The sequence below is a fragment of the Kitasatospora sp. NPDC058032 genome (assembly GCF_042885845.1).
In the GTDB taxonomy this organism is placed as follows: Bacteria; Actinomycetota; Actinomycetes; order Streptomycetales; family Streptomycetaceae; genus Kitasatospora.
The window spans coordinates 1-57,671 of record NZ_JBHVRK010000031.1 but is presented as its reverse complement, the minus strand read 5'-3'; the positions used below and the strand labels follow the sequence as shown (position 1 = coordinate 57,671).

The 57,671-nt window shown below is 70.9% G+C and carries 37 protein-coding genes, 1 tRNA gene and 2 pseudogenes (1 of these 40 running past the window's edge); 30 read left to right on the top strand and 10 right to left on the bottom strand.

Translation table 11 applies throughout. From position 1 onward, the window contains the following. From ACFVUH_RS32650 to ACFVUH_RS32605, 10 genes are all read left to right on the top strand, one after another. Positions 1–1,058, top strand: partial view of a CTP synthase gene (locus ACFVUH_RS32650; protein WP_355374142.1) — the 3' portion only. The gene continues 628 nt to the left of window position 1, outside the view; 1,058 of the gene's 1,686 nt are visible here — the last part of the coding sequence; its start codon lies beyond the left edge, outside the window; it ends in the stop codon at positions 1,056–1,058. A gap of 94 nt (positions 1,059–1,152) precedes the next feature. After that, the gene (locus tag ACFVUH_RS32645) at positions 1,153–1,797 is read left to right on the top strand and encodes an NUDIX domain-containing protein (protein WP_387917090.1); all 645 of its coding nucleotides are present in this window, start codon (positions 1,153–1,155) and stop codon (positions 1,795–1,797) included. Between the two features lie 210 nt (positions 1,798–2,007). Then, on the top strand, positions 2,008–4,122 hold the full coding sequence (locus ACFVUH_RS32640) for a tetratricopeptide repeat protein (protein ID WP_387917089.1): 2,115 nt from the start codon (positions 2,008–2,010) through the stop codon (positions 4,120–4,122). A gap of 259 nt (positions 4,123–4,381) precedes the next feature. Beyond that, a complete protein-coding gene (ald, locus tag ACFVUH_RS32635; protein ID WP_387917087.1) occupies positions 4,382–5,497 on the top strand; it encodes an alanine dehydrogenase in 1,116 nt (371 codons plus the stop codon). 474 nt (positions 5,498–5,971) lie between these two features. Continuing rightward, on the top strand, positions 5,972–7,039 hold the full coding sequence (locus ACFVUH_RS32630) for a ParA family protein (RefSeq protein ID WP_376090262.1): 1,068 nt from the start codon (positions 5,972–5,974) through the stop codon (positions 7,037–7,039). Then, positions 7,036–7,662 (top strand): hypothetical protein, encoded by a 627-nt coding sequence (locus ACFVUH_RS32625; protein ID WP_387917085.1) that lies wholly within the window; start codon positions 7,036–7,038, stop codon positions 7,660–7,662. The genes ACFVUH_RS32630 and ACFVUH_RS32625 overlap by 4 nt, the downstream gene beginning before the upstream one ends. After that, positions 7,659–8,675, top strand: coding sequence for a segregation and condensation protein A (locus ACFVUH_RS32620; RefSeq protein ID WP_387917109.1), 1,017 nt, complete (start codon positions 7,659–7,661; stop codon positions 8,673–8,675). The genes ACFVUH_RS32625 and ACFVUH_RS32620 overlap by 4 nt, the downstream gene beginning before the upstream one ends. A gap of 305 nt (positions 8,676–8,980) precedes the next feature. Further along, positions 8,981–9,574 (top strand): SMC-Scp complex subunit ScpB, encoded by a 594-nt coding sequence (locus ACFVUH_RS32615; RefSeq protein WP_387917107.1) that lies wholly within the window; start codon positions 8,981–8,983, stop codon positions 9,572–9,574. A gap of 63 nt (positions 9,575–9,637) precedes the next feature. Then, positions 9,638–10,885, top strand: a complete 1,248-nt coding sequence (locus ACFVUH_RS32610; RefSeq protein WP_387917083.1) for a pseudouridine synthase — start codon at positions 9,638–9,640, stop codon at positions 10,883–10,885. A gap of 214 nt (positions 10,886–11,099) precedes the next feature. Further along, positions 11,100–12,083 carry a transcriptional regulator gene (locus ACFVUH_RS32605; RefSeq protein ID WP_387917081.1) on the top strand — a complete coding sequence of 328 codons (984 nt, stop codon included), beginning with the start codon at positions 11,100–11,102 and terminating at the stop codon, positions 12,081–12,083. A gap of 76 nt (positions 12,084–12,159) precedes the next feature. Here the strand turns inward: ACFVUH_RS32605 and ACFVUH_RS32600 are convergent, their stop codons facing one another. The 3 genes from ACFVUH_RS32600 to ACFVUH_RS32590 all read right to left on the bottom strand — a co-directional run bounded on the left by ACFVUH_RS32600 (position 12,160) and on the right by ACFVUH_RS32590 (position 16,408). Beyond that, positions 12,160–12,522, bottom strand: a complete 363-nt coding sequence (locus ACFVUH_RS32600) for a DUF952 domain-containing protein (protein ID WP_355374120.1) — start codon at positions 12,520–12,522, stop codon at positions 12,160–12,162. A gap of 77 nt (positions 12,523–12,599) precedes the next feature. Next, positions 12,600–14,171, bottom strand: a complete 1,572-nt coding sequence (locus ACFVUH_RS32595) for a DUF4139 domain-containing protein (protein ID WP_387917079.1) — start codon at positions 14,169–14,171, stop codon at positions 12,600–12,602. A 2-nt stretch (positions 14,172–14,173) separates the two neighbouring features. Further along, complete coding sequence (locus tag ACFVUH_RS32590; RefSeq protein ID WP_387917078.1) at positions 14,174–16,408, bottom strand: DUF4139 domain-containing protein; 2,235 nt, start codon at positions 16,406–16,408, stop codon at positions 14,174–14,176. A 249-nt stretch (positions 16,409–16,657) separates the two neighbouring features. On the opposite strand from ACFVUH_RS32590, the gene ACFVUH_RS32585 reads away from it, so the two are divergent. From ACFVUH_RS32585 to der, 3 genes are all read left to right on the top strand, one after another. Beyond that, complete coding sequence (locus tag ACFVUH_RS32585) at positions 16,658–17,743, top strand: prephenate dehydrogenase (protein WP_387917076.1); 1,086 nt, start codon at positions 16,658–16,660, stop codon at positions 17,741–17,743. A 324-nt stretch (positions 17,744–18,067) separates the two neighbouring features. Further along, positions 18,068–18,787, top strand: coding sequence for a (d)CMP kinase (gene cmk / locus ACFVUH_RS32580; protein ID WP_387917075.1), 720 nt, complete (start codon positions 18,068–18,070; stop codon positions 18,785–18,787). 194 nt (positions 18,788–18,981) lie between these two features. After that, on the top strand, positions 18,982–20,436 hold the full coding sequence (der, locus tag ACFVUH_RS32575; RefSeq protein ID WP_387917073.1) for a ribosome biogenesis GTPase Der: 1,455 nt from the start codon (positions 18,982–18,984) through the stop codon (positions 20,434–20,436). A gap of 154 nt (positions 20,437–20,590) precedes the next feature. Here der and ACFVUH_RS32570 read toward each other — a convergent pair whose 3' ends face one another. Together ACFVUH_RS32570 and ACFVUH_RS32565 are read right to left on the bottom strand one after the other, a co-directional pair. After that, positions 20,591–21,391 (bottom strand): hypothetical protein, encoded by an 801-nt coding sequence (locus ACFVUH_RS32570; RefSeq protein WP_387917071.1) that lies wholly within the window; start codon positions 21,389–21,391, stop codon positions 20,591–20,593. Positions 21,392–21,504: 113 nt separating this feature from the next. Further along, a complete protein-coding gene (locus tag ACFVUH_RS32565; protein ID WP_355374103.1) occupies positions 21,505–22,353 on the bottom strand; it encodes a hypothetical protein in 849 nt (282 codons plus the stop codon). Between the two features lie 632 nt (positions 22,354–22,985). Between ACFVUH_RS32565 and ACFVUH_RS32560 the strand changes: the two genes are divergently transcribed. The 8 genes from ACFVUH_RS32560 to ACFVUH_RS32525 all read left to right on the top strand — a co-directional run bounded on the left by ACFVUH_RS32560 (position 22,986) and on the right by ACFVUH_RS32525 (position 29,980). Continuing rightward, positions 22,986–23,762, top strand: coding sequence for a transglycosylase family protein (locus ACFVUH_RS32560; RefSeq protein ID WP_387917069.1), 777 nt, complete (start codon positions 22,986–22,988; stop codon positions 23,760–23,762). Positions 23,763–23,920: 158 nt separating this feature from the next. Next, positions 23,921–24,610, top strand: coding sequence for an alpha-ketoglutarate-dependent dioxygenase AlkB family protein (locus ACFVUH_RS32555; RefSeq protein ID WP_387917067.1), 690 nt, complete (start codon positions 23,921–23,923; stop codon positions 24,608–24,610). A gap of 262 nt (positions 24,611–24,872) precedes the next feature. After that, positions 24,873–25,733 carry an acyl-CoA thioesterase II gene (locus ACFVUH_RS32550; protein ID WP_355374095.1) on the top strand — a complete coding sequence of 287 codons (861 nt, stop codon included), beginning with the start codon at positions 24,873–24,875 and terminating at the stop codon, positions 25,731–25,733. A gap of 189 nt (positions 25,734–25,922) precedes the next feature. After that, positions 25,923–26,714, top strand: coding sequence for a DUF1684 domain-containing protein (locus tag ACFVUH_RS32545; protein WP_387917064.1), 792 nt, complete (start codon positions 25,923–25,925; stop codon positions 26,712–26,714). A gap of 513 nt (positions 26,715–27,227) precedes the next feature. Next, positions 27,228–27,677 carry a nitroreductase/quinone reductase family protein gene (locus tag ACFVUH_RS32540; protein WP_387917062.1) on the top strand — a complete coding sequence of 150 codons (450 nt, stop codon included), beginning with the start codon at positions 27,228–27,230 and terminating at the stop codon, positions 27,675–27,677. A 179-nt stretch (positions 27,678–27,856) separates the two neighbouring features. Continuing rightward, positions 27,857–28,336: a MarR family winged helix-turn-helix transcriptional regulator gene (locus ACFVUH_RS32535; RefSeq protein WP_387917060.1), complete on the top strand. Its 480-nt coding sequence runs from the start codon at positions 27,857–27,859 to the stop codon at positions 28,334–28,336. 90 nt (positions 28,337–28,426) lie between these two features. After that, complete coding sequence (locus ACFVUH_RS32530) at positions 28,427–29,770, top strand: MFS transporter (protein ID WP_387917058.1); 1,344 nt, start codon at positions 28,427–28,429, stop codon at positions 29,768–29,770. 136 nt (positions 29,771–29,906) lie between these two features. Further along, positions 29,907–29,980 (top strand) — tRNA-Pro (locus ACFVUH_RS32525). A gap of 394 nt (positions 29,981–30,374) precedes the next feature. Here the strand turns inward: ACFVUH_RS32525 and ACFVUH_RS32520 are convergent. Then, positions 30,375–31,643 carry a tyrosine-type recombinase/integrase gene (locus tag ACFVUH_RS32520; RefSeq protein WP_387917056.1) on the bottom strand — a complete coding sequence of 423 codons (1,269 nt, stop codon included), beginning with the start codon at positions 31,641–31,643 and terminating at the stop codon, positions 30,375–30,377. A gap of 72 nt (positions 31,644–31,715) precedes the next feature. Between ACFVUH_RS32520 and ACFVUH_RS32515 the strand changes: the two genes are divergently transcribed. The 8 genes and pseudogenes from ACFVUH_RS32515 to ACFVUH_RS32480 all read left to right on the top strand — a co-directional run bounded on the left by ACFVUH_RS32515 (position 31,716) and on the right by ACFVUH_RS32480 (position 53,955). Continuing rightward, entirely contained in the window at positions 31,716–32,840 is a 1,125-nt protein-coding gene (locus ACFVUH_RS32515; RefSeq protein ID WP_387917054.1) for a Fic family protein, read from the top strand. Positions 32,841–33,194: 354 nt separating this feature from the next. Then, a pseudogene (locus ACFVUH_RS32510) lies at positions 33,195–33,466 on the top strand (IS21 family transposase); the annotation flags it as partial. 31 nt (positions 33,467–33,497) lie between these two features. Continuing rightward, positions 33,498–33,743, top strand: a pseudogene (locus tag ACFVUH_RS32505) (transposase); the annotation flags it as partial. A 334-nt stretch (positions 33,744–34,077) separates the two neighbouring features. Further along, positions 34,078–35,454: a serine/threonine-protein kinase gene (locus tag ACFVUH_RS32500; RefSeq protein ID WP_387917052.1), complete on the top strand. Its 1,377-nt coding sequence runs from the start codon at positions 34,078–34,080 to the stop codon at positions 35,452–35,454. Positions 35,455–35,616: 162 nt separating this feature from the next. Next, the gene (locus ACFVUH_RS32495; RefSeq protein WP_387917050.1) at positions 35,617–38,718 is read left to right on the top strand and encodes a helicase-related protein; all 3,102 of its coding nucleotides are present in this window, start codon (positions 35,617–35,619) and stop codon (positions 38,716–38,718) included. Between the two features lie 52 nt (positions 38,719–38,770). After that, positions 38,771–44,416: an Eco57I restriction-modification methylase domain-containing protein gene (locus tag ACFVUH_RS32490; protein WP_387917048.1), complete on the top strand. Its 5,646-nt coding sequence runs from the start codon at positions 38,771–38,773 to the stop codon at positions 44,414–44,416. Beyond that, positions 44,413–51,501: a DEAD/DEAH box helicase gene (locus ACFVUH_RS32485; RefSeq protein ID WP_387917046.1), complete on the top strand. Its 7,089-nt coding sequence runs from the start codon at positions 44,413–44,415 to the stop codon at positions 51,499–51,501. Before ACFVUH_RS32490 ends, ACFVUH_RS32485 begins: the two co-directional genes overlap by 4 nt. Before the next feature lie 69 nt (positions 51,502–51,570). Further along, complete coding sequence (locus ACFVUH_RS32480; RefSeq protein ID WP_387917044.1) at positions 51,571–53,955, top strand: UvrD-helicase domain-containing protein; 2,385 nt, start codon at positions 51,571–51,573, stop codon at positions 53,953–53,955. Between the two features lie 912 nt (positions 53,956–54,867). On the opposite strand, the gene ACFVUH_RS32475 is transcribed toward ACFVUH_RS32480, so the two are convergent. The 4 genes from ACFVUH_RS32475 to ACFVUH_RS32460 all read right to left on the bottom strand — a co-directional run bounded on the left by ACFVUH_RS32475 (position 54,868) and on the right by ACFVUH_RS32460 (position 56,939). Next, positions 54,868–55,188: a hypothetical protein gene (locus ACFVUH_RS32475; protein ID WP_387917043.1), complete on the bottom strand. Its 321-nt coding sequence runs from the start codon at positions 55,186–55,188 to the stop codon at positions 54,868–54,870. A 58-nt stretch (positions 55,189–55,246) separates the two neighbouring features. Next, positions 55,247–55,483, bottom strand: a complete 237-nt coding sequence (locus ACFVUH_RS32470; RefSeq protein ID WP_387917041.1) for a hypothetical protein — start codon at positions 55,481–55,483, stop codon at positions 55,247–55,249. A 485-nt stretch (positions 55,484–55,968) separates the two neighbouring features. Next, positions 55,969–56,388: a RidA family protein gene (locus tag ACFVUH_RS32465; RefSeq protein ID WP_387917040.1), complete on the bottom strand. Its 420-nt coding sequence runs from the start codon at positions 56,386–56,388 to the stop codon at positions 55,969–55,971. 44 nt (positions 56,389–56,432) lie between these two features. Continuing rightward, on the bottom strand, positions 56,433–56,939 hold the full coding sequence (locus tag ACFVUH_RS32460; RefSeq protein WP_387917039.1) for a cupin domain-containing protein: 507 nt from the start codon (positions 56,937–56,939) through the stop codon (positions 56,433–56,435). Positions 56,940–57,024: 85 nt separating this feature from the next. Between ACFVUH_RS32460 and ACFVUH_RS32455 the strand changes: the two genes are divergently transcribed. Continuing rightward, entirely contained in the window at positions 57,025–57,528 is a 504-nt protein-coding gene (locus ACFVUH_RS32455; protein WP_387917037.1) for a MarR family winged helix-turn-helix transcriptional regulator, read from the top strand. The last annotated feature ends 143 nt before the right edge of the window (positions 57,529–57,671 follow it).

The following is a 57,671-nucleotide window of genomic DNA, read 5'->3' as shown; positions in this document are numbered from 1 at the left end:
TCGCCGCGCTGCGCAACATCGGCATCCAGCCCGACGCCGTCGTGCTGCGCGCCGACCGCGAGGTCCCCCAGGCCATCAAGCGCAAGATCTCGCTGATGTGCGACGTCGACGAGGAGGCCGTGGTCGCCGCGATCGACGCCAAGTCGATCTACGACATCCCCAAGGTGCTGCACGGCGAGGGCCTGGACGCCTACGTCGTCCGCCGCCTGGACCTGCCGTTCCGCGACGTGGACTGGACCACCTGGGACGACCTGCTGCGCCGCGTCCACGAGCCGCAGCACATCGTCAAGGTCGCGCTGGTCGGCAAGTACATCGACCTGCCGGACGCCTACCTGTCGGTGACCGAGGCGCTGCGCGCCGGCGGCTTCGCCAACAACGCCCGGGTCGAGATCAAGTGGGTCACCTCCGACGACTGCGAGACCCCCGAGGGTGCGCGGGAGCAACTCGGTGACGTCGACGCGATCTGCATCCCCGGCGGCTTCGGCGACCGCGGCGTCAACGGCAAGGTCGGCGCGATCACCTACGCCCGCGAGAACCGCGTCCCGCTGCTGGGCCTGTGCCTGGGCCTGCAGTGCGTGGTCATCGAGGCGGCCCGCAACCTGGCCGGCCTGCCCGAGGCCAACTCCACCGAGTTCGACGCCGCCGCCAAGCACCCGGTGATCTCCACCATGGCCGAGCAGCTGGCCATCGTCGACGGCAAGGGCGACCTGGGCGGCACCATGCGCCTGGGCCTGTACCCGGCCAAGCTCGCCGAGGGCTCGATCGTCCGCGAGGTCTACAACGGCGAGCAGTACGTCGAGGAGCGCCACCGCCACCGCTACGAGGTCAACAACGCCTACCGGGCCGACCTGGAGAAGACCGGCCTGGTCTTCTCGGGCCTCTCCCCGAAGGGCGACCTGGTCGAGTACGTCGAGTACCCGCGCGAGGTGCACCCCTACCTGGTGGCCACCCAGGCCCACCCGGAGCTGAAGTCCCGGCCGACCCGCCCGCACCCGCTGTTCGCGGGCCTGGTGAAGGCCGCGATCGAGATCAAGACGGCCCCGGCCGACGCCGAGTAGGTCACCCGCGTTCCCTCGGACGGCGGCCCCGCGATTCCTGCGGGGCCGCCGTTCGGCGTTAGATTGTGTCGTACTGACGAAAAGGGGAGACGTGATGGACGAGCGCAGCACCGCCGAGGTCGCCGACCGGGCCGAGGAGTGGGAGATCCGGGGGAGCACCACACCGTTCCAGGGCCGGGTCACCGGCGTGCGCAGCGAGGAGGTCCGGATGCCCGACGGCAGCTGGGCCCGCCGCGACTACCAGACCCACCCCGGCTCGGTCTCCGTCCTCGCCCTGGACGACCGGCAGCGGGTGCTGATCCTGCGCCAGTACCGCCACCCGGTGCGCCAGCGCCTCTGGGAGCTGCCGGCCGGCCTGCTCGACGTCCCCGGCGAGAACCCGCTGCACGCCGCCCAGCGCGAGCTGTACGAGGAGGCGCACTGCAAGGCGGGCAGCTGGCGGGTGCTGGTCGACTTCTACACCTCGCCCGGCGGGACGGACGAGGCACTGCGGCTCTTCCTGGCCACCGACCTCGCCGAGGCGGAGGGGCAGCGGTACGAGGCGCACGGGGAGGAGCTGGAGCTGGAGTCGGCGCGGGTGCCGGTGGAGGAGCTGGTCCGGCTGATCCACGCCGGGCAGCTGCACAACCCCACCCTGATCACCGGCACGCTGGCGCTCTACGCGGCCCTGCACGGCCCGGGCGGCCTGGAGGCCCTGCGCCCGGCGGACTCGCCCTGGCCCGCCCGGCCCTTCGTGTAGGCCCCCGGCGTCCTGGCCCCCGGCGCCCTGGGTCCCGGCGCCCTGGGTCCCGGGCTTCTGAGGGCCCCGGCTCGGCCGGCGGGGTGATTCGCCGGTTCGTACGACCGGATGTCACCTCGGCCGGAGCGGACGGTCGAACTACGCTTCGCAGACGGGGCGTCCGCTGCGGGGCGCCTTCGGTGAGCGCTGGCGACGTCGGGAGTGGCACGGGTGGCGAGGAAGACGGTGACGATGGAGGCCGGGGCCGGCGCGCCCGCCGAGCGCGTTCCCGGGCTGGACCGGCTGCCCGTCGGCCCCGCCCTGTTCGTCGGCCGGCGCACCGAGCTGGCCGCCCTGCGGGCCGCCGCCGCGCGCCCGACGGAGGGCCGCAGCCCGGTCCTGGTGCTGGCCGGCCGGCCCGGGTCGGGCCGTACCGCGCTGGCCGTGCGGTTCGCCGTCACCGCCGCCGCCCAGTACCCCGACGGCGTGCTCTTCGCCCGGCTGTCCGCGTCCGACGGCGGCCGGGTGCCGCCCGCCCGGGTCGCCCGCAGGCTGCTGGAGCAGCTCGGCGCGGACACCGCGGGCGTCCCGCTGCCCGGCGCCGTCGAGGACGGCCGGGACGACCCGGCCTGCGTCGCGCTGCGCGGGGCGCTGGCCGGGCGGCGGGTCCTGCTGCTGCTGGACGACGTCCGGGACGCCGGGCAGCTGTGGCCGCTGCTCACGGACGAGCCGGGCTGCCTGGTGCTCGCCACCACGGCCGGGCCACTCACCGGGATCGAGGACATCGACCCGGTCATCCTCGGCGGACTGGACCGCCCGGCGGCCGCCGAACTGCTCGGGGACCTCGTCGGCGGGACGCGGATCGGCTGCGACCCGGTCGGCGGGGCCGACCTGGCGGAGGCCTGCGGGTCCCAGCCGGCGGCGCTGCGGCTGATGGCGGGGCGGCTGCGCGGCAATCCGAAGCTGGCGGTCACCGAGGCGGCGAAGGAACTGGTGCGGGCCGTCGCCGAGGCGTCCTCGTCGGCGGCCCGGGGCGCGGGGCGGCCCGGCGCGGAGCCGAAGCCCGAGAGGGCCGAGGGGGCCGAGGAGCCCGCGAAGCCCGCGAGGGCGGAGAAGTCCGCGAAGTCCGCGAAGAACGCGCCGGGCAGGCGGCGGAAGGGGGCCGCGCAGGAGCCGAGCACCGCCGCACCCGCTCCGGTCGTGGCGCCCCCGGCCGAGCCGGCCCGCGACCCGGCCGCCTGGGTGCGGCCCGGACCGGAGCCCGCCGAGCCCGTCCCGGTGCCCGACAACGACCCCTTGATCGGCGCGTTCACCCTCGCCTACACGGGTCTGCCCGCCACCCAGGCCCGGATGCTGCGCGCGCTCACCCTGGCCCCCGGCCAGTGCGCGGACCTGCGCACCGCCTCCGCGCTGGTCGGCTGCCCGGCCCCGGAGGCCGCCGGGACGCTGGCGGCGCTCGCCGAGCGGGAGCTGCTCACCGTGGAGCCGCCGGCCGCCGACGGCACCGCCCGCTACCGGGTGCCGGGCCGGCTGCACCCCCGGCTGGTCCGGCTGCGCGCGCGGGAGGACCGGCCCGCCGAGATCGAGCTGGCCCGGGCCCGGCTGCTGGAGCGGCTGGTCCGGCTCACCGAGTCCGCCCGGGCGCTGCTGGACCCCTCCGGCGGGCCGGGCCCCGATCCGCTGCCCGGTCCGCTGCGGCTGACGTCCGCCGCGCACGCCCGGCAGTGGCTGCTCGGCGAGCGTGACGTACTTCTCGGCGCGGTCGCCGACGCGATCGGCCAGGGCGACCTCGACGGCTCGGCCGGCCGGCTGGTCACCGCCCTGCTCCGGTCGCTGCCGCTGACCGGCGCCGCCGCCCCGGCCGACCTCTACCAGCTGCACGAGCTGGTGCTGACGGTGGCCGAGCGGCACGGCCGCCCGCGCCGGGCCTCCGCCGCCCTGCTCAACCTGGGCGACCTGCAGGCCGCGGCCGGCCGCTGGGAGCAGGCCTGCGGCCACTACCGGGCCGCCCTGGAGCACGCCCGGGCCGCCGACGACGAGGCGCTCTGTGCCCGTGCGCTGGAGGGCGCGGCGGGCTGCCACCGGGCGCTCGGCGACGCGGTGCGCGCCGCCGACTGGTACGGCCGGGCGCTGGGCCTGCGGCAGTCGATGGGCGACCAGGCCGCCGAGGCGCGGCTGCTGGCCAGGGTGGCCGAGGCGCACAGCGCCCAGCGTCGCTTCGAGGAGGCCGAGCGGGAGTACCGGGCGTCCCTCGCGGTGCTGCGCAGGCTCGGCGACGAGCACGGCCGGGAGGCGGTCGCCACCGCCCTCGCGGAGCTGCGGGAACGCGTCTCGGCCGGGTGGTAGCGGGCCTTTTCGGGAGTATTGTCGAAGATGCCCGGTCGGTGCGACTTTGGTAGGAAGATCGCGAGGGAAGCCTACGAACCTGCCAATGCGTCCGGCAGATTTATTCACATTGGAAGGCTGACAGGCCGCCTGGGCTTCATTACACTCGACTCAGCGCGCAGCAATCCGTGCCCCGGTGTCTTCCGGAGGCTTCCCCCGTGCGCGCGGCCCGCCGGTCTTCTCCGGTAGGGACCCCCATGGCAAGAGGACGTGTTTAGCCGTGAAGGTCGGCATCCCCCGCGAGGTCAAGAACCACGAGTACCGCGTGGCCATCACGCCTGCCGGTGTGCATGAGCTGGTCCGCAACGGACACGAGGTCTACATCGAGGACAAGGCCGGCGTCGGCTCCTCGATCCCGAACGAGGAGTACGTGGCCGCCGGCGCCACCATCCTCCCCACCGCCGACGAGGTGTGGGCCACCACCGACCTGGTGCTGAAGGTCAAGGAGCCCATCGCGGAGGAGTACCACCGCCTGCGGAAGGGCCAGACGCTCTTCACCTACCTCCACCTGGCGGCCGACCGGGCCGGCACCGACGCGCTGGTCGCCTCCGGCACCACCGCCATCGCGTACGAGACCGTGCAGCTCGCCAACGGCGCCCTGCCGCTGCTCGCCCCGATGTCCGAGGTCGCGGGCCGTCTGGCCCCGCAGGTCGGCTCGTACCACCTGATGCGTCCGGCCGGCGGCCGCGGCACCCTGCCCGGCGGCGTGCCCGGCACCCACCCGGCCAAGGCCGTCGTCATCGGTGGCGGCGTCTCCGGCTGGCACGCGGCCACCATCGCCATCGGCATGGGCTACGACGTGACCCTGCTGGACCGCGACATCAACAAGCTGCGCGAGGCCGACAAGATCTTCGGCACGAAGATCAAGGCCATCATGTCCAACGCCTTCGAGCTGGAGAAGGCCGTCGTCGAGGCCGACCTGGTCATCGGCGCCGTGCTGATCCCGGGCGCCAAGGCCCCGAAGCTCGTCACCAACGAGCTGGTCTCCCGCATGAAGCCGGGCTCCGTGCTCGTCGACATCGCCATCGACCAGGGCGGCTGCTTCGAGGACTCGCACCCCACCACGCACGCCGAGCCGACCTTCCAGGTCCACAACTCGGTCTTCTACTGCGTGGCCAACATGCCGGGCGCCGTCCCGAACACCTCCACCTACGCGCTGACCAACGCGACGCTGCCGTACGTCGTCGAGCTGGCCAACCGCGGTTGGAAGGAGGCGCTGCGCCGCGACGCCGCGCTGGCCAAGGGTCTGAACGTCCACGAGGGCCAGATCACCTTCGCCGCCGTCGCCGAGGCCTTCGGCCTGGAGTCGGTCTCCCTGGAGTCCGTGCTCGCCTGAGCGTGACGCGTGTCGCCCCCGGCCCGGTGCACTCCGGGCCGGGGGCTTCGCCGTGCCCGTGCACAGGGGGTCACCGAGGCCTCCCGGTCCCCGCGTGAACGAGGGGTGAATCCGGTGGTGACGTCCGGGGCGCGGGGTGCGGGTCGCTCTGTCGTCAATCTCCGTCGGTCGTGTCACCCGACCCCGGAAACCTTGGAGTCAGAGGCCTTCGCATCCCTTGACAGAGGGTTGCCTGATAGTCGACACATCCTGCCCACTACCGTGGATTGTGTTGCTGCGAACGCCTTGAACGGCCTAGAGTCGCAAACCGTCGGCATGCTGCCACGCTGACGAATCGACATAGAGTCCTGGATGCCCAAGGAGGTAAGACGACTTGTGAATGAGTCGACATTTGCTCCCGGGGGTGGTCAGCCAGGACTGGCGGCGCACACCGCCGGCCAGCCGACTGAGGAGCCCGGGGCCAGGCAGCCCTCCGTGGGCTCGGCCGAGGTCGGCTCGGTCGCTCTCCGTACTTTCGAAGCACGCCAGAACACAGCACAGGTGACCACGGTGACCGACTACGACGCCGAACTGCCGGCCCACGGCCTGGCCTACGGCGAGTTCGCCTACGGCGCCTACGACGACCCCGACGCCGAGTACGAGCCGGACCCCGAGTACGCGGCCACGCTCGCCCCCGACGCCGCCCGCCAGCGTCGCGAGCGGATCGGACCGACCGGGCGCCCCCAGCCCTACTTCCCGATCCCCGCGCCGGTGGCCGAGCACGGCCCCGCGCAGATCATCGCGATGTGCAACCAGAAGGGCGGCGTCGGCAAGACCACGTCGACCATCAACCTGGGCGCGGCGCTGGCCGAGTACGGCCGCCGCGTGCTGCTCGTCGACTTCGACCCCCAGGGCGCCCTCTCCGTCGGCCTCGGCGTCAACCCGATGGAACTCGACGTCACGGTCTACAACCTGCTGATGGAGCGCGGGCTGACGGCCGACGAGGTGCTGCTGAAGACGGCCGTGCCGGGCATGGACCTGCTGCCGTCCAACATCGACCTCTCCGCCGCCGAGGTGCAGCTGGTCAGCGAGGTGGCCCGGGAGTCCGCGCTGGCGCGCGCCCTGAAGCCGCTGCTGCCCGACTACGACTACGTCATCATCGACTGCCAGCCCTCGCTGGGTCTGCTGACGGTCAATGCGCTGACGGCCGCTCACAGCGTCATCGTGCCGCTGGAGTGCGAGTTCTTCGCGCTGCGCGGCGTCGCGCTGCTCACCGAGACCATCGAGAAGGTCTGCGAGCGGCTCAACCCCGAGCTGCGGCTGGACGGCATCCTCGCCACCATGTACGACTCGCGCACCGTGCACAGCCGTGAGGTGCTGGCGCGCGTCGTCGAGGCGTTCGGCGACCACGTCTTCCACACCGTCATCGGGCGGACCGTGCGCTTCCCGGAGACCACCGTCGCCGGCGAACCGATCACGACGTACGCGACCAATTCGGTCGGTGCCGCCGCCTACCGCCAGCTCGCCAGGGAGGTGCTCGACCGGTGCCGCCCCGCCGAGTGAGTCTCCCGGGTGCCGACGAGCTGTTCCGAACCACCGGCGGGATGGCGCTGTCGCCGTCCCTCGCGTCGCGTTCGGCCGCCGAGGCGCCCAGACCGGAGACCGCGCGGGCGGTCAACGGCGTCGGTGACGCGGACGACGCCGAGGGCGTCGACGGCGCCGGCGCCACCGGCGGCGAGGGCCCCGAGCACGCCGAGGGCGGCGACGGGGCGGCCGGGGACCAGGCAGTGGCGAGGCGCGCGCCGCGCCGCGCGATCGGCGGACCGGGCGCGGCCGGCGTACCCGTGCCCGCGCAGCCGGGCGGCCAGGGCGGCACCGGGCCGGGAGGCCGCGCGGCGGCCCCTGCGCCGCGCCAGCACGCGGGTGCCGCCGAGGAGCGGCCGAGGCCGCGGGGCCGTGCCCCGCGCCGCCCGAGCGGGCGCGAGCGGCACGACGAGAAGATCACCGTGTACGTGTCCGCCGAGGAACTGATGGACCTCGAACACGCGCGGCTGGTGCTCCGCGGTGAGCACGGTCTGGCGGTGGACCGCGGCCGGATCGTCCGGGAGGCCATCGCGGTGGTGCTGGCGGACCTGGAGCAGCGCGGTGAGGCCAGCATCCTGGTACGGCGGCTGCGCGGGCGCTGAGCCCGCTCCCGGGGCCGCGGGGGGTCCGGGATAGTCCGGTGCGGCGTGTCGGTGGGCCCCGGTGCGGGGCGGGCGGCGCGGGCGGGCGAAGATGGACCGTCATGCCGAGTACGCCCGAGATCCCCGTCGTCGACCGGACCGCCGTTGGAGCGGCCGGGCCGGGTGCGCCGGAGGGCGGCGGGCCGCAGGGCGGCTTCAGGGTCCGGCTGGACAACTTCGAGGGCCCGTTCGACCTGCTGCTGAGCCTGATCGCCAAGCACCGGATGGACGTCACCGAGATCGCGCTGGCGACGGTCACCGACGAGTTCATGGCCCACATCCGCGCCATGGGACCGGACTGGGACCTCGACGCGGCGACCGAGTTCCTGGTCGTCGCCGCCACCCTGCTCGACCTCAAGGCGGCCCGGCTGCTGCCCGCCGCCGAGGTCGAGGACGACGAGGACCTCGCCCTGCTGGAGGCGCGCGACCTGCTCTTCGCCCGGCTGCTCCAGTACCGGGCCTACAAGCGGGCGGCGGCGCTGTTCGGCGAGCGCTGGGCCGGCGAGCTGCTGCGGCGGCCCCGGACCGTCGGCCTGGAGCCGCGGCACGCGGAACTGCTGCCCGAGGTCGTGATCGGCATCGGCACCGAGCGCCTCGCCCGGCTCGCCGCCCGGGCGATGGCGCCGAAGCCGAAGCCGGTCGTCTACGTCGACCACATCCACGCCCCGCCGGTGAGCGTGCGCGAGCAGGCGGGCCTGGTGGCCGGGCTGCTGACCGAGCTGGGCGAGGCCACCTTCCAGCGGCTCGTCGCCGACGCCCCGGACACCATGGTCGTGGTCGCCCGCTTCCTGGCACTGCTGGAGCTGTACCGCGAGCGGGTGCTCGCCTTCGAGCAGCCGGACGCGCTCGGCGAACTGCTGGTGCGGTGGGTGGCCGAGGCGGACCGGGGCGCGGTCGACGTGACGGACGAGTTCGACCGGCCGGCGGGCGAGGCCGCGGCGCGGGCGGCGAAGGGCGAGGAGGACGGGCGATGACGGCCGGGAACGGCGGCGCGGGCGGCGGACGGCCGGCCCGGCGGGTGCTGGGTGTGCCGGGGCGGGCACGCGCCGAGGAGTGGCTGGAGCCGGCGCCGACGGTGCCGGAGGCGCCGGAGCCGGTGGTGCCGGTGGTGCCCGACGCGGCGGAGCCGGTGGTGCCGGAGGCGCCGGAGCCGGTGGTGCCCGACGTGGCGGAGCCTGTGGTGCCCGAGGTGCCGGTGGCGGACGCGACCGAGGTGCCGGTGACGGCGGCGGTGGCGGACGGCGGCCCCGGGCTGCGGGCCGAGCTGGAGGCGATCCTGATGGTCGTCGACGAGCCGGCCACCGAGGCCCACCTGGCGTCGGTGCTGGACCGGCCGTGCGCGCAGGTGGCGGCGGCGCTGCGCGAGCTGTCCGCCGAGTACACCGCCCAGGGACGGGGATTCGACCTGCGGCTGGTGGCCGGCGGCTGGCGTTTCTACAGCCGCGAAGCCTGCGCTCCGGCCGTCGACCGCTTCCTCCTGGACGGCCAGCAGGCCCGGCTGACCCAGGCGGCACTGGAGACCCTGGCGGTGGTCGCCTACCGGCAACCGGTGTCCAGATCGCGGGTCTCGGCCGTCCGCGGTGTGAACTGTGACGGCGTGATGCGTACCCTGGTACAGCGAGGACTGGTGGAAGAGGCCGGATCCGAGCCCGAAACAGGTGCGATCCTGTATCGGACGACGAACTACTTCCTGGAACGGATGGGGCTCCGCGGCCTGGACGAGCTGCCGGAGCTCGCTCCTTTCCTGCCCGAGGTCGACGACGTGGAAGCGGAGTCCCTGGAGGGCACGATGATCGCGGAGGCGGTCGCCGCCGCGGCCGCGCAGGCCGCGGACGGCAGTGGCGAGGCCGGTCGGGCTGCGCCTGATCGGTAGGGGGCGGTGAGGTCGGCCGAAACGACCGCACAGCCCAGACGGTAACGACGTACGGACACTTTGATGCGTAGCAGTGGCAACGGCAGGAACAGCAGCGGCGGCGGCAGCGGTCGCGGCGGACAGGGCGGGGGCGGCCGGGGCGGCTCCTACGGGGGCGGCTCGGGCCGCGGCGGCTCCGGCGCGCGCGGGGGTTCGTACGGCGGCGGCTCCGGCGGCGGCCGGGGCGGCTCGGCCCCGCGCGGCGGCTCGGGCTCGTACGGCCGGGACGACCGGCGCGACAGCCGCCGCGACGACCGCCGGGACGACCGGCGCGACGACCGCCGCTACCCGGACCGCCCGCTGCGGCCCGAGGAGCGCAAGTACGACCGCCCCGAGTACGGCGGCGGCCCCAACGCCACCCCGGCCCGCGGCGGCTTCGCCGGGCGCCGGCCCGGCCCGGCCCCGCGCCCGCGCCGGGAGGGCCAGGGCGCCCCGGGCGACCCGCGCCGTCAGCCGCAGCGCTCGCGCGAGCTGCAGGCCCGGATCGAGGACGCGGTGCTGGCCCGGCACGACAAGCCGGCCGTCAAGCTGCCGAAGACCTTCGGCGAGCCCGAGGGCGAGCGCCTGCAGAAGGTGCTGGCCCGGGCCGGCATCGGCAGCCGGCGCGCCTGCGAGGAGCTGATCGAGCAGGGCCGGGTCGAGGTCAACGGCAAGCGGGTCACCGAGCAGGGCAAGCGGGTCGACCCGCAGAAGGACGAGATCAAGGTCGACGGCCTGACCGTCGCCACCCAGTCCTACCTGTTCTTCGCGCTGAACAAGCCGGCCGGCGTGGTCTCCACCATGGAGGACCCGGACGGCCGCCAGTGCCTCGGCGACTACGTGACCAACCGGGAGACCCGGCTGTTCCACGTCGGCCGCCTGGACACCGAGACCGAGGGCATCATCCTGCTCACCAACCACGGCGAGCTGGCCCACCGCCTCACCCACCCCCGGTACGGCGTGACCAAGACCTACCTGGCCGCCATCCAGGGGCCGATCCCGCGCGACCTGGGCAAGCAGCTGGCCAAGGGCATCGAGCTCGAGGACGGCTACGCCCGGGCCGACAGCTTCAAGGTCATCTCGAACGTCGGCAAGAACTACCTGGTCGAGGTGACCCTGCACGAGGGCCGCAAGCACATCGTCCGCCGGATGCTGGCGGAGGTGGGCTTCCCGGTCGAGAAGCTGGTGCGCACCCACTTCGGGCCGATCGCGCTCGGCGACCAGAAGTCCGGCTGGCTGCGCCGGCTGACCAACCCCGAGGTCGGCCAGCTGATGCGCGAGGTCGGGCTGTAACGGCTGCCGCGACGGTCCCCGGAGGGCCTCCCCGCCACTCGGCGGGGAGGCCCTCCGTCGTCCGGCGGATCCTGCTGTGAAGCGGGCCGCATCGGCCGTGATCGCCTTGTCAGCCCCAGGACCCGTGGCCGAGTATGGCCACCTGACCACGACCCGCCGGGTGGCGGGACTGCGCCACCCGGCGCGGGGCGAGAGTCGAACGGGGAGCGACGCCGTGTCCGATGCACCACTCAGCGCTCTGGGACTGGCCGGACCGGACGGGCGGGTCTACGCGACGCTGGTGGCCAACCCGCAGTCCACGGCCGAGGACCTCGCCGGGCTCTGCGGCCTGACCCTCCAGCAGAGCCTGCGGGCCCTGGACCGGCTCGCCCAGCAGGGCATGGCCACCCGGGCCCCGGTGGACCGCCAGCGCTTCCTGCCGGTCGCCCCGGACGTCGCCATCGGCACGCTGATCGGCCACCGGGAGTCCGAACTGCGGCACGCCCGGGCCGAGATGCACCGGCTGATGGACGCCTTCCGGGAGGCCTCGCGCTACACCGACCCGGCGCACTCGGTCGAGGTGCTGACCGGCGGCGAGGCCATCGCCCAGCGGCTGGAACACATCACCGAGACCAGCCAGTACCAGATCCGCGGCTTCGACTGCCCGCCCTACATCCAGGACCCGGTCGCCAACATCCCGCTGCAGCGCCAGCGGCTGAAGGAGGGCGTGCGGTTCCGGACCGTCTACGACCGGGAGGCGGTGGCCTGGCCGGGCCGGCTGGAGAAGAACATCCTGGTCGGAGTCGCCGACGGCGAGGAGGCCCGGGTCCGGCCGGTGCTCCCGATGAAGATGGTCATGTCGGACGACCGGATGGCGATCATCCCGATCAGCGTCGGCGACAGCGTCCTCGACGCCGCCTACGTCATCCACCCCTCGGCGCTGCTCCAGGCACTGGACACGCTGTTCGAGGCGGAGTGGGAACGCGCCGTCCAGCTGCAGGCCGCGATCGGCACCGGCGACGGGACGCTGGAGCCGGAGGCCGACCACCGCAAGCTGCTGGGGCTGCTGGCGGCCGGCCTCACCGACGAGTCGATCGCCCGCTCGCTGGGCTGGAGCGCCCGGACCACCCAGCGCCGGCTCCAGTCGCTGATGCGCGAGCTGGGCGCCACCACCCGCTTCCAGGCCGGCATGGCGGCCCGGGAACGGGGCTGGCTGTAGGACCTGTCTCCTGGATCCTTGCCGGGGCCGCCGAAATCCAGGAGACAGGCCCTGGCCGCCGACCGGTGCGCGGGCGTCAGCTCCAGGGGGAGAGCGAGGCCCAGCGGCCGTCCGGGCCGCGCTCGACCTTCTCCAGGCCGACCACCGCCGTACGGTTCAGCCGCCCGTAGATGTGCGGGTACAGCACCCCGGGGGTGGCCCCGGGCGGCGGTCCGCCGTGCGCGGCCTCCCACTTGACCATCGGTTCCACCAGCGACTCCTCGATCAGCAGCACCATCAGCGGTTCGCGGGCGTCGGCGAAGAAGGCGTTGGCCACGGCGAGCGCGGTCTGCTCGTCCGCCGCGCAGTGGATGAACCCGTCGGTGAGCAGCGAGGCGGTCGCGTACGGCCGGCCCGGATCGGCCAGCCAGTCGTCCAGGGGGGCGAGGTGCAGGATCATGCTCCTGTTGTACCCGCTCCGGCCGGGCCCGGGCGCTCGCCCGGGCGGCGGTTCGCACGCCCGGGCCCGGCCCGCCCTCAGAGACCGGCTACCTTCCCGGAGGCGGAGACCTCGTACACCAGGGTGAGCGAGCGGCGGGCGCCCGGGCCCAGCGGGACGTCCCAGCGCACGACGCCCTCGGCGTCGAAGGCGTCCGGCGCGGGCGAGCACTCCTCCTTGCGCAGCCGCACCTCCACCGCCGCCACCTCGGAGACCGGCACCCGCTCGCGCACCGCGACCAGCTGCTCGTCGTGCTCCTCCGGCCCGGAGAACCGCGACAGGTGCAGCCGCACCGTGCGGGTGGTCACCGAACGCTGGCTCAGGCCGGCCGTGGAGCGGCGCTCGTCGGTCTCGCGCACCACCCGGTAGCCGTCCGAGCTGCCGAAGGACAGCTCGGCGTCCGCGCCCGGCGCGGTGAACGGCAGCCGGCCGCGCCCGGTGAAGCCGCTGCCGCGGACCAGCTCGACCGGTCCGGCGAGCAGCGGGTGCCCGGCCGTGTTGCGGAACCGGACCACCTGGGTGACCAGCGGGGACAGCTCCGGCGCGCAGGCGTACTCGCTGTGCGCGGCCCCGGTGAAGGAACTCAGCGGCACCCGGTGCGCCCGGCCGTCGGAGGGCACCGTGGCCGGCGCCGGGGCGGTCAGCACCCGCACCTCGCCGCCGTCGTCCACGCCCGGCAGCGCGCCGTCCGGGCGCAGCTCGGAGATCGTCTCCTCGCGCAGCTCCACCTCCACGGTGCGCCGCTCCTCGGCGGTGCGCTCGCGCAGCGTCAGCACGTCCTCGGCGAGCGCGGGCGGCTCGGTGGCGAGGGCGGAGCGGGCGGTGGAGAAGGTGAGCCGGGCGCCGGTCCACGCCTCTCCGGTGCGCTGCCAGACCACCGCCTCGGAGTCCAGCCGCAGCACGCCCTCGGCCAGGGTGGCCCGGTAGGACGGCCGCCAGAGCGCGCAGGGCACCAGATGGCCCACCGTCAGCCGGGCGGGCCCGGCCTCCCGGGCCTCGACGGTGAGCTCCAGATGGGCGACCAGCTCGGCGGGCTCCTCCTCGGCCTCCGCGACGGCGGTGCGTGCCGCGGCCTGTTCCAGCGCCAGCTTGCGCAGCCGGGCCCGGGTGGCGCGCAGTTCCTCGCCGGAGCGCTCGCGCTCGGCGTCGACCCGGTTCAGCTCGCGGTGCCAGCGCACGCGTTCGACCTCGCCGACGCCGGCACCCTCGCCGACCTCGCGCAGCAGGTCGGCGGAGAGCTGGGCGAGCAGCGCCAGCCGGGCCTCCAGCCGGTCGGCGAGCTGCTCCTCGGCGCGTTCGCGTTCCTCCAGGGCGTGCAGCCGGTGGCGCAGCGCGGAGTCCTCCGGGCCGGGCGGCAGCGGGGCGCGCGGCGTCCAGGCGCGGGTGATCCGGGCGTCCAGGACGCGGACGCCCGGAGTGGCGGACTCGGCGCGCAGGGTGCGGTCGACGGCGAGCGCGGTGAGCGGTCCCAGCCGCAGCCGCTGGACGCCGGCGGCCAGCTCCGCGGTGGCGGCGCGTTCGACCTGGGCGCGGTCCTCCAGACAGGTGACGGCGGTGACGGGCAGCGGCGTCGCGGGACGCGTGGTGCCGGGGAGGGGGGTGACGGTCACGTTCAGTTCCTCCGGTTTCCGCCGACGATGGCCTTTCCGGCCGGGATCCTGATCTGGTAGCCGGCGTCCAGTTCGGCCCGGCCGCCCGGTGGCAGCTCGACCCGTCGGAGCCGGGTGCTCGGCGGGCACTCGGTGGACGGTTCGTCCGGTGCTTGCCAGCCGGGGCGTTCCTCGATCCGGATGTCGGCGTCGGAGCTGACCGGCACCCGTTCGCGGACCTCGACGGTGACCGGGCGGCCGAGCCGGTTGGCCAGTTCGACGTGCACCCGGTGGTCGAGCACGGTGCTGCTGTTCAGCATGCCCGCGGTGGACTCGCGCAGCTCGGTACGGCGCGTCACCTCGACCGACTCGGCGACACCGATGCCCAGTCGGCGCACACCGCCGGGCGCGAGGGTGGGCAGGGCGGCGGTGAGCAGGAACTCGTCGTCGACGGTCACCTCGACCGGGCCGGCGAGCACGGCCTGCGCGGTGGCGTTGGCGATCACCAGGGTGGCGTAGACCCGCTCCTCGACGGCGGGCACGGTGACGTACTCGGGGCTCACGCTGACCGGGATCTCGCCGATCGTGACGGTGTGCCAGGTGGCGTCGGACGGGAGGTCGGCGGGCGCGGCGGCGTCGAAGCGGTGGTCGAAGGAGCCGGCCGAGACGCGCGGCGGCACGGCGTGGTGCGGCAGCGGGAGGCGCTCCAGCCCGGGGGCGGGGTGCTCGGGGGCGCTGCGGGGGCCGGTGGCGTGGTGGCCGGTGGCGCGGGGGCGGGGCGGGTGGTGCAGGGTGCCGCGCCGGTCGGCGGCGGTGTCCGGGCCGAAGAGCTCCAGCGCGGGGTAGTCGAGCAGCTGCTCGTCCGGGACGGGCGGGCCGGACGGGGGAGTGAGCGGGGCGTACGGGGCGGGGGCGCCGGCCCCGGCGAAGGCCGCCGTGTCGTGGCCCGGGGCGCCGCCGGGGGCGGGCGGGGGCGCGCCGTAGCCGGCGTAGGCCACCTTTTCGGCCATCGGTCCGCCCGGCCCGCTCAGCTCGTCGGCGGCGCGCAGGCCGCCGGCACGGGAGCGGGAGCGGGCGGGACCGCCCGGGGGCTGCGGCGCCGGTGCGGCGGCGGGCGGCGGGGGCGGCGGTGCGGCGACGGTCGGGGCGACCGTGGCGGTGAGCCGGGGCTCGTCGGCGAACGCGCCGCCGGCGGCTCCGCTGGGCACCCGGAGGGGGTTGATCGGTGCCGGGCCGGCCGCGTCGTAGCCGGTGAACAGGTCGGCCAGACCGGCCGGGGGCTCGCGCCAGCCGGAGGACGGCGGGGGCGGCTGGCTGCGGCCGATCCGCAGCGAGCGCAGCCTGGGCAGCTCGGTGCGGCGGTCGAGGTCGGCGGTGGAGAGGGCGAGCCGGACGCCGGTCCAGTCCTCGCCGGTCTGCTGGGCGACCGAGGCGCGCAGCAGGAGTCGGCCGGTGTCGGCGCCCTGGCGGTAGGAGAGCCGGTAGGAGGGGACCCAGCGGGCGGCCCGGACGGTGTACTCCAGTTCGAGTTCCAGCTCGGCTGCCGGTTCGGCGGTGGTGGGGGCGGGGGTGGTGGGGGCGGGGGTGGTGGTGGCGGTGGTGAGGGTGAGCAGGGCCGTCGTCGTGGTCTCGACGGGCTCGTGCCACTCGTCGGGGGACAGCCGGACGACCTGCTCGTTGAGCACCGTGATCTCGTGGCCGGCGAGTTCGATCTCGCGGTCGAGGCGCCCGGCGCGCCCGTGCAACTCGGTGAGGCGCTCGTCGACGAACTCGGCCAGCTCCAGCCAGGCGTCGGCGGGCGTGCGGCGCAGCGGCTCGTCGCGGCGGCGGGGCGGCGGGACGGCGCGCAGCGCGGTGGTCTCGGTGATGGTGGCGAGGACCAGTCGGCGCTGCTCCCGCAGGGTGTCGAGATGCTCCTCGGCAGCCTCCAACCGGTGGCGCAGCTCGGGCAGTTCGGCGGGTTCGCGGAGTGCGGCGACGGCTTCGAGACGGGCCTCGGTGACGGCGGTGCCGGCCGGGCCGGCGAGGACCCGGGCGCGCAGCGAGCGTTCGTCGAGCCCCTCGGGCAGGCCGGTCAGCCGGAGCCGTCCGTCCGCGGGCAGGGCCGCGCGGGCCCGGCGGCGGCAGACCGCGCCGACGGCGTGGACGACCACGGAGTCCAGCACGGAGGGCACGGAGGGCACGGAGGCGCCGTCGGTTGCCCGGCCGGTGCCGTCCTTGTGCGGTCGATGCTGGTCGCTGCTGTGTTGATCGTTCACCCGGCCAACCCCTTCGTCGCGTACCGTCGGCGGCCCATCCTGCCGTGCGGCGGTGCCCGCGTCCCCGGATTTCGCGGTGCGCGGCGGGCGGGCGGGCGGCACGGCGGGCGCCGCGGTGGCGCGGGCCGCGTGAGGGGGGACGGCCGGGGGCGTTGGTGCGGTTGCGGCACGGGCGGTGGCGGTGATGGGGGAGGATGGGTGCCGACGCGTTCCACTTCCGCGCAGTTCCGTGAGGAGAGCCACCCCGCCATGCGCACAGCCGCCGTCGTCGGTACCGGACTCATCGGCACGTCCGCCGCGCTCGCCCTCACCGGACGGGGCCTGACCGTCCATCTGGAGGACGCCGACCCGGACGCCGCCCGCACCGCCGCCTCGCTGGGGGCCGGGATCACCGAACCCGCCGACGGGCCGGTGGACCTCGCGATCATCGCGGTCCCGCCCGCGCTGGTCGGCAAGGTGCTCGCCGACTGCCAGCGCCGCGGACTCGCGCGCTGCTACACCGACGTCGCCAGTGTCAAGGCCGGCCCGCGCGCCGAGGTCGCCGCGCTCGGCTGCGACACCGTCCACTACATCGGCAGCCACCCGATGGCCGGCCGGGAGCGGTCCGGGCCGCTGGCCGCCCGCGCGGACCTCTTCGAGGGCCGGCCGTGGGTGCTCACCCCCAGCGCCGACACCGACACCGAGACGCTGAACGCCGTCCTCGAACTGGTCGCGCTCTGCGGGGCCGTGCCGATCGTGATGGACGCCGCCGCGCACGACCGCGCGGTCGCGCTGGTCTCGCACGCCCCCCAGCTGCTCTCCTCGCTGGTCGCCGCCCGGCTGGAGAAGGCCGACGAGACCGCGATAAGGCTCTCCGGCCAGGGTGTGCGGGACGTGACCCGGATCGCCGCCTCCAACCCCGCGATGTGGGTGGACATCCTCTCCGCCAACGCCGGCGCGGTCGCCGACGTGCTGGAGGAGGTCGCCACCGACCTCGGCGCAACGGTCACCGCGCTGCGCGCCCTGCAGGCCGCCGAGGAGGCCGACCGGCGCGGCGGCGCGGCGGGCATCGAGGCGGTCATGCGGCGCGGCAACACCGGCCAGGCCCGGATCCCCGGCAAGCACGGCGCGCCGCCCACCCGGTACGAGACGGTCGCCGTTGTCCTCGGCGACCAGCCCGGTGAGCTGGGCCGGCTGTTCGGCGAGGTCGGCGCGGCGGGCGTGAACATCGAGGACGTCGACATCGAGCACTCCACCGGGCAGCAGGTGGGCTTCGTCCAGCTGTCGGTGGCGCCGACGGCGGTGCGGCCGCTGACGGCCGCGCTGCGGGCGAGCGGGTGGAGCGTCCGGGACTGACGCCCGTCGGGTTGCGCGGTGCCCGCCGTCCTAGCGGCGCTACCCGTTCTGGCACCGTTCGCCGCCGCGGCGGTGCTCGCTCTTCTGGCGATGTCCGCACGGTGCCGGCACAGTGCTCGCTGTCCTAGCGGTGCTCGCGGTGCTCCACGGCGCTCCCAGTGCTCCGGGGTGCTCCCGGTGAGGGGCGGGGCGCGGGGAGAGCGGAGCGGGCCGGTCACCGGCGGGGCCGGGTCGTGCGGCGGTCCATTAACCTTGTAGAGACCATCCCCGGCATCCCCGCAGTTCGGGTTGCCATGCTCAGAGACTCAGAGAGAGGTTCGCGCCGTGGACACTGCCGACCGAGCGCACGCCCCGGTCGTCGTCGCCATCGACGGACCCTCCGGCTCCGGCAAGTCGACCGTCTCCCGGGCGGTCGCCGCCCGGCTGGGCCTGAGCTTCCTGGACACCGGTGCCATGTACCGGGCGATGACCTGGTGGATGCTGGCCAACGGGGTCGACGTGAACGACCCGGAGGCGGTGGCCCTCGCCTGCGGCAAGCCGGTGATCGTGTCCGGCACCGACGCGGACGGCCCGACCATCACCGTGGACGGCCGGGACGTCGCCGGCCCGATCCGCGGCCCCGAGGTGACCGCGCAGGTCAGCGCCGTCGCCGCGGTGCCGGCGGTGCGGGCACGGCTGGTCGAGCTGCAGCGCGGCTGCGCCGGGGTCGCCGCGCGCGGCATTGTCGCCGAGGGCCGGGACATGGGCAGCGTGGTCTTCCCGGACGCCACCGTCAAGATCTTCCTGACCGCCTCCGAGACGGCCCGTGCCGAGCGCCGGGCCGCCGAGCTGCGGGCCAAGGGCGTCGACGAGGCGACCATCAGCGCGATGGCCGCCGACCTGGCGCGCCGGGACGCGGCGGACTCCTCGCGGGCGACCGCCCCGCTCACCCAGGCCGCGGACGCGGTCCTGGTGGACACCAGCGCGCTCACCCTGGAGCAGGTGATCGACCGGATCACCTCGCTGGTGGCGGAGCGGGCCGGGGCCGCGCTCTCGGCCGTCTGAGCACAGCCCGGACGGCCGGGGACCGCCCGGACGACCCGGGCGGCCCGGACCACCCGGGAACGGTCGACCGTCGTCGACCATCCGATGAACGGGGTGCCATGGTGGCACCCGGAACCATTCGCGCTGCCCCGGAGGGGCAGGTACGCACGGCACGTCCCTGGGAAGGGGCGGGCCGGGAAACGGACAGTACGAACATGACCGCAGAGCACTCCACCGCCGGCCACGGCGAGCTGGACGCCGCCGACTACGCCGAGTTCATGGCGCTCGCCGCCGAGGAGGGCTTCGACCTCGACGACGTCGACGGCCTCGGCGTCGGCAGCCACGCCCCGCTGCCGGTGCTGGCCGTCGTCGGCCGCCCGAACGTCGGCAAGTCGACCCTCGTCAACCGCATCATCGGCCGCCGCGAGGCCGTCGTCGAGGACAAGCCCGGTGTCACCCGCGACCGCGTCACCTACGAGGCCGCCTGGAACGGCCGCCGCTTCAAGGTCGTCGACACCGGCGGCTGGGAGATCGACGTCCTCGGCATCGACGCGATGGTCGCCGCCCAGGCCGAGCTCGGCATCGAGCAGGCCGACGCGGTGCTGTTCGTCGTCGACGCCACCGTCGGCGCCACCGACACCGACGAGGCCCTGATCAAGATCATCCGCCGGGCCGGCAAGCCGACCGTGCTCTGCGCCAACAAGGTCGACGGCCAGTCCACCGAGGCCGAGGCCGCCTACCTCTGGTCGCTCGGCCTGGGCGAGCCGTACCCCGTCTCCGCCCTGCACGGCCGCGGCTCCGGCGACCTGCTGGACGCCGTGATGGACGCGCTGCCCGAGGCCCCGCCGCAGACCTTCGGCGACGCCGCCCCCGGCGGCCCGCGCCGCATCGCGCTGATCGGCCGGCCGAACGTCGGCAAGTCCAGCCTGCTCAACAAGGTCGCCGGCGAGGAGCGGGTGGTCGTCAACGAGCTGGCCGGCACCACCCGCGACCCGGTCGACGAGATGATCGAGCTGGGCGGCAAGACCTGGAAGTTCGTCGACACGGCCGGCATCCGCCGCCGGGTCCACCTGACCGCCGGCGCCGACTTCTACGCCTCGCTGCGCACCGCCTCCGCGCTGGAGAAGGCCGAGGTCGCGGTCGTCCTCGTCGACGCCAGCGAGGCCCTCGCCGAGCAGGACACCCGGATCATCTCGATGGCCGTCGAGGCCGGGCGCGCCGTCGTCATCGCCTACAACAAGTGGGACCAGCTCGACGAGGAGCGCCGCTACTACCTGGAGCGCGAGATCGAGCGCGACCTCGTCCAGGTGCAGTGGGCCCCCCGGGTCAACGTCTCGGCGAAGACCGGCCGGCACATGGAGAAGCTCGTCCCGGCGATCGAGACCGCGCTGGAGGGCTGGGAGACCCGGATCACGACGGCCCGGCTGAACGCCTTCCTCGGCGAGCTGGTGGCCGCCCACCCGCACCCGATCCGGGGCGGCAAGCAGCCGCGCATCCTGTTCGGCACCCAGGCGGGCACCCGTCCGCCGCGCTTCGTGCTCTTCGCCTCCGGCTTCCTGGAGGCGGGCTACCGGCGGTTCGTCGAGCGCCGGCTGCGCGAGGAGTTCGGCTTCGTCGGCACGCCGATCTCGATCTCGGTGCGGGTGCGCGAGAAGCGCAAGAAGAAGTAGGACGCAGGAGTAGCAGCAGGCGGTGCGCGAGGGCCCCGTCGGCCGGTCATGGGACCGGCCGGCGGGGCCCTCGTGTGTGAGGCCGTCGGGCGCGTGGTGGCCGCCTCGCGTACGGCGGCCCGGCCCTGGGGCCGTGCCGGGGCGCCTCGGGGGGTCAGTGCTGTTCGCCGTTGCGGCCCGGGGGGAGGGAGAGCAGGCTGCGGTGCCGGCCGCCACCGCCGGGCGGGCCCGGGTCGGCGTGGCCGAAGGCGGCGCCGACGGCCGGGGCGGGGGCCGGCACCGGAACCGTCACCGGCGGCGGTGCGGGGACGTGCGCGGCCACCGGCGGCGGGGCGGCGCCGAGGTAGCCGCTCGCGACCCAGCCCTGGCCGGTGCCCGCCTGGGCGCCCGCCGGCCGGCCGGGGGCGGGGGCGGGGTGGAAGCCGGTCGTGTACGGGCCGGCCGGCCGGCCGGCGCCGCCGCTCCGGCCGGCGTGGGGGGCGGGGCTGTGTTCCTGCGGGCCCGTCGGGTGGCCGGGGTGGCCGCCGCGGCTGTCGTGGTCGCCGTGGCCGGCATGCTCGCCGTGGCGGCCGTGGCCGGCACGGTCGAAGGCCGGCTGGTCGGGCTGAGCGCTGCCGTGGTCGGGTCCGCCCGGGCGGCCGGGCACGAACTGCGGGATGCCGATCGGCTGGCCCGCATACGTCTGGAACGCCTGGTGCTGCGGCGGGTACGGGCGCGGCTCGGTGCGGGCCGGAGCGGTGTCGCGGACGGCGAAGCCGGTGAACGTCAGGTCCTCCTCGCCGGAGCGGTCGCCCGGCAGTGCGCGGAAGAGCCGGCGGTACTCGGAGTACAGCTCGTCGTAGATCGGTGTCGCCGAATGCGGGTGCTCCGCGTCGTAGGACGGGCGCATGCCCGGGATGGCGCGGGAGGCGGTGGCGGGCCGCCGGGAGGAGGAGGGGACGTCGTAGCTGTACACGCAGGGCCCAACGAGCGAGGGCGCCGGGGGATGCGGGCGCCGGGAGGGCCGGGAAGCGGTCCTCCCGGCCCTCCCGGCCGCCCCGCCGCGGGCTCGTGCGCCCGCGGGACGGCTCACGTGCCGGCGAGCGGGAGGGAGGCGGCGACCACCTGGCCCAGCGCCACCGCCCGCTCCAGCGCCTGGCGCAGCAGGTCCTCGCGCGGCTGCCGGCCGACCGTCCCGGCCGGGACGGCGTACATGGTGACCTCGCCCAGCTGGTTGGCGGCGAACCGCCAGGCGTCGGTCACCTGCAGCGGCTGGTGGGCCTGCCACCACCCGGTGCTGCCCCCGGCCGCTGCGGGCTGGAGGACCGCGTGCAGCTTGCCCATCGCGACCAGGACCGACCAGCCGGGCAGCTGGTCCGGCGTCTTGTCGAGGTCGGTGACCGGCTGGAAGCCCGCGTCCTGGAGCAGGTCGAGGAACTCGTCCTCGCCGGTGGTGTTGCCCGGGCGGCCGACCGGTCCGGTCGGCTCGACGACCAGGGAGGCGTGGCCGGTGTCGCCGTGCAGCACCAGTCCGCAGGTGATGCCGAGGATCGCGGCCTGGCCGGGCGCGCCGGGCCGCCCGGCCGCCGGGTCGGCCGCCGGGGCGGGGAGCGGAGGCTGCGGGCGGGCCGTGCCGTCCGGTCCGGAGGCCGGGTCGCCCTGGGCCTGGCTGATGCTGCGGACGGCGCCGGCCAGCTGCTCCTCGGAGACCGGGACCACCTGGGAGGGGATGCAGCGGGCGTGCGCGAAGGCGAGCACCGCCGTCTCCTCGCCGACGAACAGCACGGTGCTGGTGGGCTCCTGGAGCGCGTCCCCGGGGGTGCGGCAGGAGGTGCACTCGTAGCTGTCGGGCGCGTGGGCGCCGCCGAGCAGGCGGTCGGCCTCGTCGTCGCCGATCTCGGAACGGACCTCGTCGCTGACGTCGAGCATGCGCGGCACTGGGTTTCTCCTCGGTGCGGTGTCGGGGTCGAACGGGGTGGACGGGGGTGGCCGAGGCCCGGCTCTGTTCGAGCCGGCGGCGGGGACGGCCCGGCCGTCCTGCCCAACGGACCCTTGTGGCCGGGGTCACGGGTGGGGGGTCGGGGTGACGGGAATTGCCTCGGATTCGATCGCGGAGGGTGCTGGTGGCATCGCAATGTGTCGATGTCGTTGGCGGGAGTGCCGGAATCGAAGTGTGAGGTGAGCCACGGCCTGTGGAGGTTTGATCTAGGAAATGACGCCTAAATCGGACATTCAGGACACGAATGTCAGGCAGTTACCGGCGGTAATGCCCCGCTGAGCTGGGGAGACCCCAAATTGTTTGGATCCCCGGCGGCCGACTCGTAGCTTCTTTGGCGGTGCAACGAGCACCACCCGGGTTCACCCCCGACGCACAGCCCGCCGGTTCACCCGGCGCCGGCCGTGCCCGCCGATGCGACCGCTCGAACAGGTCGCCGGTGCGAGGCGGGTGGCCAGGGGCGGCGCGGGACGTCCGACACGTCTCCGGCCGCCCGACGGACGCGGCGAGCGATTCCAGTCCCCTTCCAGGGCTTGGTTCCGCATGCCCGCCCGGGGCTGTCGAGAGGAACCCCATGACCTTCCGTAACGAGTCCGCCGCTGCCACCACCCCCGCCGCCACCAAGCGCAACCGCGTCCGGATGGCTGTCGTGGCGGGCGCCGCTGTCGCGGCCCTGCCGGTGGCCGGCCTCGTCACGGCCACCTCGGCCTCCGCCGCCTCCGTCTCCACCTGGGACGCCGTCGCCCAGTGCGAGAGCGGCGGCAACTGGGCCATCAACACCGGCAACGGTTTCTACGGCGGTCTGCAGTTCACCTCCAGCACCTGGGCCGCCTTCGGTGGCACCGCGTACGCCTCGCAGGCCAACCTGGCCACCAAGGCGCAGCAGATCGCCGTCGCCGAGAAGGTCCTCGCCTCGCAGGGCCCGGGCGCCTGGCCCGTCTGCTCCGTCAAGGCCGGCCTGACCAAGGGCGGCGCCCCGGCCGCGGTCGACACCGCCGCCCCCGTCGCGAAGCCGGCCGCCCCGGCCGCCACCGCGGCCCCGAAGCCGGCCGCGCCGAAGGCCGCGGAGGCCCCGAAGCCCGTCGCCGCCCCGAAGCCCGCCGAGGCTCCGAAGGCCGCCCCCAAGGCCGCCGAGGCCCCCAAGGCCGCCGCCGCGCCGAAGGCCGCCAAGAGCTGGACCGCGCAGGACGCCAAGCAGGCCAACGGCTCCTACACCGTCAAGGCCGGCGACACCCTGAGCACCATCGCCGCCGCCCAGGGCGTCGACTGGCACGACCTGTACGGCAAGAACGCCAAGGTCATCGGCGCCAACCCGAACCTGATCTTCCCGGGCCAGACCCTCACCGTCTGATCCGACCGGTTTCCCGGCCGCCTTCCCGCCGCAGCGCGGGGAGGCGGCCGTCGGCGTGCGAGTGCCGCTCCGGTGCCGCTCCGCCGCTCCGGGCCCGTTGCCGACGGGGCCCGTTGTCGGAGGGGCCCGTTGTCGGAGGGGTGCGCGAGGATGGGGGAGTGACCCAGGGCGAGCTGTTCGGCGGCTCCTTCGACGCGACGACCGGCGGGCGCGGGCGGTCCGAGCCCGCACCGGGCGCCGTACTGCTCCCGGGCTGGCTGGACGCGGCGGCGCAGCTGCGGCTGGTCGCCGCCTGCCGTGAGTGGGCCCGTCCGCCCGCCGGGATGCACACGGTCCGGATGCCCACCGGCGGGCTGATGTCGGTGCGGATGGTCGGGCTGGGCCTGCACTGGTACCCGTACGGCTACTCCCGCACCGCCGAGGACGGCGCGCCGGTCAAGCCGTTCCCGCCCGCGCTCGGCAGGCTCGCCCGGCGGGCGGTGGCCGAGGCGTACGGCGCGGGCGTCGGCGAGGTCGCGGGCGCGGCCGGGTACGCGCCGGACATCGCGATCGTCAACCACTACCCGCACGGCGCGCGGATGGGCCTGCACCAGGACCGCGACGAGCGGGTGGATGCCCCGGTGGTCTCGCTCTCGCTCGGCGACTCGTGCGTCTTCCGGCTCGGCAACACCGAGACCAGGACCAGGCCGTGGACCGACCTGGAGCTGCGCAGCGGGGACCTGCTGGTGTTCGGCGGGTCGGCCCGGTTCGCGTACCACGGTGTGACGAGGACGCTGCCCGGCACGGCGGATCCGGCGTTGGGGCTGACCGGGCGGCTCAACATCACCGTGCGGCAGTCGGGGCTCTGAGCGCCGGCGGGCCGTGCGCTTCGGTCCGTTCGGGTCCGTTCGGGTCCGCTCAGGCGTGCTCAGCCACGCTCAGGTTCGCCCGGGCCCGCTCGGGTCCGTCATGTTCGACCTCGTTCGAGTGAATCGGCGTCCGTGGTCCCCGTGCGGGGAATGCCCCGGCTCGCTGAGGAATTCGATTGAGCTGGAGAATTCGAGAGAACGGGTTCGCGGCAGCCGGGCGGAAGACCTCTGGCCGGGCGGCGGCCCGGAGAGGACGTGTTCCATGGGTACCCCGGTCGACGATCTCGTCGCGCTGCTGGATCTCGAGCAGATCGAGCTGAACATCTTCCGCGGGCGCAGCCCCGAGGAGGCGCTCCAGCGCACGTTCGGCGGACAGGTCGCCGGGCAGGCGCTGGTCGCGGCCGGGCGCACCGTGGACGGCGACCGGCCGGTCCACTCGCTGCACGCCTACTTCCTGCGTCCCGGTGTGCCGGGCGTGCCGATCGTCTACCAGGTGGACCGTCTGCGGGACGGCCGCTCGTTCACCACCCGCCGGGTGCTGGCGATCCAGGGCGGGCGGTCGATCTTCGCGCTGACCGCCGACTTCCACGCCCCGGAGCCGGACAGCATCGAGCACCAGTTCCCGGTGCCCGAGGTCCCGGCCCCCGAGACGCTGCCCAGCGCGCTGGACGAGGTCGGGTCGCGGCTGGGTGAGCTGCCCCCGTTCATCAGCCGGCGCCAGCCGTTCGACATCCGCTACGTCGACCGGCTGCGGTGGAGCACCGAGGAGCTCGACGGCGTCGAGGCGCGCAGCGGCGTCTGGCTGCGGACCAACGGTGCGCTGCCCGACGATCCGCTGATCCACGTCTGCGCGCTCACCTACGCGAGCGACATGACCCTGCTGGACGCCGTCCGCGCCCCCGTCGAGCCGCTCTGGGGCACCCGCCACTTCGACATGGCCTCGCTCGACCACGCGATGTGGTTCCACCGGCCGTTCCGGGCCGACGACTGGCTGCTCTACCAGCAGGAGTCCCCGATATCCCACGGCGCCCGGGGCCTGGCGCGCGGGGAGATCTTCGACCGCAGCGGCCGGCTGGTGGTGTCGGTGGTGCAGGAGGGCCTGTTCCGCCGGATCAAGGACTGACCGGGGGGTGCGTCCGCCGCGTTGAGTGGTGTGACTGGTGTGTTGACCGGTGTGACGGTCGTACGACGGTCGTACGACGGGATCCGGAGGCGGGAATGCCCGGCCCGGGTGTTCGGCGTTCGATGGGGTGACGGGGGAAAACGGACGGCCCGCCCGGCGGGCCCTGGACGACAGTGGGAGGGCGAGCCGATGACGGCGACGGCCGCGGAGGAATGGAAGCACTGGAGCGATCGGCGGGCGGCGACGGTCAGCACCCCGCACGGTCAGCTGGCGCTCACCGGTACGCACTGGCTGGAGCCCGAGCCCACGGAGATCCCCGGGCTGCCCGGGGCCTGGTGGACCGACGCGGAGGGCATCCGGGTCCGGGCGACGGCCGCCGACGGCTTCATCGTCGCGGGCACGTCCGCTCCCGTGGACGGCGAGGTGCTGCTGCGGCCGGACACCGACCCGGCGGCGGACACCGCCACGCTGGGTGAGCTGCTGCTGGTGCCGATCGAGCGCGAGGGCGAGCTGGCGCTGCGGGTCTTCGACCCGGCGGCGCCCCGGCGGGCCTCGTTCGCCGGGATCTCCGCCTACCCCTACGCGCCGGAGTGGGCCGTCCCCGCGGTCTTCACCCCGTTCGAGGGCGAGCAGGCACAGACGGTGGTCGTCCCGAACGCCGACGGCAAGGAGCGCCCGCTGGCCGTCGCCGGGAAGATCGAGTTCACCGTCGCCGGTGAGCACCGCACCCTGACGGTCAGCGGCTCGGGCGGCAGCCTGAGCGGTGTCATCGCCGACGCCACCAGCGGCAAGGACACCTACCGGTTCCGCTTCATCACCCTGCCCGAGCCGGACGCGGACGGCCGCACGGTCCTGGACCTGAACCGCGCCTACCTGCCGCCGTGCGCCTTCGCGGACCACTTCATCTGCCCGTTCCCGCCGCCCGGCAACCGGCTGGACTTCGCGGTCGAGGCGGGCGAGAAGCAGGTCCTCACCCGGTAGTTCCACCGCTCGACCGCTCGACGGTTTCCTCCGCCGGTGCCCGGCGGAGGAAACCGAGGACGTCCCGGCCCGATCGGCCCGGGACGCCGGACCCGGCGCGTCCCGGACCCGCGCTCACGCCGCACGGCGGCTCACTCGCCCCTGCCCGTAGGCCTCGCACGGCGCACAGCCGCACCATGTCGTCGGACAGCGCCCTGCTTCCGGGCTGCTCCGGATCGCGCGCGCAGCATTTCCGCGCCGGCCGCAGCGCCGTGTTGCCCGTCTCGGCTCCCGCAGTTGCGCCCTCCGTCTCCCACCGGCCAGGTCCGGTAGGGGAGTTGCCCTCCCGTGTTCGCGTTGACAGCCCCGCAGTGGCCTGTCACGCTACTTAGGTAGCAAGCTATCTATTCCCTTCGAAAGGGAGGCGCGCGGTGATGGCGGCCTGCGGCTGACCGTCCGCGATGCCGGTGATCAGCGACTACCGGTCGGACGTCCCGCCCTGACCGAACCCTCCAGCAGAGGAGCGCACCGACGATGTCCACCGCCGCCCGCGTCCGGGTCACCGGCTTCCAGAAGCTCGGCAACAAGATGATGGAGGTCTTCCACGGGATCGGCCTGCCGGTCGGCCCGCTGCAGCTGTTGAAGGTGAAGGGCCGCAAGTCCGGCCGGGAGTACACCAATCCGGTCGCCCCGGTGAACGTTGGCGGTGCCGTCTACATCCTGCAGGCGTTCCCCGGGTCGGACTGGGTGAAGAACGTCCGGGCGGCCGGCGAGGGGGTGCTGGTCCGCGGGCGCAGGGCGCAGCGAGTGAAGCTGGTGGAGGTGCCGCCGAACGAGCGCGGGCCGATCGCCCGGCACTTCCCGGCCCTGGTCCCGATGGGCGCGAGCATCTTCGTCAAGAACGGCGTGGTGCCGGACAAGAGCCCGGAGAGTTTCGAGCAGGCCGCGCGGGACATCCCGGTGTTCCGGGTCGTCCCGCTCTGAACGTCCGCTGCCGGCCGTAGCAGCGCGCGGGGGAGGGGCCCGCACCGTGCGACCACGGTGCGGGCCCCTTCTGCGTGGGGCGGTGACCGGGGTCCGGCGGGGGCCACCGCCCGGGGCTGGTCGAGACACCGGTCGGCGCTACGCTTCGCAGAGGATTTCGTGACGAATGGGAGGTTCGGATGCCCGGCCGGCAGAGCGAAGAACGGGTCGCTGCCGAGGCGGACGCCGGTCCGACGTGGCTGCGGAGCAGCGTCGCGCCGAAACTGCACCTGACCGCGAAGTCCTGCCGGGCGTTCTTCGAGGAGCGCCTCGCGGAGTCGGGGGCGACCTTCGCGGCATGGACGGTGCTGGCCGCCCTGAAGCTGGAGGGCCCGATGATCCAGCGCGCACTCGCCCAGTACCTGAGCATCGAGGGCCCGACACTCTCCCGTCACCTGGAGTCGATGGAGCGGCGCGGCCTGGTCGTGCGCAAGCGCACCGGCGCCGACCGTCGGGCTGCGACCGTGGAGATCGCGCCCGACGGGGAGGAGATGTACAACCGGATCTCCTCCGTCGCGGTCAACAGCCAGCAGGAGATGCTCAAGGGCCTCAGCGACGGGGAGGTCGCCCGGCTCGCGACGCTGCTGGACCGGATCCTGGAGAACGTCGGACCGCGCTGACGGGACGGGTGGCGGCGGAGTCGCGATCAAGCCGCCGCAAACGCACCCCGGTGTCCGCGGCGCGGGCGGGCGGCGCGACGATGGAGCACTGTGTCGACCAATCATCCTGCCAATTCCGCGGCCGACGGGGACGCACCGCCCACCCCCTCCGACGTTCCCTCCACCGGCCCCTCCGTCGCCCCCTCCCCGGCCTGGTACCGACGGTTCGCCCGTGGCGCCTTCGCCGACCTGAGCCCGCTGCGCGACCACGCCGACTACCGGCGGGTCTGGTTCGGGCAGTCCGTCTCCTCGATCGGCCAGCAGATGACGGCCGTCGCCGTCTCCGTCCAGGTCTACGACCTGACCGGTTCCACCTTCGCGACCGGCCTGGTCGGCCTCTTCTCCCTCGTCCCGCTGGTCGCCTTCGGCCTCTACGGCGGTGCGATCGCCGACACCGCCGACCGTCGCCGCCTCGGCCTGATCGGCGCGGCCGGCCTCGCCGCCGTCTCCGCCGTCCTGGCCGCCCAGGCGCTCGCGGGCCTCGGCCTCGTCGCGCTCCTCTACGCGGCCGTCGCCCTCCAGGCGGGCTTCTTCGCACTCGCCTCGCCCGCCCGCTCGGCGATGATCCCGCGCCTCGTCCCTGCCCACCAGCTCCCCGCCGCCAACGCCCTGAACACCGTCAGCATGAACCTCGGCCTCACCGTCGGCCCCATGCTCGGCGGCGTCCTCATCGGCGCCTACGGCGTCCAGGCCGCCTACCTCGTCGACACCGTCGCCTTCGGCGCCACGATCTACGCCATGTGGCGCCTGCCCACCATGCTCCCGCTCGGCGAGCGCAAGGGCCGCGCCTCCGTCCTCGACGGCCTCCGCTTCCTGCGCGACCAGCCCAACCTGCGCACCAGCTTCCTCGCCGACCTGGCCGCGATGATCTTCGGCATGCCGCGCGCCCTCTTCCCGGCCCTCGCGGTCACCTTCTACGGCGGCGACGCCCGCACCGTCGGCCTGCTCGCCGCCGCCCCCGCCGTGGGCGCCCTGACCGGCGCCCTCTTCTCCGGCTGGGTCGGCCGCATCAACCGCCAGGGGGCCGCCGTCCTGGCCGCCGTGATCGCCTGGGGCCTGGCCATCGCCGCCTTCGGCCTGGTCCGCAACCTCTGGCTCGGTCTCCTCCTGCTCGCCGCCGCCGGCTGTGCCGACACCATCAGCATGATCTTCCGCAACACGATGATGCAGGTCGCCGCCCCGGACGAGATGCGCGGCCGCCTCCAGGGCGTCTTCATCGTGATCGTCGCCGGCGGCCCCCGCCTCGGCGACTTCGAGTCCGGCGCCGTCGCCTCCCTCACCAGCCCGGCCGTCTCCGTCGTCAGCGGCGGCCTCGCCTGCGTCGCCGCCATCCTCCTCCTCGCCGCCCGCCGCCCCGCCTTCCTCCGGTACGACGCCCGCCACCCCACCCCCTGACCCCCACCCCCACAACCCTGCAGCGAGCACCCCCCGACGTGCTGTATTGTTTTCCTCGTCGCCGGGACAACCGGCCGACAAGGTCGAGAAACCCGAAGGCCGAGCCCCCCAGGCTCCGCCCAGGGCCACGAGACCACGGGACGTGGCGCAGCTTGGTAGCGCACTTGACTGGGGGTCAAGGGGTCGCAGGTTCAAATCCTGTCGTCCCGACTGTGAAGTCGCTTGTGAGAGCGGGTATTTGGGAAACCAAGTGCCCGCTCTTGCTGGTTTTCGGGGCCCGTTTTTTGGTCCCGGGTGGTCCCAAAATGGTCCCCAGGTTTGGCCGCAGGTGCGTCGCCACCCGTTGCTCCAGTGGCTGGTGTGTGGATTGTTCTTCGATCTCAAGGTGAAGTGCGAGACCTCCTTGCCGCTTTGCTGGAGCGAGGCGCGGTGGCGCACTTGACCTTCGGTCAAGTGCGCCGGTCGCGGGTCAAGTGGGTCAAACTGGTTCATATCGGGGCATTTCTAAGGCCTTTCTGGCGCCTGTTGCTTGCCGTGGCGTGACTCGGGCAACATCGGAGCGACTTGTCAGCGGCCAGTTCGAGGCGATGGCAGTTACGGTGTGTTACCAGCGGCGGGTGATCTGGCCGTCGCGTTGGAGTTTCTCGAGGTGATGAGTGAGGGCTCGGCCGGCTTCCAGGATCCGGAGCACGTCGGGGTGGAAGTAGCGCTGGGTGGTGGTGATGAGCCGGTGGCCTGCGATTTCCTTGAGGATGTGCGGGAGGATGCCGGCGTCGGCCATCCAGGTCAGGCCGGTGTGGCGAAGGTCGTGGCGGCGCAGGTGTTCGTAGCCGAGATCTCGGGTGACGTCGTCCCAGTGGGTGGCGTCGCGTAGGACGGCGGTGCTGATGCGACCGCCGCGCGGGCCGGTGTAGAGGCGGGCGTCCGGGTCGCCTCGCGTCGCTTGGAGCCGCCTGACGATGAGTGGGCGCAATGGTTCGATGATCGGGATGAGGCGGGCGACCCTACCCTTGGTGTGCTTGTCGACCAGGCCGCCGGGGGCGGGGGTGGTCTGTCGGCGGCAGGTCAGGAGCCACTTGTCGGTATCGACGTCGCGGGCCCGGACTCCGGAGACCTCGCCGATCCTTGTGGCCGTGCAGGCACTGTGGACAACGACATCACCCCATCCGCGATAGCGGTTGTATGAGGCCGCGACCAGGGCATCGGCGAGTTCGGTGAGGGCGTCCCAGTCGCGCAGGGCGAGGGAGCGGGGATCCCGCAGTTCGTCTTCGACTTGCTGGTATTCGCGCTGCCAGCCGGTGATGTGGGCGGGGTTGTGTTCGAGGATGCCGTCCACGATGGCCTGCTCGAAGATGCGGGAGAGCATGGCGAGGGTGTTCTTGATCGTGGAGCGGCTGCAGCCATCGGCGATCCAGCCGAGAACTGCCGCAGTGATGAGAGCGGTGGTGATCAGGCGGAGGGGGAGTTGCCCGAGCTCGGGCTCGATCCGCAGGTGCCAGCCGGCGAGGTAGGGGGCGTACGTGGTGGTTTCCAGGCCGGTCAGGATGACCGAGAGGCGGAGGTTGACGTAGTCGCCCAATGGCATGGAGGCCAGGGACGGGAGGACGGGGCTGCCGGTGGCGTCGGCCAGGATGGTCAACCACTGGGTGACCAGTGTCGGGTCGAGCCCATTGTGGACAGCCCCTGCCAGGAAGCTGGCCCAGGCCTGTGTCTGGGCTGGGGTGGCCTGGGCGGCCGGCGGGCGGGGGCTGGTGAGCGGTGAAGTGCGGTATTGCGAGCGCAGGGCACTCGGCGGAGCCGGAAGGTCGGCGGTGGTGATCCCGCTGAACGGATCCGGGGCGACTGATTCCCAGGGATGCATTGAAGTACTCATGCACCATGGTTGCGCCCGGTTCCGCTTGATTGTCTGATGCCGTCATGGTGTCATTGCTTCATGCTCTACGCTGTGCCATCGCTGCAGGACATCGACCAGTCCGTCCTCGCGGAGATTGACGAGATGCGCAACCGGCTGCGTCTCCATCTGCGCACTTCACGTCGCTGGGAAGGGCAGCTGCGGCGTAACCTCACCGCGCGGGCGATCGCCGGATCGAACACGATCGAGGGCTACGCCGCGAGCGTGTCGGACGTCGAGGACATCATGGTCGGCGAAGCCCCGATCGATGCGAACGACACCGTCACGGCCGAGATCGAGGGCTATCGGCAGGCGATGACCTACATCCAGCGCCTCGCCGAAGCAGGCGACGACTTTGCCTACAGCAAGGGCCTGCTCAACTCGCTGCACTTCATGATGCAAGGCCACCACCTGATCAAACGACCCGGCTGGTGGCGTACCGGGCCGGTGCACGTCACCTCTGCCGAAGACCCGACCATCGCCGCCTACACCGCCCCTGATGCCCAGCAGCTGGCAGAACTGACTGGCGAACTGGTCGAGTGGCTGAACGAGGGCGACCTGAACGCTCCGGGACTGGTGCGGGCATCGATGGCGCACCTGAACCTGGTGGCGATCCACCCGTGGTCGGACGGCAATGGGCGGATGTCCCGCGCCCTGCACACCCTGGTCCTGGCCCGCGAAGGGATCATGGCGCCGGAGTTCTCCAGCATCGAGGAATGGCTTGGCAGGGCCCGCAACACCTACCGCTACTACGACATCCTCGCCGACGTCGGCGGCCCCGTCTGGACCCCCGACCGCGACACCCTGCCCTGGATCCGGTTCTGCCTGCGCGCCCACCATCAGCAGGCCCAGAGCGTCGAGCGCCAGGTGAACACTACCCGCGAGGTCTGGACCGCCCTCGACGAAGCCGTCGAGCAGCGCGGCTGGCCCGACCGCATGCTCTACGCCCTCTACCCCACGGCCATGGGCAACCGCCTGCGCCGCGCCACCTACCAGGCCGACGCCGAACTCAGCGAGCAGCAGGCCCAACGCGACATCCGCGAACTCGTCCGCGCCGGCTGGCTCGCGGCCCAGGGCGAAGCGCAGGGCCGCTACTACACTGCTGGCTCGGACCTTCCCGAAGCCATCGTTCGAGGCGTACGGGAACCACGGCCCCTTCGCGATCCCTATACCTCCTGAGGTTCATCCAGCAGGTTCCAGGCTGATCGGGAGGGAAACCCGTGCCGAATCATCCAATGGTGGTGGTGCCCCCGGGTCTATTCCGAGGGTGCGTTGACCAAATGCCGGACCTTTTCTGCTCATTTTTAATACTCGCCCGTCCCCTCCTCTCCGGAGCGCACGGCACAAGCCAAGTGCGGTCCCTGGTTCCAGCTGACCGTAGAGAGTGGTTGGCCAGAAATTGATGTCAGTGGACGCGGCAAACTTCCTGTGGGCGGTCGTGAGGCCTCCCTGCTGGCGGACAGAGAAGCTTCCCACTGACGGAAAGATGATCTCCCCGCGGATGTTCCGGACCCATGATGCAGAGTGGATCCGGTGAAGAGTGATGAGGAGATCATGGAGATACTTGAGGCGTATGACCTCACGGGCAGTTACCGCAATGCCGCGAAGTTGTCCGGATGCGATCACCACACGCTGTAGCGGTATGTCCACCTTCGCGGCCATGGCGTGGACCCGACCGGGCGATTAAACTGATCGACGGGTTCCTGCCGAAGGTCAAGGATCTCGTCGAGCGGTCGCACGAAAGAATCGGTGCGGACGTTGTGTGCAAGAAGATCGCAGCGATGGGCTTCGGCGGCACTGACCGAAACCCGTACGACGCCCCGGTGCGGAGGGCGACAGGTCTGGCTGAAGCTTTCCCTGACCGCGATCGACCTGCTCGTCTGGGCCCGAATCTTGCTGCTGGACGGCGATTTGGCCACCATCGAGCCCAAGAAGCTCCGCTACCGCCTCCTACACGCAGCCGCCCGCATCACATGCGGAGCCCGCTGCTTACACCTGCGGATCGCCGCCACCTGGCCCTGGCGCCATGAACTGACCAGCACGTTCAGTCGCCTCGTCGCACTGCCCCGACCGGCCGCCTGACAGACGAACCCGCCAGCGACGACCGACGACCCGAGGACCCAAGGAGCGCCCGGCCATCGTGCCGAGCCCTCGGCAGGTTCACCGCCCGACAGCAGCCCCGCGACATCCGATACGCGGATCGCCACAGCTCAACGAAGCCGAAGCGAAGCATGGAGGCTAGCCTCGATCTTTCGAGACGGTCCGCTGATTGTCGGTTCGCATCCCCTTCCCATCGCGCCCCCGTACACTGATCGACGAGCTGGATGCGTCCGCGGCGGGAGGGGTGATCGCCTTCGGCTGACGTGGGCACCGCTGATCACGTCGGCTGATGCTGAGCACAGGTGGGGATGTACAGGTGAGTGTGAAGGCTCTGGGGGACGACGACCCTCTGGTGCTCGGGCCCTTCCGGCTGCTCGCCGTGCTCGGCCAGGGTGGCATGGGACGGGTCTATCTTGGTCGGAGGCTCGCGAACTTCCCGGAGGACTCTGAGGCGTCGGCCCAGTACTTCCTTGCGGCACAGGAGGACACCTCAGCTGACACGCTGGTCGCGGTGAAGGTGATCAAGCCAGACTCCTTCGCTGGTGATGCTCACGAGAGTGCTGAGGTCAAGCGCGCGCGCTTCCTTCAAGAGGTCACTCACCTGCAAAGCGTCATTGGCCCTCGGGTACCCGCCTTCCAGGGTGCGGACCCGGACGGTGGCCTTCCGTGGCTGGCCATTGACTATATTCACGGCCCCAATCTGTCTCGCCTAGTTCACTCCCGCGGTAAACCGTTCAATGTGGTCCAGGCAGCAGCGCTCGGTCTAGCTATGACGGAAGCGCTTCAGTGCATGCACGAGGCCGAGGTGTTGCACCGTGACCTGAAGCCGGCCAATGTGGTGCTCGGCCCGCAGGGACCGGTGGTTGTTGACTTCGGGCTTGCCGTGCTGGCGGACCGCAAGATGGATCAGGCGATCACCGCAACAGGAACCGCCATAGGCACGGTCGCCTATATGCCCCTTGAGCAATATCTCGACACCAAGCACGTTTCGAAGGCGGCAGACGTCTACTCGCTGGCGGCGACGCTGTTCTTTGCTTCTGCCGGTCGGCCGCCCTATCCCCACGGGCCTTCGTCGGTGGAGCCTCCTGCTTGGCACGGGGTCCCAGCCTTGATGCGGGCGGTCCTGGAGCCCGTTCTCGTGCCAGACGCAGAGACGCGGCCGAACCTGATGCAGGTGCGCGACATGCTGCTGGAGCTTCTCGTGGGGCAGGGCGTCGGCGAAATAGCAGCTGCGGCAGATCTTGTCGCAGTGGTGGAAGCCTCCGGACTGGTACCTGATCTGTCTGCGTTCCTTGACGATGGCGGCGATGACGCTCTGGCTGTCCCGGTGGGGCAGGAGGGTGGTGAGAGTGACCCATGGAGTGGTGACGACGAACTCTTCGCTCAGCTCTTCGGTGCGAATGTGAGCGAGTCTCCCTTGCCGACAGCCCCCAACGGCTACACCCCCACCCTGCTTGACCCGGTACCCACACCGACAGTGGTGGACCCCGATGGCCAGCTGTCGAATGGATCGACCGGGGACGGCTCCACCACAAGCTATCCGCTCGCACCCGCAGACCCGGGTCCGCAGCCCTCCGGAGCACCGCCCGCGCACGCAGGAGCTGGAGCAGGTTCGGAGGCCGAGGTGCCATCGGCTGCCCTGCGGGCCGCCAAGCGGCTCCGCAAGGCATACGCCCGCAAGGCGAGTTTCTGATAGAGGCGGCCCCTCCCGAGCCGACGATCACCCGGCGGACTGGCCAGATCTGCCGTGCCAGTCGGAGCTCGTGTGGCCGGCGGCTTAGGGTTGCTGTCAAGGCCAACCCGCCGGACACATAGGCCGGCACCAACACGACGAACCCAGGAAGGACCAGCGCCAATGCCCGACGCAGTGACCGGACCCCGCGTGGCTGAGGACGAGCAGCAGGCGGAGGGCGCCCTGGACACTGCTGTTGGGCTGGGTCTGGCAGCCGGCGCTCAGATTGAGGTCCGCGACGAGGAATGGCTGGTCCGCAACTCCCGTCTCATCCGTCCTGGCGAGTACCTCATCGAGGCGACCGGTTCCTCCCCGCTCGTTCGCGGTCAGGAAGCCCGCTTCTTGACCTCTCTGGACACTCCCAGGGCGTTGCTCCCCGAGGAGACCCGGCTCGAGCCCGATCTGACCCCGGAATTTCGCTGTAGCAGGCTTTTCCTGGAAGCCGTGATGCGCAAGACCCCATTGCCGCAGTCCGAACGGGGACTCGCGGTCGCCGACAGTTTCCTCCTCGACGCGATGGATTACCAGCTTCGCCCTGCAGAGAAGGCCCTGGTCAACCCCGTACGTCCCCGCCTGCTGATCGGCGATGTGGTCGGCCTCGGCAAGACGCTGGAAATCGGCCTGCTGCTCGGCGAGCTCATCCGTCGTGGCCGTGGTGAACGCATTCTGGTCGTCACCCCGCCACCCGTGCTCGAACAGTTCCAGCATGAGTTGTGGACCCGCTTCTCCATTCCCCTGGTTCGACTGGACAGTGTCGGTCTGGCCAGAATTCAGCACCGCATCCCGGCCGGCCGCAACCCCTTCACCTTTTACAGGCGCGTCATCGTGTCCATGGACACCCTGAAGGACCGCGACCGCTACCTCCCGCTGCTGCGGCAGGTGCACTGGGATGCTGTGGTAATCGACGAGTCGCACAACCTCATCGGGGACGATCGCGCGCAGGGGAAAAACCCGAACCGGCGACGGGAGCTGGCTAAGGTCCTGGCTGCTCAGACCGACGCGCTGGTCTTCGCCAGCGCCACCCCGCACAACGGCAAGATGCGGTCCTTCGCCGGGTTGGTCAACCTTCTGGACCCGACCGCCATCAAAAACCCCGGCAAATACTCCGCGGATGACATCAAGCACCTCTACATCCGACGTACCAAGACCAATCCGGAGGTCGCCCGCAGCCTCAAGGACCACTGGGCTCCACGTGGGAGCTCGCTTCCGGTTCACTGTTCCGCGACGGAGCTGGAAGAACAGGTTTTCGCCGAGCTTGCCGAGGTCTGGCTGCGACGGCCCGAGCAGGCGACCCTGGACGGCGATGAGCCGAAGATCTCTCTGCGGGGCGATGATCGCCTCTTCCCCTACACCCTCCTCAAGTCTTTCCTCTCCTCCCACCGTGCCCTGTTCGAGACCGTCCGTAAGCGGCTCGGCAATCTGAAGCACCCGCTGGACAAGCCCTCGGTCACCGACGCCGCCGGCCCAGAGCCGGTGGTGGACGCTGTCAGCGCCGAGGTGCACTCGCTGCGCCGGCTGGCCTGGCTGGCACGGCGGATCGAGCACGAGGCCCTGCCCGGCACCGGAGCTGCGCCGGCGAAGCTCGCTGGGCTGGTGGCGGTCCTGAAGGAAAAGGGAGTTGGTAAGGGCAAGCAGGTGCGCGCCGTCGTCTTCTCCGAGCGGGTCGAGACTCTGAAGTGGCTCGGCGAGGTCGTCCCACCACTGCTCGGGTGGACGGACCGTGACGCGGCAGCCGAGGCCGTGAAGGTGCTGTACAGCGGTGTCCCGGAGGACGATCAGACAAAGTATGTCGAGGAGTTCGCGCTGGGCAGCGCCAAGGTGCGTCTGCTCCTCACTGGGGACGGCGCCTCCGAGGGCGTCAACCTGCACCGAGAATGCTCGTTGCTGCTGCACTGGGACCTGCCGTGGAGCCTGATCCGGATCGAGCAGCGCAATGGCCGCATCGACCGCTACGGACAGTCGACCCCGCCGGAGTTCCGGGCGATGATCCTCAAGACCAGTGTGCCGGACGCACTGGATGACACAGCGATCGCCGAGAGGTTGTTGGAGCGCGAGCGCATCGTCCACCGGGATTTGGGCACCGTCGAAGCGGTCACGCAGTACCACGATGCGGATGTCGAGGAAGACCGGCTGACTAGGAAGCTGCTCACCAGTCCGCCGGAGGAGGCTGTCCAGAGCTTGGAAGCGACGGCGCCCGCACCTCAGAAGCCTGAGGTGGCGGACGACGTGGAACAGGCGCCGCTCGCCCAGAGCACCATGGGCGAGTTCGGCATGGACTTCTTCGCCACGGACGATTACATCGCCGAGGCGGCGGACGAGACCGCGAAGCCGGAGACCGTGGATGGCGACGAACTGCCTGCGCCGCGGCGGGCGGTGCAGTTGCGGATGTTCGACACCACACGGGAGTTCGTCCGCGCGGCTCTCGAAGAGATCGACGATCTGAAGACCTACAAGCTTGGAGTTGAGTGGGACAGCGCCTCGGACCTGAGCTTCGATACACCTGAAGACTTGTCCGTTCGCTTCTCGGCCCTTCCGGCGAGCTACCGGCGCGAGCAGGAGATCGATAAGCGCGTCCGGCTGACCTTCAGCCCCTCCGACGCGGCAGAGTCGCTCAAGCGCGCGCGGCAGTCCACCGACTCGCTCTGGCCGGACAGCTCCTATGTCAGCGATCTGCATCCGGTGGTCGACTGGCTGGTGGACAAGGTCCTCGTGCAGCTGGGCCGACAGACGGCCCCGGTCCTGCAGACCTCCGTGTCCGAACCCGTATTCCTCGTCCAAGGCGTCTGGTCGAACGTGGAGGGTCGTCCGACCGTCGTCTCATGGATGGCCGTTGACCGCTTGCGCCTTCCAGTGTCGGAGCAGCGGGTGCGCGAACTCACCCGTGAGCTTCTCGGCGAGCTCGGAGTCGGCCCGGGCATGGATGACCACCGGGCTGCCGGCAACATCAACGCCCTGCGCGCTCTGGTGCCGGTCGCCGTGGCGAAGGCGCGTGTGCACATGGACGAGCTCAGGGCTGTCAGCAATGCCAAGGTGGACGAGCCGCTCGACAAGTTCCAGGACAAGATCAACATTTGGGCTGAGGAGACCAGCGGATCCAGTGGGAGCAGTACTCGACGCGGCACCGTCGTCGCGGCTGCCAACGAGCTGACGGAGCGCGTACGCAAGCTCCGCACGTCTGGTGAACCGCTGCTGCGTGTCCTGGCAGTCCTGGAGCCCGGGGCATGAGCGGACACTCCACTATGAGCATTGGCAAGCAGCACGGTCAGCAGGAGGAAGCGTGACATACGACTCGCTGGTCAACCGGGGCGAGTACCTCTCCGCCTTCTATCTTGACGACGTCCTGCCTGGAAAGATCAAGAGCGGTCTGCTCAAGGAGTGGACTGAGCGTGAGCGGCAGAAGCTTCATACCCCTCGTCAGGGTCTGCGCGACCTCTCCGACAAGCTGCTCGCGGCACGAGGTCAGCTCGTCGACGGAGCCGAGCGCTACAACGGCTGCGACGACCAGACCGCGGTCGCAGCCCTGGCCGAAGCCGCTCGGATCCTGAAGGCAGCCCCCGAAGACGCGACCCCCACCGTGACCCTTTGGACTCCTGCCCATTTCGGCCTGGACCCCGAGGGGGAATGGCGCGGCGCACTTCACCAGTGGCACGATCAGCTCATGCTGGCGCTCGGGATCACCCCTGCCCCGCAATTCCGCACCATGCAAAGCGCCGCCGGTCGGCACGCGATCCCGCTTGCGCACGCCGAGGACGGGCTCGTCGTCATCACTGGTGGCTTCGCCACTGACGTCGACGCGGCTCTGGATCCCTCGGGTGCCAATCGGCTGAGCGCGCCCGTCAGGGTGGCCACCGGGGAGCAGGTCACCACGGTCACCGCCCTGGCCCGCTGGCTTTTCCAGGCCGAGAACGCGCCCAGGTATGCCCTGTTGCTCTTTGGCAGCGTCGTCGTGCTCGCGGACTGCAACGTCTTCGGCCAGGGCCGCTATCTCGCTGTCAGCCTCGACATCGCGCTGCCCCGCAAGAAGGCCAAGGGCGCGACCGCTGGCGAGATCGACATCATCGCGACGCTCTTCGGGGCACCCTCGCTCCGGCCCGGCACGGATGGCGCCGAGGACGAGATCGCCAAGCTGATCGCTGCCTCCAACGAGCACGCGGTCGGTGTTTCCGCGGATCTGCGCAACGGTCTGCAGGAGTCGGTGCAACTGATCGCCAACGAGGTGCTCACGTTGGCCCGCGCCAAGGGAGTCGAGCCGGCGGACCTCGCCGAATGGCTTCCGCATGTGCTCAAGGAGCCCGGCGACCTGCCCCGGTTGCTGACCACCGAGGCCCTGCGCTACCTCTACCGGATCCTCTTCCTGCTCTACGCCGAAGCCCGGCCCGAGCTGAAGATCCTTCCGATGGACAGTGAGGAGTATGTCTCCGGCTACAGCCTCGCACGCTTGCGTGATCTCGTTGTCGCCGAGCAGCTCATCGACCCGCACTCGCGTGAGCGCTATCACTTCCACGAGTCCCTGGAACTCCTCTTCGAGAAGGTCTACACAGGTCACCCTGTCGCCGACACCGCTCGTGATCGTGGAGCTGTCTCCGAGCCCGCAGCTGACGAGCTTCTGCCGGACGATGGCCAACCAGGTGTCCGCATTGAGGCGCTGCGCTCAAGACTCTTCGACCCAGCGTCAATAAAGCTGATCGGACGGGTCCTCAAGGCGCCCGCGCACGCTGGATCGGAAGAGCGGCGAGGGCCGGATCGACTCGACCTACGGCCGCGCAACAAGACTCTGCACAAGGTGCTGCGGCTGCTCACCATCGCCAAGCCGCAAGGCGCGTCTCGGCGAGCGGGGTTCATCTCGTACGCCAAGCTGAGTATCAATCAACTCGGCGCGGTGTACGAGGGGTTGATGTCCTACACGGGATTCATCGCCGAGAAGCCGCTGTACGAGGTCGCGCCCAGTGGTGACCCCAAGGACGGCTTCTGGCTCATCACCGAATCCCAGGCCAAATCGGGCCGCTACCCTGACCCGGAGAACGGGGTCGGCAGCGTCTTCGTCAAGGACAAGGACCCCAGGACGCATGAGCTCGTCTCCCGCGTTCACCCGGTGGGCTCGTACGTGTACCGGCTGGCCGGCCGTGACCGGCAGACCAGCGCCTCCTACTACACGCCCGAGTCGCTGACCAAGGCGACTGTGGAACAGGCCCTGCGCTTTCGACTGCACCCCGAGGGTGACCCGGACCCGGCCAACTCGACGGTTACAGCGGCGGAGGTGCTGCGTTGGCGTGTCTGCGAGCCGGCCCTGGGTTCAGGTGCGTTCCTCAACGAGGCGGTGAATCAACTCGCAGACACCTACCTGCGGCTGGCGCAGAAGGAACGCGGACAGGACATTCCAGCCGAGGACTACCCGGCGGAGCTGCAGAAGGTCAAGGCGTACATCGCACTGCACAATGCGTACGGCGTAGACCTCAACCGCACGGCAGTGGAGCTCGCCGAGATCTCGCTGTGGCTCAATACCGTGCACCCGGGGATGAAGGCGCCGTGGTACGGGTTGCATCTGCACCGCGGCAACTCGCTCATCGGCGCGGCGCGCCGGGCCTACAGCGGCCAGGGGCTGTCGGCTGGCGGCTGGTTGAAGACCAAGGACCCGCAGCGACCGACGGCTTATCCGCTGGCGGGTGGGCCGATCCCGGGCAGGGCAGTGCACCAGTTCCTGCTGCCGGCCATGGGGTGGGGGAGCGTCACTGATGAGAGTGAGGCTGACCGGCTGGAGCCGGAGGCCGTCAGGGCACTGAAGGCGTGGCGCAAGGGCATCCGCAAGGGGCCGAAGGGCGAGGCGGCGAAGAAGACGGCGGGTCGGAAGAAGGCTGCTACTGCGTCGGCTGGAGGTTCCGCGACTGTTCTTGCAGCTGCTTCGGGCAGCGGGCATCAGCAGGTCACGGTTCGGATCGGAGTGCACCGGCAGGGCACCTTTGATCTTGGGCAGGAGATGTGGGAACAGGACACGCTGCTCAGTGGTGCGGGTCCCGGAGCTGACGTTGCGACGTCGCTGGCGGCACCGGAATTCGGCCGAGCTAAGCGGGGAACGGCAGCCATTAAAGCGGCAGCCAAGGCCGATCAACGCGCGGTCGCGCCGTACGTTCAGCCGCAGACGGGTCGGCTTCAGGCGCTGGCGCGGCGGGTGGAGTACCTGTGGGAGCTCGTCGTGAAGCGGTTGGAGCTCTCTGAGCAGGAGATCGCCCGGAGTATCGACGTCTGGGGTGCCTCGGAGGAGATGCTGGCTGAGCGGTCACTGCTGGGCGGCCGAGCGGTGGACCGCGACGCCGTACGTGAGGCGTTGCACTCTGTCGAGGGACCGTATTGGCGGCTCAAGCAGGTAATGGACGCTTGGTGCGCGCTGTGGTTCTGGCCGCTCGACAAGGTTGGCGAGCTGGACGGCACTGACGAGCTGTATGTCGGGCCGGAAGGCGAGGACCTGACGCTGCGAAAGAAGGGCCAGAGCGGGCGCAAGGTCGCGCTGAAGAATCTCGACGACTGGATCGAGTTCGCTGAGGCTGTCGTCGGTGCTGCGGACGTGGATCGTGATGGCGGCACGTTCTTTGATGTGGTTGAGGCGCGGACGCTCGCGGAGCTGGACGACTTCGAGGAGCAGCTGAACGCCACGATGGTCGACGCCACGGTGTGGGCCCGGGCGAACGACCTGGGGGAGCGGTTCCCGTGGAGCGGGACGGCCAGCCGGATCGCGGAACAGCACGGGTTTTTCCATTGGGAACTTGATTTCGCACACATTTTTAGTGATGGAGGGTTTGACCTACAGGTCGGGAATCCGCCGTGGGTCAAGCCGGAGTGGGATCAGGACGGGGCTCTGGCTGAATTTGAGCCCTGGTTCAAGCTGGAGGAAAAGTATACGACTGAGGCTCACAAAGAACGAAAGAACGAGGTTCTCGCACTGCCGGCAGCGAGGGCGGCTTTCCTGGGAGAGCTGGCCGACCATGCGGCAGTTTGGGAGTTTCTGAGTTCGGCGGACATGTACCCGGAGCTTGTGGGTACGCAGCCGGATCTCTATCGGGCGTTCATGTTGTTGTCTTGGAGGTGCGTCGGGGAACGTGGGATCTCGGGCTTGTTGCACCCCGCCACGCATCTGACAGGGACCAAGGACGGCAAGCTGCGGCGAGCCACGTATGGACATCTGCGGCTGCATGCCGACTTCGTGAATGCGAAGCACCTCTTTGCGCCGCCGGTTGGGCATACCATGCATTTCAGTCTCAATATCTACGGGGTTGAGCGTGAAATTCGATTCCAGCACGTCAACTGGTTGTTTCATCCGCTTGTTCTCGGAAAATCCATCTCCCATGATGGTGCTGGCGACGTGCCAGGAATCAAGCACAACGGCACCTGGGATCTGCGGCCGCACCGTGCCCGGATCACCATTGTGGATCGGGCGATCCTTGCGGACTGGCGAGATCTGGCAGGGGAGGAGAAATCTCTGCCACTCGAAGAAGTAAAGCTGCTCTTTCCGATCACTGCCGCCGAGCAGGACGCAATCGCTGCCCTGGCGCGGTGGCCCCATCGGCTAGGTGCAATGAAGCCACTCATTACTCGAGGATTCCACGAGAAGGATGACCGTGCGGCAGGGCATTTCAGCTGGGACTCTGGCCCTGCTGGCAGCCTCGGGCAGGTGATTCTGCAAGCACCGTTCTTCGGCGTTGCTACGCCGTTCGCGAAGCAGCCAGTGAATGGTGCAACGACTGCTCAGCAGGTGGAGTCATGGGATTCCGTCAGCCTCGCGCAAGATGCTATACCACGCACCAATTATCGCCCCACGCAGGATTCGGCGAAGTATGCGGCCGGGCTACGTCAGACTTCTTGGCTTGATGGCGAGCTATTGGAGAAGATGCGTGACGACAAGGCGGTGCTCGAGGTTGCTGGGAATATTGCGGACGAGAGTAGCGCCGAAGGCGTGGATCGGGAGTCTGTAATCGAACAGGTCCTCATGGACTGGGCAACGCGCTCGTATTCCAAGTTTTGGCGTGTTATTTGGCGTGAGATGATCCCGTCGGATACGGAGCGAAGTCTCTTTGCGAGCCTAATCCCAGTAGGAGTGGCTCATGTGCACACTGCTCGGAGCTCGGCTCTGCCTACTAAGGCGGAAACCGTGCTCGTTGCGGGATTTTTTGCGGCGCTTCCGCTGGACTACCTCCTCCGTGCCGCCAATCGACGCATGGACGTTACGGACGCGCGAAGCATGCCGGCTCCCTCCAAGGGCCATCCCCTCGCCTCGGCTCTCCTCCTCCGTACCCTGCGTCTCAATTGCCAGACCAACGCGTACGCTCCCCTCTGGGCCGAGCTATATGACGAGGCCTGGAGGCAAGACACTTGGGCGTCCGACTGGCCGGGTCTGCCACCTCTGGCCATGGGTGTCACCCCCACCTGGACCGCCGTCACCCCCCTCCGCGCCGAGCGCTCTCGCCGCTCGGCCCTCGTCGAGCTCGACGCCCTCGTCGCGGTTTGGCTCGGCATCACCGCTGACCAACTGATCGCCATGTACGACGCACGCTTCCCCGTGATGCAGCAGTACGAGGCGAACATGTGGTTCGACGCGGCCGGACGCCGCATCACCAAGGCACATCAGGTCCACGGCTACGGCCAACCCAAGGACGCTTGGAAGCAGCTCATCTCCCACGAGGACTACCCCCGGGAAGCCACGCTCCCTGCGGCCCCCACCCACCCCGCCCCGCTCCCAACCGAGAACTGGGAGTACTGCGCTCCGCTCCGCCGTGCCGACCGCGAGGCGGAAATGCGTGCGGCTCACGCCGAGTTCACCCGTCGCTTGCGGGCCGCCGGCTGGGAGCCCGGGATGTCGCAGGCGCCCGGTACCGTCGGCAGTGACGACACCAGCACGGACACCGCACCCCAGGAGGGCACCCCCGCATCATGAGGCCGACTCTCGCCGCGCAGGCCCTCCAGGAGACGCTGGTCCAGTACCTCGGCACCACCTTCGCGCTCGCGGACGACCGTACCCGCGAGGCATTGGAAGGGTTCTTGAACGACCCGGCCGACGGGCTGTTCCGCGGTCCGTACCTGCGCATCCGTCGGCCGTTCAAGGCGGCGAACGATGGTTGGCAGCAACATCTCGACTGGTGGCCGGCGGGCTTCCGACCCTACGCCCACCAGGCTGAGGCATTCGCGCGGTTGAGTACCAAGACGGGCCCGGCCGAGCCGACAATGGTCACCACCGGTACCGGCTCCGGCAAGACCGAGTCCTTCCTCATCCCGGTGCTCGACCACTGCCGCCGGGCACGACTCGCGGGCCGCCCCGGGGTCAAGGCCGTCCTGCTCTACCCGATGAACGCCCTCGCCGGTGACCAGGCCGACCGTATCGGCAAGCTCCTGGCGGACGACCGGGTGTCGGAGGTCACCGCCGGCCTGTACATCGGTGACAAGCCAGGTGGCGGCAGCAAGGCATCGCCGTACGGCCGGGTGATGACCAATCGTCAGGAGATCCGCCGCAACCCCCCGGATATCCTGATCACCAACTACAAGATGTTGGATATCCTGCTGCAGCGTCAGCTGGACGCCCCGCTTTGGCAGGACGCGGATCTCGCCTACATCGTCATCGACGAGTTCCATACCTATGACGGCGCTCAGGGCACCGACGTCGCCATGCTGCTGCGCCGCCTCGCCTCCGTCGTCGGCGCCTCGAAGGACGGTCGGCCGCTGGGCGCGATCTGCCCAGTCGCCACCTCAGCGACCCTCGGTGCTTCGTTGTCACAATCCGGGGAGATTCCGCAGGCGGATGGCACAGCTACGGCGCCCGGCGCCGACCCTGCTAGGTCCATGCTTCACGTCGCCTCACAGGTCTTCGGTACGCGCTTCCCCGCCGACTCGGTGATCGGCGAGGATCGTCGTGACCTGAATGCGTTTCTCCAGCCCGAGGACCTGACCCTTCCGCTCCCCGGTCCCCAGGAGCTTGCCGCCCTGCCCGACCCGTCCAGGAGTCCTGAGGGGTTGGCCGCCGTCGCTGTGGCCGTTCTCGGTTGCGATCTGACGGACAAGCAAGAGATTGCCCGCCGGCTCCTTCGCCACCCGATCACCCACGCGCTGTTGCGGAGGGAGATTGACGCCCCTCTGACCTCGCCCCAGGTGCTGGCGGCATTCGATTCCACGTCCCTCTGGCGCAACGCCGCCGAGCAGTCTCCCGAAGTTGCAGCGACAGCCTTGGCGCGGTTCATCGCGCTGATCTCGGTTGCTCGGGACCCGGACGCTCCAGAGCATGAAAAGCGGCCATTGCTGCAGGTGGAGACCCATCTGTGGGTACGAGCGCTGTCCCGTGTGCTCCGTACGGTCTCGACCGTTCCCGACTTCGCCTGGAGCGACGCGGACCGGGCCACGCCGACGGCCAGGGCATCGGCCGCCATCGGCCGCGGGGCTGCTGCCTCGCGGGGCCCGGGAGGCGCGCGTCTGCCTGCGATCTACTGCCGCCACTGCGGGCGGTCCGGCTGGTCCGCGATCTCGCCCGAGCGCAATCCCGGGGCACTGGTCACGGCTTCGGACGAGATCTACCGCCGTAGCGCGGCAGGTGGCACCAACAAGGCGCGGGTGCGTGCGCTGATCGCGGCCAGTGCGGCCGAGGCGGCGGACCAGGCTCGTTTGATAAGGGACAGCCGGGCCCGTCGCGGCCGTCGAGCAGCCGACGCCGAGGCCACTGTTCGCCTGCTTGAATCCTCGGGCGCGGAACTCTCGAAGTTGGACCCTGACGAGATGCTGGCCACAGACGGTACCGCCCTGCCGGCCCCGCGCGGCGGCGTCTACGTCAAAGTCAAGTTCGAGGGCGCAGAAGCCGACGCGGCCGCCAAGGATGACCAGTGCCCGGCCTGCGGGCAGGCCCAGGGCATTCGCTTTCTCGGTGCCGGTGTGGCTCCGCTGACCTCGGTCGTGGTCACCCAGCTGTTCACCGGCGGCGAGTTGCCCAAGAAGGACCCGAAGGACCCGGAGAGCACTGACCGCCGCAAGACCCTGATCTTCAACGACTCCGTCCAGGACGCCGCGCAGCGCGCGGGCTTCGTCGCCAGCCGGGCCTGGAAGTTCTCGCTGCGCTCGCTCATCATCGAGCAGCTGCTGCAACCTCGCGCCACCGGAGCGCAGCCGGACGATCCGCTGCAGCTGGACACCGGCGATCCAGACGGTGTGCCGCTGAACCACCTGATCGCTGCGCTGGTACGCCGGGCCGCTGCGCCGCAGGAGCACTTGCTGGCCTCGGTGATTCCGCCGGACCTGCATGACCTCGACCGGGTCGGAGCCCTGCTGCGAGGCAACAAGCGTATCCCGTACCCCACGTGGTCGCTCGTAGGTGAGCGGCTGGCGCTCAACACGCTGCTGGAGTTCGGGCTGTACTCCCGGCAGGGCCGCACGCTGGAACTGACCCGCACGGTTGCCGCGGAGGTCCACCTGACCGACGCCCGCAAGGCGGCGGAGACCGCCCGAGCCATCTACCAGAGACAGCTGCTCGACCTCCTGCCGCAGGATGTGGACGACAAGGACACTGCCTCGCCGATTCCTGCGGGAGACCAGGACGCTCTGCGGCACTTCGAGGGCTTCGTCCGGGGACTGCTCGAGCACCTGCGTGAAGGAGGTGGCATCCACCACCGCTGGCTGGACCAGTTCATCGAGGGCGAAGGCCGGAATCGCCACTCGGTGTGGTCGGGCCGCCCTGAAGGCATGCAGGCCTTCGGGAAGAACGCCAACGCTCCCGCCTTTCTTGTGCTCGGGGCCCGACCCGGCCCGACGGACTTCGACCGGGTCGACTCCAAGGACAGTTGGTATGCAGACTGGACGCACCGGTGCCTGGGCCTGGACCAGACGGCGGCGGCGACTTACCTGGCCGAGCTGATCCCGGCGCTGGCGAACGAGAGCATCGGTGCGATCGCCGCCCACAGGCCCAAGGGCGGCCAGGCAGTTCGCGCCCCTGGTGCGGCGGCCGGCGTCTACGGACTGACCGCCGGCCATGTACGGGTGCGACTGCTCACGGATGCTCAGGTGGGCAGGGCTGGTGTGGGCTGCCCTGAGTGTGGGTGGACCCAGACGGTACACCCGGACCGGATCGAGATCTGGATCGGCCTGCCGTGCCCGCTGAAGCGCTGCAGTGGCTACCTCATCGGCTCGTTGGGCCAGTCGCAGGAGGCTGATGCCGGAGCGCCTTCGCCCGCATCGCCCGCCGGCCGCACGGCCCGAGACCACCGCGAGGACTACTACCGCACCCTCTACCGCAAGGGCGGCGCATACAGCGTGGTGGCCGCTGAGCACACCGGTGTGCTGACCCGCGCAGAGCGCGAGGCCGTGGAGAGGGGTTTCCGCGAGGGCCTGCGACACACCGACCCCAATGTCCTGTCCTGCACGCCGACTCTTGAGTTGGGCATCGACATCGGCGACCTGGAGGCGGTGATCCTTGCCTCGCTGCCGCCCGGCACCGCCAACTACGTCCAGCGGGTCGGCCGAGCCGGCCGCAGCACCGGCAACGCGCTGTTGGTCAGCATCGCGGACAACAGTCCCCGTGCGCTCTATCATCTGTCCGACCCCACGCAGTTGATTGCGGGTCGGATTCTTCCCCCCGGTTGCTTCCTGTCCGCAGTGGAACTGCTGCGCCGCCAGTACACGGCTCACCTGGTCGACCTGGCCGCGCGCGTCCAACTAGGCGATCTGCTCCCGATGCCGGAACGGGCCTCGCAACTGACCGGCCGCACCGGTTGGCTGAAGGCCTTCGCCAAGGCGGCCACAGAACGGCACGAGCTCGTTGAGACGTTCATCGGGCTGTTCCCCGCGCTCGACGGCGTCCTCGACTCGGGAGCGTCACCCGAGGCGGCGGACGCGCTGCGGAAGTACGCCGCAGAGGAGTTGGCCGAGCGCTGCGCCGACGCCGAGGAGGCGTGGGAGGCTCAGCGGCGTCAGCTGATCGAACGCAAACAAGTCATTGATGACGCAGCGGAGGCTCTTCTCGACCAAGTGGAGGACCAGGCACGGGAGAAGCGTGGACTGCAGCGCGAGGCCAGCGCTGTCGCGGGGCGCATCACTGAGCTGGGTAAGGCCAGTGCCCAGGCATTCCTCGTCGAGCAGGGCCTGCTGCCCAACTACAGCCTCGTCGACAACGCTGTGGCCCTGGAGGCGGTGCTCACCCGCAAGGAGCCGTCAAAAAAGCAGCAGGCAGTGCAGGGGATGCCGGATGGCGGGAAGCCCCGGGTCACCTACCGCTCCGAGTTGCGCACCTACGAGCGTCCGGCTGCGATGGCCCTGGCCGAGCTGGCGCCCGGCAACTCGTACTACGTCAACGGCTACCGGCACGAGATCGATGGCATCGACCTCGGTCTTCGAAGCAAGTCTGACAACAGCAGCTCCGACGCTGTGCAGACCTGGAGAGTCTGTCCGGAGTGCGGGCATGTCCGTACGGAGCGCGCCGCCGAGGATAGAAGCGCATGCCCACGGTGCAGCGGCTCGGGTATCGGGGGCCGTTCCGCCGCGATGGACGTTATCGTGCCCCGCAAGGTGACCGCCCGCGACAAGCGTGACGATGCCCGTATCGTTGACGACCAGGAGAATCGCAAGATCGGCCGCTACACGTTTGCCGCAGCCGTGGACGTCGACCCGGACGAGATCAAGGACTCTTGGCGGCACAGCCACGCGACCTTCGGCGTCGAGCACATCCGCGAGGCCGTCATCCGCCGCTTCAACCTCGGCCCCACTCGTTACGGCCGCCGCGCCGACCGCTACCTCGCAGGTCAGGCCGTCCATGTCACCGGCTTCACCCTCTGCCCCGACTGCGGTGGAGCCTCCGACCGCGAGCCCGGCAACGGGCCCGTGCAGGAGGAGCTCAGCGAGTCGCTGGCCGGCCGGCCGGAGCTCGCGCACCACCGGCCCTGGTGTCCCACCCGCCGCCCCGGACGCCCGAAGACCCCGGATGACCGACGAGTCGTCACGGCTCACGAACACCACACCGAGGCACTGCGCATCCTGCTGCCCGCGGCCACGTTCCAGGTCGAGGAGCGGCTCGCCTCGTTCTCCGCCGCCCTGCACCTCGGCCTCGCGCTGAGCTACGGCGGCGATCCGGCCCACATCAGCTCCACGACCTCCACCCGCCCCGACCGGGAGACCGGCCTGACCCAGCATTTCTTGGTCCTCTACGACGCGTTGGTCGGCGGAACCGGCTACCTGCAGCGCTTGGTCGACCGTGAGGGTGAGGAACTGCGCGCCGTCCTCGCACAAGCACAGGCCGCACTGAATGCCTGCCCCTGCGCGAAAGAGCCCCGTAAGGCTTGCCATCTCTGCCTGCTGAGCTATGTCGACCAGCGGGACTTCAAGCTGGTGGATCGTCAGGAAGCCCTGTGGATGCTCAATGAGCTGCTCGGCCGGGACGGCTCCAGCGGCTGGTCCGTCAGTCATGAGCCGAGCTCCGCGGCCCGCTTCGCCGAGCAGGCGGAGAGCGACCTGGAACGTCGATTCCTGCACACCCTGGACCGCTGGCTGGAGAGTACGGCCGTCAAGGCGAGCGAGGTTCTGCACGAGGAAACCCCGACCGGCCGGCTGGGAAAGCAGTTCGACCTGCTGCGCCATGACGGCGCTCGGGTGCCGTGGGAGGTCGTCGCGCAGAAGGACCTGCCTGAGCACCGCACTCGCCCCGATCTGTTGTTCCGCCCCCGGGCCGGCTCCGGAGACGGTGAGACTCCGGCTGTGGCGGTCTATCTCGATGGCTACCGCTGGCACGCCAGCGAGCGCACCAACCGGATAGCGGGCGACGCCGCCAGGCGGGCTCGCGTGCGGGCCGACGGTACGCTCGTCTGGCAGATCACCTGGGATGACGTTGTCGCCTGGGACAAGCAACTCAAAACGGACGAGGGCGTCCAGGCCGCGGACCCCGACGCGGAACCGCGGCCGGATCCGCTTGCGGCCACCCTCGCCGGACCCGCTGCGGAGAAGGCCTGGCCGCCGTACGACATCGTCGGAGGCGCTGGGGCGCGCGTGCGTGCCCAGTGGCAGCAGCAAGGCCATCGTCCTGAGGACCTGGACTCCGTAGCCTTCGCCGGAGCGATCCCGAGCCTGCTCGACTTCCTGCGAAATCCTGATCCGCAGCACTGGCAACGGATCGCCAAGGCGGTGCTGTCCGGTCTTGTTCTGACTACCCCGCCCGACAAGCGGATCCAGGCCGCTCGTTCCGAGCTTCCTGGTCTGGTCGGCGCGGTACTCAGCGACCGGCAGCCACCCCTGACAACGGGTGGGGACATCCGTCTCTTCGCCGCTCGCGACAACTCCGGACTGCCCATCACGCTGATCGCCGACCCGACCGGGGGACCGGCCCAGTTGACTGCCCTCGCCGTTCTCGACGACCGAGCTGACGCGCTGGCCGGGGACAACGACCTGCACCGCCGGCGCTGGAAGGCGTGGCTATGCTGGGGCAACTTGATCCAGTTCCTCAACCCGTACGGCCTCGGGCGAGTCGACGGTCTGCTCCTAGCGCGGACCGCTCTTGACGGCTTCGACGTCCGTCTCCTCGCCGCGGCTGACGAAGTGGGCACCGGCGTGCTCGGCGCTGTGCGCGAGGCGGCGCCGGGCACGGGACTTGTCATCCCGTCGGACCTGGAGCTCCCAGCGGCTGATCCGGCCGCAGCTCCGGCCGAGAGCCCTGTGACGACGCAGGCCGCGGGCGTCGCCGCCTGGAAGACCGTTCTCGACGGGCTCGCGCGCGTCGGCGAAACCGCCCTGGAGGAGTTGGCGCGTCAGCTCTGCGAGCGTGGAGACGTCCCGGCCGGACACGCGGGGTACGACGCGATCGACATCAAGGGCGTGCCGATCGAACTGGCCTGGCCCGAGTCGCGTGTTGGTGTGGTCCCGGAGGAGGACGCAGCGGACGAGGATTTCATGAGGCGCTGCCGTCACGCCGGTTGGGAGGTTCGTGCCCCAGGGGGATGGTCCGTAACGGAACTCGCTGAGAGAATCAAGAACAGCAGTCCGCCCCGGACGGACTCCGTCCCGTCCTGAATCCTGCTCGCGGTGCCGCACCAGCGCCGTCCCGCACAACCTCTTGACGAAGCCTGAAGGAGCCGCACGTTGAGCAGTAAGACCGATGTCCAGGTCTCCCCACAGGCAGATGCGGACATGCGGCGGCTCGGGCGGGGCGCCAGAAACGCGGTACTCGACTTCGTCCGTCGAGTCCGGGAGGACCGGACCAATCGCTCTCTGCTGCTGAGGCCGCTGCGGAGGGTCGGCAGCAACGGCACGCTGTACACCGCAGTGGTGGACGAGCAGCTCATGGCCCTCCTGCTTGAGACCGAAGGCACCCACTTCGCTGTTCTCGCTATTCGGTATGGACCTCAGGTGTACGAGGTGCTGAAGGGCATCCAGGTCGAGGTCAACCAGGTTTCGGGTGGGATCGAACTCATTGATCCCACCCAGGTCACGGCCAACGTCGTCATCCTGGCCGAGCACTCCTCGAAGGCATCGGACGAGGCCTCGCAGGTGCCCCAGGATGCGCCTGCGAGGTCCGGGGCAGTGACGTTGTCATCCTTGGCATCGATCGAAGGCCAGGTGCCGCTCCGTCTCCCGGTACCCCTGTTCGCAAAGCACGATGACGAGACGCTGATCAGGCTCGGACTGATCGCCAGTCTACTCCCGTCGGTTCGACGGCTCACCAATGAGGACCAACTCCTCGCCCTGGTCGAGCAGAACATCCCCCAACTGTCTAAGGAGGTCCTGCTCTACCTCTACGACGGCAAGGATCCGGAGCAGGTACGTGAGCAGGTCACCAGACTCTGGGAAGCACCGGAGGCGGTGGACCCCGCGGACTGGGCCCGAGCCGCCCGGCGGCCGGTGTCCCAGGTCAGTACGGAAGATCCTGCTGTTCTGGCGGCGCTGGGCGAGGGTTTTGAGGCATGGCGGCTCTTCCTGCACCCTGAGCAGCAGCGCCTCGCGACCACGGATTTCAAGGGTTCGGCGAAAGTCACCGGCGGTCCCGGCACAGGCAAGACGGTGGTGGCACTGCATCGTGTCCGCCACCTGGTCAGCAAGCTACCGCCCGGACACACCAAGCCCGTGCTGTTGACTACGTTCAACCCGAACCTCGCGGCCGACCTTAAGCAGCGTCTGGACAGCCTTGGCGGGCGCGAGTTGCTCGCTCGAGTGGACATCAAGTCCGTGGATCAGCTGGCGAGGGAGGTTGTGGTTCAGGACCCGCATGCTCGCATCGGCAGGCCGATCGATGACAACGCCGTCCGCGACCACTGGTTCGCTGTCCGGATTGAGGCTGGGGAGGATGAGTTCGACCCCGAGTTCCTGGACGCCGAGTGGAAGCACGTGATCCTTGCCCAGGGCTTGGGCAACCTGCGGGCCTATCTGCGCGCCGACCGAGACGGGCGTGGCGGACAGCTCCAGCGACCCCAACGGATCCGGATCTGGAACCTCGTCGAGGCGCTCACCGAGCGCCTCGTACGAGTCGGACAGGTCACCTGGGCTCAGCTCGCGAGTCAGGCCGCGGACATCGAACACCACCGCATGGCGCGAGTTGAGGAGCAGGCGCACTACAAGGATGAGCACGGAGGCGTGGACCTGATCCACCGTGAGGCCAGTAGTGGGATGTGGCTCAAGCCCCGTTACCGCCACATCGTGGTCGATGAGGCTCAGGACCTGTCTGCCTCGCACTGGCGGATGCTGCGTGCGATGGTCGCGCCGCTGGCGAACGACATCTTCCTGGTGGGGGACGCCCATCAGAGGATCTACGCTCATCGCGTCGTCCTCGGACGGTACGGCATCCTGACCAAGGGGCGCAGTTCGAGGCGCCTGACGCTCAACTACCGGACCAGCCGTCAAATCCTCGGCAGTGCAAGGGGCCTCATCGAGGGCGAGCAGTTCGACGATCTCGACGAGGGAAAAGACAGCCTCGACGGTTACCGCTCGGTGCTCTCGGGTCTGGGCCCCCAGTACTACCGCTCACCGGATTGGGTAAGCGAGCAGCGAACGATCGCCGAGCTGCTCCGGGATCGATTCGAGCAGCACGGCACCCCCTGGGAGGCTATGGCGGTGAGCGTGCCTGACCGGGACTCCGTGACCCAGCTCGCCACTACCCTGAGCCGCTCCGGAATCCCCGCGACCGAGATCGGCCCTGACGGCCCGAAGGGCCGCGAAGGCGTGCGGATCGGGACGATGTTCCGCTTCAAGGGGCTGGAGTTCCAGCGAGTTTTCCTTGCCGGTGTAGCAGCTGGTCTGTTCCCTGACCAGCGGGTCGAGCAGTACCGACATGTGGACCCGAAGCGCTACCAGAGTGAACTCCAGCGCGCCCGGTCGTTGGTCTTCGTCGCCGCCACTCGGGCGCGGGACGAACTAATCATTAGCTGGAACGGCCGCCCGAGCTCCTTCCTGCCTCCGGATGCGGTAGCCCGGGCGATCACCCGCAGCCCGGGAGATCTCGCGGATGGTCCGTCGTCAAGCTCCGCGGCTTGATCAGGCGCTGGCTACTTGAGATCGGCTCGAGCCGGAGCTTTCAGCAGAAGGGGAGGGATCCCTGTTCGGAGGGCGTGAACCGGGGGGCGACTAATTGTGCGCTTCGGTTGCTGGCAGGCCAAGAAGAGGCTGTCTCTGTATGACGTTGGCCGTCCTCCGGCGCCAGATCGACGCAGTACGTCCACGACCCGTGCCCGGCCTCCTCCAACAACCGGACACACCACGCACCCAACTGCCGCCCGCCCTCGTCCTTGCACCCGCACCGTTGGTACGCCCTGCCCCGCTGCGCCCGCTGTCCCATGTGCTTCTCCTTTTTGAACGCGGTGACCCTGGTCCAAGGCTTGCCGTTCGGCCGGGCGTGGCGGCAGAGTGTGCGGGGCGGTGCGCGAGGCACGTCAGAACCAGCCGGCGAGGACACGCTCAAGACGACACACCGCTCGGGAGATCACCATCCGTATCCGGCGGGTAGTCGACCTTGATCCGCCCGGGGCGCCCAGGCTGGTCAGTGGCAACGCATCATGGGTCACGGCTGCCTGCGAGCGGGCTCTTCTGAAGGGCCGACAGATTGCTGTTACTCGCGGTGACCAAGGCCGGTCCGGGGGCCTGGGGACCATTTGGGGACCAGTTCGGGACCGCGCCTGTTGAGCGCCCGTGAGCGCCCGTGGACGATAACGGGCATCTATGTACGAACTTGCACCCGACTGAGCATCGAGCGGGATCGAGTCCTGCCGACCATGGATCTCCGCCACGAGTTTCAACGTTCCTTGTTCTAAGCATAGTTGGGCAACAAAAAAGCCGAGGCCTCAAGGCGTCGGCTGCCGACAATAGTTGAACCCATTGACTGGGGGTCAAGGGGTCGCAGGTTCAAATCCTGTCGTCCCGACCAGCGTTTTCGCAGGTCGTAGGCCGCTTTCACCGAAAGGTGGAAGCGGCCTTTTTGATGTTCCGTCGGCTGGTGGTCGCGGTGTGGTCCCGCCATTTCGTCGGCGCGGCATTCCGGCGGGTCGGGCGGGTCCTGCGTGTGGGACGGATGGTGGGCCGGGTCGTACGTCTCGGGGTGGTGTGGCGGCCGTATCTGGCGTCGCTGTCGGCCTGGTTGAGGGCGTGGTCGATGGCGTCGACGGCTTCGCGGGCGGCTCGGGCGCTGAGGAAGTGGTGGATGTCGACGGTCGTGGACAGGGTGGAGTGGCGCAGGGTCTTGGAGGCGATGGGGACCGGGACGTGCTCGTCCATGGCGAGGGTGCAGGCGAGGTGGGGCAGGTCGTGGAGGCGGATGACGGGGACCCCGGCGTCACGGCAGAGGCGGTGGAAGCGGTCGAGGACGTAGCCGGGGCGTAGTGGCCGGCCGTGGCGGTGGAAGGTGGGGGGAGGGGTTGGGGCCGCGGAAGATGGCGGGGGTGATCTGGTCGGCGATGGCGTCGGAGGCGCGGTCGGACGGGGCGACCCACTTGCGGCTGGAGCGGGTCTTGGGGGCGGTGAAGGCGAGCTGGTTGTTGGCGACGGCGGCGAGGGTCCAGCGGATGGACATGAAGCGCTTGTCGAGGTAGGCGTCGTCCTCGTGGAGGGCGAGGGCCTCCCCTCGGCGGATGCCGGAGCCGATGAGCAGCTCGGTGAAGTTGGCGATGAGGGGGTCGGCCCCGTGGGCGTAGCGCAGGAAGCGGGCGGCCTGGTCGGCGGTCCGCTGGGGCCGCGAGCCGGGGCGGCGGCGGAGGGGCTTTGCGGGAGAAAATCCCGGGGAGCTGGGTCGTGCTCGTCCTGAGGTTTATCGAATTCCATCGAGAAATCAGCAGATCGATTTTCCTGCGGGCGCAGGTCGGCGCCCTGCCTGCGGCGAGGAATCCAGGCCGACTGTCAGCTGGGGGGAATTCCGTTGCCTGATCATGTCTCAGCCCTGTTCCCCGGGGTGGCTGCGGAGAGTGACATCTATGGGACGTGAGCGGTCCGCGCCGGCTCGAACGGCGGCGGTACGGCGAGGGGTCCCACCGATCGGTGGGACCCCTGCGCGCGGGTGGGTCAGCCCGCTGCCCCCGCCGTCGGCCGGACGGCGACCGCATCGATCTCGAAGAGCATCCCCGGCAGGGCGAGCGAGGCGACCCCGCTGAGCGTCTGCGCGGGCAGCCGGTCGCCCCAGGCCCCGGCCAGGGCCTTGCCGAGGACGGCCAGCTTCTCCGGGTCGTGGTCGACGATGTACGAGCCGAGCCGGACCACGTGCTCGAAGCCGAGTCCGACCCCGGCGAGCGCGGTGCGCAGGTTGGCGAGGGCGAGCTCCACCTGGGCGGCGAAGTCGCCGGGCACGACCTGACCGCTGGCGTCGGAGGCGTACTGACCGCCGATGAACACCGGTTCGCCGGGCGCGGAGGCGGCGTGGCTGTAGCCGAACGGCGTCGGGTCGTGCAGGCCGGGCGGGTTGGTGATGGTGCGGGTGTCGGTCACGGGGTTCCTTCCCTGGTGTCGGGCCGAGCTCGGTGCCGGGCGGTCTACGGCTCGGACCGGGTGGCTTCCTCCCGGGCGTCGCGCCAACTCGGCGACTCCAGGAAGTGGTTGTCGAAGAGGTTCTGCTTGGCGAGCAGTTCCTCGATCGTCGCCTCGCCGGCGCGGATCCGCTCCAGCAGGCGGAAGTAGTCGAAGCGTTCCACCCCGGGGGTGATCACGATCAGCAGGTCCGCCCCGGAGTCCGGCGCCGCCGCGAAGGCATGCGGCAGATGGGGCGGCACCACCACGAGGTCGCCGCTCCGGGCGGTGACCACCTCGTTCCCGGCCAGCACCTGGGCCGAGCCGTCGACGACGAAGAACAGCTCCGAGGAACCCCCGTGGTAGTGCGGAGTGGCGCCGTCCTTGCCGCGCCCCAGTGTGACGCGCAGGGTGCTCAGGGCGCCGCCGGTGGCGCTGGAGTCCGCCAGCAGCCGCCCCTTGCCGCCGAGCATTCCGACGGTCTCGGCTTCGTCGCCCCGCACCACCACGGCTTCCGGTCCGATCAACGTCATTGGCCTCTCCCCACAGCGAGCGTTCCGATAGTTCCCTGGCTGATAGTACTGCGTCTAACTATCTCCCGTCGAATAATATGGCCCTATGGATCACGTGGACGTCATGCTCGACCAGTGGAGCCGGGAGCGCCCGGACCTTGACCTGGCGGCGGTCGGTACCGTCGGCCGCCTCGGCCGCTTCGCGCTGCTCGCGGGCCGGGTCGTCGAAGAGGTGTTCAAGCAACACGGCCTCCAGCGCGGCGAGTTCGACGTTCTCGCCGCCCTGCGCCGCTCCGGCGCGCCGTACGAACTGATGCCCTCCGAACTCGCCGCGCTGCTGCTGATGTCGCGGGCCGGCATGACCAGCCGGATCGACCGGCTGGAATCGGCGGGCCTGGTGGAACGCAGCACCGACCCGGCGGACCGGCGCAGCGTCCGCATCGCCCTCACCGCGGCCGGACGCGCCCTCGTGGACGCCGCCTTCACTGACCACGCGGCCAACGAGACCGCGCTGCTCTCCGCCCTCTCGGGGGAGGAACGGGCCACCCTGGACGGGCTCCTGCGCAAGCTGCTCGCCGACGTCGAGGGCGCGGAGAGCCCGGCGCCCTGATGGCCCCGCCCGACGCCCCCGCCCGCGGTCCAGCCGCCCGCGACCGCTCCGGAACGCCGTCGGGGCCCCGGACCCGGGGACGGGGACAGCGGGCCCCACCCCCCCCGCGGGGGCGCGCGGGTCGAAAAACCCACCGAGACGGG

Excerpts from the sequence above, each read along its gene's own strand:
- ACFVUH_RS32460 (WP_387917039.1), bottom strand. The coding sequence starts at position 56,939 with ATGACGTTGATCGGACCGGAAGCCGTGGTGGTGCGGGGCGACGAAGCC.
- ACFVUH_RS32645 (WP_387917090.1), top strand. The coding sequence starts at position 1,153 with ATGGACGAGCGCAGCACCGCCGAGGTCGCCGACCGGGCCGAGGAGTGG.
- ACFVUH_RS32535 (WP_387917060.1), top strand. The coding sequence starts at position 27,857 with ATGCCCGGCCGGCAGAGCGAAGAACGGGTCGCTGCCGAGGCGGACGCC.
- ACFVUH_RS32550 (WP_355374095.1), top strand. The coding sequence starts at position 24,873 with ATGGGTACCCCGGTCGACGATCTCGTCGCGCTGCTGGATCTCGAGCAG.
- ACFVUH_RS32610 (WP_387917083.1), top strand. The coding sequence starts at position 9,638 with ATGCGTAGCAGTGGCAACGGCAGGAACAGCAGCGGCGGCGGCAGCGGT.
- ACFVUH_RS32485 (WP_387917046.1), top strand. The coding sequence starts at position 44,413 with ATGAGGCCGACTCTCGCCGCGCAGGCCCTCCAGGAGACGCTGGTCCAG.
- ACFVUH_RS32455 (WP_387917037.1), top strand. The coding sequence starts at position 57,025 with ATGGATCACGTGGACGTCATGCTCGACCAGTGGAGCCGGGAGCGCCCG.
- ACFVUH_RS32520 (WP_387917056.1), bottom strand. The coding sequence starts at position 31,643 with ATGAGTACTTCAATGCATCCCTGGGAATCAGTCGCCCCGGATCCGTTC.
- ACFVUH_RS32560 (WP_387917069.1), top strand. The coding sequence starts at position 22,986 with ATGACCTTCCGTAACGAGTCCGCCGCTGCCACCACCCCCGCCGCCACC.
- ACFVUH_RS32585 (WP_387917076.1), top strand. The coding sequence starts at position 16,658 with ATGCGCACAGCCGCCGTCGTCGGTACCGGACTCATCGGCACGTCCGCC.
- der (WP_387917073.1), top strand. The coding sequence starts at position 18,982 with ATGACCGCAGAGCACTCCACCGCCGGCCACGGCGAGCTGGACGCCGCC.
- ACFVUH_RS32600 (WP_355374120.1), bottom strand. The coding sequence starts at position 12,522 with ATGATCCTGCACCTCGCCCCCCTGGACGACTGGCTGGCCGATCCGGGC.
- ACFVUH_RS32540 (WP_387917062.1), top strand. The coding sequence starts at position 27,228 with ATGTCCACCGCCGCCCGCGTCCGGGTCACCGGCTTCCAGAAGCTCGGC.
- ACFVUH_RS32545 (WP_387917064.1), top strand. The coding sequence starts at position 25,923 with ATGACGGCGACGGCCGCGGAGGAATGGAAGCACTGGAGCGATCGGCGG.
- ACFVUH_RS32475 (WP_387917043.1), bottom strand. The coding sequence starts at position 55,188 with ATGGACGAGCACGTCCCGGTCCCCATCGCCTCCAAGACCCTGCGCCAC.
- ACFVUH_RS32495 (WP_387917050.1), top strand. The coding sequence starts at position 35,617 with ATGCCCGACGCAGTGACCGGACCCCGCGTGGCTGAGGACGAGCAGCAG.
- ACFVUH_RS32615 (WP_387917107.1), top strand. The coding sequence starts at position 8,981 with ATGGTCGTCGACGAGCCGGCCACCGAGGCCCACCTGGCGTCGGTGCTG.
- ACFVUH_RS32470 (WP_387917041.1), bottom strand. The coding sequence starts at position 55,483 with ATGTCCATCCGCTGGACCCTCGCCGCCGTCGCCAACAACCAGCTCGCC.